General features: G+C 73.3%; 58 protein-coding genes (1 of these 58 cut by a window edge). 27 read left to right on the top strand and 31 right to left on the bottom strand.

All coding sequences use genetic code 11. The features are described from left to right. Both IO39_RS38450 and IO39_RS38445 read left to right on the top strand, forming a co-directional pair. Nucleotides 1–146, top strand: partial view of an FAD binding domain-containing protein gene (locus tag IO39_RS38450; protein WP_052423909.1) — the 3' portion only. 838 nt of this gene lie to the left of the window's left edge; only the last 146 of its 984 coding nucleotides appear in the window; its start codon lies off the left edge, out of view; it ends in the stop codon at nt 144–146. 58 nt (nt 147–204) lie between these two features. After that, nucleotides 205–2,406: a xanthine dehydrogenase family protein molybdopterin-binding subunit gene (locus IO39_RS38445; RefSeq protein ID WP_043634607.1), complete on the top strand. Its 2,202-nt coding sequence runs from the start codon at nt 205–207 to the stop codon at nt 2,404–2,406. A 118-nt stretch (nt 2,407–2,524) separates the two neighbouring features. On the opposite strand, the gene IO39_RS38440 is transcribed toward IO39_RS38445, so the two are convergent. From IO39_RS38440 to IO39_RS38385, 12 genes are all read right to left on the bottom strand, one after another. Then, nucleotides 2,525–3,226: a TetR/AcrR family transcriptional regulator gene (locus tag IO39_RS38440; protein WP_043634604.1), complete on the bottom strand. Its 702-nt coding sequence runs from the start codon at nt 3,224–3,226 to the stop codon at nt 2,525–2,527. A 146-nt stretch (nt 3,227–3,372) separates the two neighbouring features. Further along, entirely contained in the window at nt 3,373–3,984 is a 612-nt protein-coding gene (locus IO39_RS38435; protein ID WP_043634601.1) for a TetR/AcrR family transcriptional regulator, read from the bottom strand. Next, a complete protein-coding gene (locus IO39_RS38430; protein ID WP_043634598.1) occupies nt 3,981–4,769 on the bottom strand; it encodes a tyrosine-protein phosphatase in 789 nt (262 codons plus the stop codon). The genes IO39_RS38435 and IO39_RS38430 overlap by 4 nt, the downstream gene beginning before the upstream one ends. 24 nt (nt 4,770–4,793) lie before the next feature. Next, nucleotides 4,794–5,684, bottom strand: a complete 891-nt coding sequence (phnE, locus tag IO39_RS38425; RefSeq protein WP_084774209.1) for a phosphonate ABC transporter, permease protein PhnE — start codon at nt 5,682–5,684, stop codon at nt 4,794–4,796. Then, nucleotides 5,684–6,496, bottom strand: coding sequence for a phosphonate ABC transporter ATP-binding protein (locus tag IO39_RS38420; RefSeq protein ID WP_043634595.1), 813 nt, complete (start codon nt 6,494–6,496; stop codon nt 5,684–5,686). Before IO39_RS38420 ends, phnE begins: the two co-directional genes overlap by 1 nt. 5 nt (nt 6,497–6,501) lie before the next feature. Then, the gene (phnD, locus tag IO39_RS38415) at nt 6,502–7,434 is read right to left on the bottom strand and encodes a phosphate/phosphite/phosphonate ABC transporter substrate-binding protein (RefSeq protein WP_084774207.1); all 933 of its coding nucleotides are present in this window, start codon (nt 7,432–7,434) and stop codon (nt 6,502–6,504) included. A 138-nt stretch (nt 7,435–7,572) separates the two neighbouring features. Then, nucleotides 7,573–8,187 (bottom strand): hypothetical protein, encoded by a 615-nt coding sequence (locus IO39_RS38410; protein WP_043634589.1) that lies wholly within the window; start codon nt 8,185–8,187, stop codon nt 7,573–7,575. Between the two features lie 180 nt (nt 8,188–8,367). Further along, the gene (locus IO39_RS38405; protein WP_043634586.1) at nt 8,368–8,763 is read right to left on the bottom strand and encodes a VOC family protein; all 396 of its coding nucleotides are present in this window, start codon (nt 8,761–8,763) and stop codon (nt 8,368–8,370) included. A gap of 132 nt (nt 8,764–8,895) precedes the next feature. Further along, the gene (locus IO39_RS38400) at nt 8,896–9,687 is read right to left on the bottom strand and encodes a helix-turn-helix domain-containing protein (RefSeq protein WP_052423914.1); all 792 of its coding nucleotides are present in this window, start codon (nt 9,685–9,687) and stop codon (nt 8,896–8,898) included. 56 nt (nt 9,688–9,743) lie between these two features. Beyond that, entirely contained in the window at nt 9,744–10,844 is a 1,101-nt protein-coding gene (locus IO39_RS51400) for a hypothetical protein (protein WP_052423908.1), read from the bottom strand. Then, nucleotides 10,841–11,389: an RNA polymerase sigma factor gene (locus IO39_RS38390; RefSeq protein ID WP_043634580.1), complete on the bottom strand. Its 549-nt coding sequence runs from the start codon at nt 11,387–11,389 to the stop codon at nt 10,841–10,843. The genes IO39_RS51400 and IO39_RS38390 overlap by 4 nt, the downstream gene beginning before the upstream one ends. A gap of 139 nt (nt 11,390–11,528) precedes the next feature. Next, on the bottom strand, nt 11,529–11,930 hold the full coding sequence (locus tag IO39_RS38385; protein ID WP_043634577.1) for a GlcG/HbpS family heme-binding protein: 402 nt from the start codon (nt 11,928–11,930) through the stop codon (nt 11,529–11,531). A gap of 154 nt (nt 11,931–12,084) precedes the next feature. On the opposite strand from IO39_RS38385, the gene IO39_RS38380 reads away from it, so the two are divergent. Next, a complete protein-coding gene (locus tag IO39_RS38380) occupies nt 12,085–12,975 on the top strand; it encodes a helix-turn-helix domain-containing protein (protein WP_052423907.1) in 891 nt (296 codons plus the stop codon). Nucleotides 12,976–13,061: 86 nt separating this feature from the next. On the opposite strand, the gene IO39_RS38375 is transcribed toward IO39_RS38380, so the two are convergent. Both IO39_RS38375 and IO39_RS38370 read right to left on the bottom strand, forming a co-directional pair. Beyond that, a complete protein-coding gene (locus tag IO39_RS38375) occupies nt 13,062–14,315 on the bottom strand; it encodes a serine hydrolase domain-containing protein (protein WP_084774203.1) in 1,254 nt (417 codons plus the stop codon). 197 nt (nt 14,316–14,512) lie between these two features. Continuing rightward, nucleotides 14,513–15,085 (bottom strand): AAA family ATPase, encoded by a 573-nt coding sequence (locus IO39_RS38370; RefSeq protein ID WP_052423906.1) that lies wholly within the window; start codon nt 15,083–15,085, stop codon nt 14,513–14,515. A 125-nt stretch (nt 15,086–15,210) separates the two neighbouring features. Here IO39_RS38370 and IO39_RS38365 point away from each other — a divergent pair, with 125 nt between their 5' ends. The 6 genes from IO39_RS38365 (at nt 15,211) to IO39_RS38340 (ending at nt 20,701) form a co-directional block, all read left to right on the top strand. Beyond that, nucleotides 15,211–16,548 (top strand): DUF8832 domain-containing protein, encoded by a 1,338-nt coding sequence (locus tag IO39_RS38365; protein ID WP_043634575.1) that lies wholly within the window; start codon nt 15,211–15,213, stop codon nt 16,546–16,548. Continuing rightward, complete coding sequence (locus tag IO39_RS38360; protein ID WP_043634572.1) at nt 16,545–16,934, top strand: hypothetical protein; 390 nt, start codon at nt 16,545–16,547, stop codon at nt 16,932–16,934. Before IO39_RS38365 ends, IO39_RS38360 begins: the two co-directional genes overlap by 4 nt. A 12-nt stretch (nt 16,935–16,946) precedes the next feature. After that, nucleotides 16,947–18,035: a hypothetical protein gene (locus IO39_RS51395; RefSeq protein ID WP_052423905.1), complete on the top strand. Its 1,089-nt coding sequence runs from the start codon at nt 16,947–16,949 to the stop codon at nt 18,033–18,035. Continuing rightward, nucleotides 18,032–18,730, top strand: a complete 699-nt coding sequence (locus IO39_RS38350) for a hypothetical protein (RefSeq protein WP_052423904.1) — start codon at nt 18,032–18,034, stop codon at nt 18,728–18,730. Before IO39_RS51395 ends, IO39_RS38350 begins: the two co-directional genes overlap by 4 nt. Next, nucleotides 18,643–19,869 carry a sensor histidine kinase gene (locus IO39_RS51390; RefSeq protein ID WP_052423903.1) on the top strand — a complete coding sequence of 409 codons (1,227 nt, stop codon included), beginning with the start codon at nt 18,643–18,645 and terminating at the stop codon, nt 19,867–19,869. Before IO39_RS38350 ends, IO39_RS51390 begins: the two co-directional genes overlap by 88 nt. A gap of 172 nt (nt 19,870–20,041) precedes the next feature. Beyond that, a complete protein-coding gene (locus IO39_RS38340) occupies nt 20,042–20,701 on the top strand; it encodes a response regulator (protein ID WP_043634569.1) in 660 nt (219 codons plus the stop codon). Nucleotides 20,702–20,831: 130 nt separating this feature from the next. Here the strand turns inward: IO39_RS38340 and IO39_RS38335 are convergent, their stop codons facing one another. The 5 genes from IO39_RS38335 to IO39_RS53425 all read right to left on the bottom strand — a co-directional run bounded on the left by IO39_RS38335 (nt 20,832) and on the right by IO39_RS53425 (nt 23,295). Beyond that, nucleotides 20,832–21,293, bottom strand: a complete 462-nt coding sequence (locus IO39_RS38335) for a DMT family transporter (protein ID WP_043634568.1) — start codon at nt 21,291–21,293, stop codon at nt 20,832–20,834. A 2-nt stretch (nt 21,294–21,295) separates the two neighbouring features. Continuing rightward, entirely contained in the window at nt 21,296–21,859 is a 564-nt protein-coding gene (locus IO39_RS38330) for a DMT family transporter (protein WP_084774201.1), read from the bottom strand. A gap of 258 nt (nt 21,860–22,117) precedes the next feature. Beyond that, the gene (locus tag IO39_RS38325) at nt 22,118–22,498 is read right to left on the bottom strand and encodes a nuclear transport factor 2-like protein (RefSeq protein ID WP_211267317.1); all 381 of its coding nucleotides are present in this window, start codon (nt 22,496–22,498) and stop codon (nt 22,118–22,120) included. Then, complete coding sequence (locus tag IO39_RS38320; RefSeq protein WP_043634565.1) at nt 22,495–23,055, bottom strand: MarR family winged helix-turn-helix transcriptional regulator; 561 nt, start codon at nt 23,053–23,055, stop codon at nt 22,495–22,497. Before IO39_RS38320 ends, IO39_RS38325 begins: the two co-directional genes overlap by 4 nt. A gap of 21 nt (nt 23,056–23,076) precedes the next feature. Beyond that, the gene (locus IO39_RS53425; RefSeq protein WP_439331498.1) at nt 23,077–23,295 is read right to left on the bottom strand and encodes a LuxR C-terminal-related transcriptional regulator; all 219 of its coding nucleotides are present in this window, start codon (nt 23,293–23,295) and stop codon (nt 23,077–23,079) included. Nucleotides 23,296–23,589: 294 nt separating this feature from the next. Between IO39_RS53425 and IO39_RS51385 the strand changes: the two genes are divergently transcribed. After that, a complete protein-coding gene (locus IO39_RS51385; RefSeq protein ID WP_052423902.1) occupies nt 23,590–24,087 on the top strand; it encodes a GNAT family N-acetyltransferase in 498 nt (165 codons plus the stop codon). Nucleotides 24,088–24,091: 4 nt separating this feature from the next. On the opposite strand, the gene IO39_RS38305 is transcribed toward IO39_RS51385, so the two are convergent. The 3 genes from IO39_RS38305 to IO39_RS38295 all read right to left on the bottom strand — a co-directional run bounded on the left by IO39_RS38305 (nt 24,092) and on the right by IO39_RS38295 (nt 26,843). After that, a complete protein-coding gene (locus tag IO39_RS38305) occupies nt 24,092–25,039 on the bottom strand; it encodes a hypothetical protein (protein WP_043634560.1) in 948 nt (315 codons plus the stop codon). A 231-nt stretch (nt 25,040–25,270) separates the two neighbouring features. Next, entirely contained in the window at nt 25,271–25,492 is a 222-nt protein-coding gene (locus tag IO39_RS38300; RefSeq protein WP_043634557.1) for a hypothetical protein, read from the bottom strand. 493 nt (nt 25,493–25,985) lie between these two features. Further along, nucleotides 25,986–26,843, bottom strand: coding sequence for an SAM-dependent methyltransferase (locus tag IO39_RS38295; RefSeq protein ID WP_043634554.1), 858 nt, complete (start codon nt 26,841–26,843; stop codon nt 25,986–25,988). A gap of 871 nt (nt 26,844–27,714) precedes the next feature. Here IO39_RS38295 and IO39_RS38290 point away from each other — a divergent pair. Further along, nucleotides 27,715–28,797, top strand: coding sequence for an SGNH/GDSL hydrolase family protein (locus tag IO39_RS38290; RefSeq protein WP_043634551.1), 1,083 nt, complete (start codon nt 27,715–27,717; stop codon nt 28,795–28,797). Between the two features lie 77 nt (nt 28,798–28,874). Here IO39_RS38290 and IO39_RS38285 read toward each other — a convergent pair whose 3' ends face one another. After that, nucleotides 28,875–30,452 carry a right-handed parallel beta-helix repeat-containing protein gene (locus tag IO39_RS38285; protein ID WP_084774199.1) on the bottom strand — a complete coding sequence of 526 codons (1,578 nt, stop codon included), beginning with the start codon at nt 30,450–30,452 and terminating at the stop codon, nt 28,875–28,877. A gap of 406 nt (nt 30,453–30,858) precedes the next feature. Between IO39_RS38285 and IO39_RS38280 the strand changes: the two genes are divergently transcribed. From IO39_RS38280 to IO39_RS38245, 9 genes are all read left to right on the top strand, one after another. After that, the gene (locus IO39_RS38280; RefSeq protein WP_043634629.1) at nt 30,859–31,518 is read left to right on the top strand and encodes a class I SAM-dependent DNA methyltransferase; all 660 of its coding nucleotides are present in this window, start codon (nt 30,859–30,861) and stop codon (nt 31,516–31,518) included. Nucleotides 31,519–31,667: 149 nt separating this feature from the next. After that, complete coding sequence (locus tag IO39_RS55275) at nt 31,668–31,811, top strand: hypothetical protein (protein WP_157549534.1); 144 nt, start codon at nt 31,668–31,670, stop codon at nt 31,809–31,811. After that, nucleotides 31,808–32,953, top strand: a complete 1,146-nt coding sequence (locus IO39_RS38275) for a methyltransferase domain-containing protein (protein WP_043634548.1) — start codon at nt 31,808–31,810, stop codon at nt 32,951–32,953. The genes IO39_RS55275 and IO39_RS38275 overlap by 4 nt, the downstream gene beginning before the upstream one ends. 259 nt (nt 32,954–33,212) lie before the next feature. Continuing rightward, nucleotides 33,213–34,058, top strand: coding sequence for a shikimate dehydrogenase (locus tag IO39_RS38270; protein ID WP_043634546.1), 846 nt, complete (start codon nt 33,213–33,215; stop codon nt 34,056–34,058). A gap of 10 nt (nt 34,059–34,068) precedes the next feature. Continuing rightward, nucleotides 34,069–35,796: a bifunctional sugar phosphate isomerase/epimerase/4-hydroxyphenylpyruvate dioxygenase family protein gene (locus tag IO39_RS38265; RefSeq protein WP_043634543.1), complete on the top strand. Its 1,728-nt coding sequence runs from the start codon at nt 34,069–34,071 to the stop codon at nt 35,794–35,796. A 118-nt stretch (nt 35,797–35,914) separates the two neighbouring features. Beyond that, complete coding sequence (locus tag IO39_RS38260; RefSeq protein WP_157549532.1) at nt 35,915–37,222, top strand: MFS transporter; 1,308 nt, start codon at nt 35,915–35,917, stop codon at nt 37,220–37,222. Continuing rightward, nucleotides 37,219–37,995: an N-acyl homoserine lactonase family protein gene (locus IO39_RS38255; protein ID WP_043634540.1), complete on the top strand. Its 777-nt coding sequence runs from the start codon at nt 37,219–37,221 to the stop codon at nt 37,993–37,995. The genes IO39_RS38260 and IO39_RS38255 overlap by 4 nt, the downstream gene beginning before the upstream one ends. Before the next feature lie 216 nt (nt 37,996–38,211). Then, entirely contained in the window at nt 38,212–38,721 is a 510-nt protein-coding gene (locus tag IO39_RS38250) for an IclR family transcriptional regulator domain-containing protein (RefSeq protein ID WP_245642526.1), read from the top strand. Further along, a complete protein-coding gene (locus IO39_RS38245) occupies nt 38,684–39,841 on the top strand; it encodes a CaiB/BaiF CoA transferase family protein (RefSeq protein ID WP_043634534.1) in 1,158 nt (385 codons plus the stop codon). The genes IO39_RS38250 and IO39_RS38245 overlap by 38 nt, the downstream gene beginning before the upstream one ends. Before the next feature lie 103 nt (nt 39,842–39,944). Here IO39_RS38245 and IO39_RS38240 read toward each other — a convergent pair whose 3' ends face one another. Next, nucleotides 39,945–40,391, bottom strand: coding sequence for a carbohydrate-binding protein (locus IO39_RS38240; protein ID WP_043634532.1), 447 nt, complete (start codon nt 40,389–40,391; stop codon nt 39,945–39,947). Continuing rightward, nucleotides 40,388–41,527, bottom strand: coding sequence for a DUF7986 domain-containing protein (locus IO39_RS56305; protein WP_052423901.1), 1,140 nt, complete (start codon nt 41,525–41,527; stop codon nt 40,388–40,390). The genes IO39_RS38240 and IO39_RS56305 overlap by 4 nt, the downstream gene beginning before the upstream one ends. A gap of 215 nt (nt 41,528–41,742) precedes the next feature. Here IO39_RS56305 and IO39_RS38230 point away from each other — a divergent pair, with 215 nt between their 5' ends. Further along, nucleotides 41,743–42,276: an SMI1/KNR4 family protein gene (locus tag IO39_RS38230; RefSeq protein ID WP_052423900.1), complete on the top strand. Its 534-nt coding sequence runs from the start codon at nt 41,743–41,745 to the stop codon at nt 42,274–42,276. Between the two features lie 218 nt (nt 42,277–42,494). Here IO39_RS38230 and IO39_RS59220 read toward each other — a convergent pair whose 3' ends face one another. Further along, nucleotides 42,495–43,151 carry a TetR/AcrR family transcriptional regulator gene (locus tag IO39_RS59220; RefSeq protein WP_043634530.1) on the bottom strand — a complete coding sequence of 219 codons (657 nt, stop codon included), beginning with the start codon at nt 43,149–43,151 and terminating at the stop codon, nt 42,495–42,497. 116 nt (nt 43,152–43,267) lie between these two features. Here IO39_RS59220 and IO39_RS38220 point away from each other — a divergent pair, with 116 nt between their 5' ends. Beyond that, nucleotides 43,268–44,002: an SDR family oxidoreductase gene (locus IO39_RS38220; RefSeq protein WP_043634528.1), complete on the top strand. Its 735-nt coding sequence runs from the start codon at nt 43,268–43,270 to the stop codon at nt 44,000–44,002. A 298-nt stretch (nt 44,003–44,300) separates the two neighbouring features. Here the strand turns inward: IO39_RS38220 and IO39_RS38215 are convergent, their stop codons facing one another. Then, nucleotides 44,301–44,813, bottom strand: coding sequence for an MmyB family transcriptional regulator (locus tag IO39_RS38215; protein ID WP_043634525.1), 513 nt, complete (start codon nt 44,811–44,813; stop codon nt 44,301–44,303). Between the two features lie 128 nt (nt 44,814–44,941). Between IO39_RS38215 and IO39_RS38210 the strand changes: the two genes are divergently transcribed. The 3 genes from IO39_RS38210 to IO39_RS38200 all read left to right on the top strand — a co-directional run bounded on the left by IO39_RS38210 (nt 44,942) and on the right by IO39_RS38200 (nt 48,537). Beyond that, a complete protein-coding gene (locus IO39_RS38210) occupies nt 44,942–45,874 on the top strand; it encodes an MDR family NADP-dependent oxidoreductase (protein ID WP_245642525.1) in 933 nt (310 codons plus the stop codon). Nucleotides 45,875–45,964: 90 nt separating this feature from the next. Further along, nucleotides 45,965–46,564 (top strand): SDR family NAD(P)-dependent oxidoreductase, encoded by a 600-nt coding sequence (locus IO39_RS38205; protein ID WP_052423899.1) that lies wholly within the window; start codon nt 45,965–45,967, stop codon nt 46,562–46,564. A gap of 173 nt (nt 46,565–46,737) precedes the next feature. Further along, the gene (locus tag IO39_RS38200) at nt 46,738–48,537 is read left to right on the top strand and encodes a discoidin domain-containing protein (RefSeq protein ID WP_043634522.1); all 1,800 of its coding nucleotides are present in this window, start codon (nt 46,738–46,740) and stop codon (nt 48,535–48,537) included. Nucleotides 48,538–48,680: 143 nt separating this feature from the next. On the opposite strand, the gene IO39_RS38195 is transcribed toward IO39_RS38200, so the two are convergent. The 4 genes from IO39_RS38195 to IO39_RS38180 form a co-directional block, all read right to left on the bottom strand. Beyond that, nucleotides 48,681–49,916, bottom strand: coding sequence for an SGNH/GDSL hydrolase family protein (locus IO39_RS38195; protein ID WP_043634519.1), 1,236 nt, complete (start codon nt 49,914–49,916; stop codon nt 48,681–48,683). A gap of 149 nt (nt 49,917–50,065) precedes the next feature. Then, nucleotides 50,066–50,554 (bottom strand): carboxymuconolactone decarboxylase family protein, encoded by a 489-nt coding sequence (locus tag IO39_RS59215; RefSeq protein ID WP_043634517.1) that lies wholly within the window; start codon nt 50,552–50,554, stop codon nt 50,066–50,068. Between the two features lie 70 nt (nt 50,555–50,624). Next, nucleotides 50,625–52,058, bottom strand: coding sequence for an MFS transporter (locus IO39_RS38185; RefSeq protein ID WP_052423898.1), 1,434 nt, complete (start codon nt 52,056–52,058; stop codon nt 50,625–50,627). Between the two features lie 9 nt (nt 52,059–52,067). Next, entirely contained in the window at nt 52,068–53,243 is a 1,176-nt protein-coding gene (locus IO39_RS38180) for an EstA family serine hydrolase (protein ID WP_043634513.1), read from the bottom strand. Between the two features lie 258 nt (nt 53,244–53,501). Between IO39_RS38180 and IO39_RS38175 the strand changes: the two genes are divergently transcribed. Further along, nucleotides 53,502–54,407 (top strand): LysR family transcriptional regulator, encoded by a 906-nt coding sequence (locus IO39_RS38175; RefSeq protein WP_043634511.1) that lies wholly within the window; start codon nt 53,502–53,504, stop codon nt 54,405–54,407. Between the two features lie 175 nt (nt 54,408–54,582). Continuing rightward, nucleotides 54,583–55,452, top strand: a complete 870-nt coding sequence (locus IO39_RS38170) for a GNAT family N-acetyltransferase (protein ID WP_043634509.1) — start codon at nt 54,583–54,585, stop codon at nt 55,450–55,452. Nucleotides 55,453–55,639: the final 187 nt, after the last annotated feature.

Raw genomic sequence — 55,639 nt, 5'->3', positions numbered from 1 at the left:
GGCGGCCGCTGACCCGGCAGGCGATCGCCGAGGCGGGCCGGCTCCTGGTACGCGACGCCGCGCCGCGCGAGGGCAACCGCTTCAAGGTCGAGCTCGTCCAGCGGGCGCTGGCGAGCATCCTCGACGATCTCGGAGGGCTCCGATGAGCGGACCGCACGGATTCGGTGAGCGCAGGATTTCGACGAGCGGGCCGGGAGGGCGGCGATGAGCGGGCTGGTGGGGCAGGACGTGGCGCGGGTGGACGGGCGGGCGAAGGTCACCGGCGCGGCCCGCTACGCCGCCGACCAGGAGGTGCCCGGCGCGCTGCACGGGTTCCTGGTGATGAGCACGATCGCCCGCGGCGAGGTCCTGGAGATCGATGCCAGGGCGGCGCTGGCGCATCCCGGCGTGGTCGCGGTCTACACGCATCGGGACATGCCGCGGCTGAGGGTGCCGGACTTTCCGTACAACAGGCCGTTCATCCCCATGCAGGACGCGCGGGTCCACCACAGCGGGCAGCCCGTGGCCTATGTGGTGGCCCAGACGCTGGAGCAGGCGCAGGAGGCCGCGAACCTGGTGCGGGTGCGCTACCGCGCGGAGGACCCGGTCGCGCGCATGGCCGACGTGCTCGACCAGGCGTTCCTGCCGGAGAAGTTCCGCGACAGGAACAACGAGGACGGCCGCGGCGACGCCGCCGCCGCGCTGGAGCAGGCCGAGGTGCGCATCGACCGGACGTACGCCAGCCCGATGCAGCACCACAACCCCATCGAGCCGCACACCACCACCGCCGTCTGGGAGGAGGACGGCACACTCACCCTGTACGAGAGCGCCCAGGGCGTGGTCTTCACCCGCGGCATGGTGACACAGGCGTTCGCCGGCACCGACAGACCTCCCGCGAACGTCAGAGTCGTCTCGCCCTACCTGGGCGGCGGCTTCGGCGCCAAGGGCCCCACCTATCCGCACACGCTGCTCACCGCGGCGGCGGCGCGCCTGGCCGGCCGGCCGGTGAAGCTGGTGCTGTCGCGCGCCCAGATGTACACCTCCAACGGCCACCGCGCCGAGTACCGCCACCACCTCCGGCTCGGCGCCACCCGCCAGGGCCGCCTGACCGCCATCGACGCCACCTCCACCGCGCAGGTGACCCGCCTGGACGGCCGCATCTACAACAGCAGCGACTCCACGCTGCACCTGTACTCCTGCCCGAACGTCCACGTGCGGCAGCTCGGCGTGCGGCTGGACCTGCCGACGTCGAGCTACATGCGCTCACCCGAGACGACCTCGCACTTCGGCCTCGAGACCGCCCTGGACGAGCTGAGCCACGAGCTCGGCATCGACCCGGTGGAGCTGCGCATCCGCAACCACACGGAGGTCGTCCAGGCGACCGAGGCCAACGGGCGGACCGAGCGGCCCTACGGCGGCAAGCACCTGCTGGAGTGCTACCGGGCCGCGGCCGAGGCGTTCGGCTGGGCCCGCCGCGACCCCAGGCCGGGCAGGACCAGGGACGGCGACGAGTACGTCGGCTGGGGCATGGCCACCGAGACCCACACCTACGGCCACATCCCGTCCGAGGCCCGCCTCACGATCGGGCTCGACGGGCGGGCGACCCTGCGGACCGCCACCCAGGAGATCGGCACCGGCACCTACACCGTGCTCGGCCAGGTCGCGGCCGACGAGCTCGGCCTGCCGATCGGCCACGTCACGACGCTGCTCGGCGACACCGCCTATCCCGCCGCGTCCATCTCGGCGGGATCGTCCACGGTGCCCAGCGTGGTGGGGCCGGTGTCCGAGGCGGCGAAGAACGCGAGAGCCGCCGTGATCGCGCTCGCCGTCGCCGACCCGCGCTCCCCGCTGCACGGCGTGCCCGCCGGGGAGGTCGTCGCCGAGGGCGGCCGCCTGTTCGCCCGCGGCGACCGCGACCGTACCGACACCTACCGCGACGTCGTGGCCCGCCACGGCAGCCCGGTCGAGGTCACCGGGCGCAGGCCCAACACGGCCGGGCACACGTTCGGCGCGGTGTTCCTGGAGGTGCGGATCCAGCCGAGACTGGGCAGGCTGCGCGTGACCCGCGTGGTGACCGCGCACGACCTGGGCCGGGTGCTCAACCGCCGCACCGCGCGCGGGCAGGTCATCGGCGGCGTGACCTGGGGCATCGGCTTCGCGCTGATGGAGCACACGATGGTCGACCCGGGCACGGCGCGGGTGGTCAACCCCAACCTGTCCACCTATCTGGTCCCGGTCTGCGCCGACACGCCGTCGGTGGAGGCGTTGTTCGTGGACCGGCCGATCTCCGACAGTCAGGCACTCGGCGCCCGCGGCTTCGGCGAGACCCCGGGAACCGGCGTGCCCGCGGCCATCGGCAACGCCATCTTCCACGCCACCGGCCGCCGCCTCCGGGAGGTCCCCTTCACCCAGGACAAGCTGCTCTGACCGGTGCGCGGCAGCGTCCGGGCCAGCGGGCGGGGGAGCGGTTCGCGGCACGGTCCGAGGCAGCGTCCGGGTCAGCGGCCAGGGGGCGGTTCGCGGTCGGCCTGCGGCAGCGTCCGGGTCAGGGGGCCGGGGGGTGGTTCGCGGCGCGGTCGAGCAGCTCCTCCAGCAGGGCCCGCTCTCCCGGGCTGTAGAGGCCGGCCACCTCGCCGAGCACGGCCTTCAGCGCCACCGCACGCCGGGCCGGGTCCGGGGCGGGCGCCGGGGCCGCCGTGGTGATCGAGGCGATCATGGCCTCGCGCAGACGGCCGGGCAGGGCCGGGTCGCGCTCCTCGGGCGGGGTGCCGATGAGGTGGAGCGTGAGGCCGGCGCCCGCGGAGTGCACCATGCTGACGGCGCACTCGACCCCGACGGAGAGCCGGCCCGCGACGGCGATGCGCTCGACCAGGAAGCGCAGCCGCGCCATCGCCGGCTCGGCGGCGCGGCTGCGGGACCCGGGGGTGGGCCGGCCGTACATGAGCAGGTAGTGGGCGGGGTTCTCCAGGCCGAAGCCGATGTGGGCGTCCCAGCCCCGGCGCAGGTCCTCCACCGGGTCGTCGGAGAGCGGCTGGTCGTGCTTCCGCGCGAGGTAACGCGCGAACCCGTCGGCCGCGACCGCTTCGAGCAGCCCGTTCATGTCGGTGAACAGGCGGTAGAGCGTGGGGGCCTGCACGCCGGCCGCGGCGCTGACGGTGCGCGTCGTCACCCCTTCGCGGCCCTTGTCCCGGAGCAGCTCGGTCGTGGCGTCGATGATGCGCCGCCGGACCTCTTCCCGATCACTCATGAACCGATGATAACGGGAACCTGGTAGCGACAGTTCCCCACCGTTCCGCCACGTCAAGCCGCGATGCCCCGCCGGATCAGACGGCCAGGACGCGGCGACCCGCCGGATCAGACGGCCAGGACGCGGTGACCCGCCGGATCACGCGGTCAGGCCGCGATGCCGCGCCAGATCAGGTCGAGGGCCGCCGCGCACCGCACCCGCGTGCCGGGGTCGTCGGAGGGGGCGCCGCGCACCACGATCTGGTAGTAGAAGAGGCCGTTCATGGTGTCGATGGCGGCCTCGACGTCCACGTCCGGCCGCACCTCGCCGCGGGCGATGCCACGGCGCAGGGCCTCGGCCAGCGGCACGCGGCGCCGGGCCACGTGCGACCGCCAGATGACGCGCTGCAGCGCGCGGTCGGCCAGGCCGAGGCGCAGGCGCAGCCGTACCCGGTCCTCCAGGTGGCGGTCGGGCGCCTGCAGCGCGTCGAGGTAGGCGCCCAGCACGGCCTCGCGGGTGGGGAGATCCGGGTCGATCGGGACCGGGGCGCGGCCGTGGTCCAGGGCCGCGGCGACCAGATGGGTGAGCGACTCCCACCTGCGGTAGACGGCCGCGCGGCTGGCCCCGGAGTGCGCCACGACGGCGTTCACGGTGACGGGCTCGCCGCCGTCCACCAGCTCCCGCACCGCCGCGAGCACGCGCTCCTCGATGTCGGGGCGCCGGGGCCGCCCCGGCCGCCGCCCGGCCGGAGCCGGGCGGGCCGCCGCGGCCCTGCTCACACCGCCTCCGCCGGGCCGCCGGGCTCGACCAGCCGGGCGCGCAGGCGGGCCTCCGTCTCCGGCGTCAGCCCCGCCGCGCGCAGCAGCCCGGCCAGCCCGCCCGTCCCGCCCAGCTCGGCGAGCATGGTCCGCATCGTCCCGGCCTCGGCGCCGTTGAGCGCGGGCGGCATCGCGGCGCGGTACGCCTCCAGGTCGCCGAGGAAGGGCTGCATGATGCCGGCCAGGCGGGCCATCAGGGCGTCGTGGACCTCGCCGGTACGCACGTAGTCGGCGACGATCGCGTCCTCGCCGGCGCCCAGCACGGCCAGCAGCGCGGCGGCGAACTTGCCGGTGCGGTCCTTGCCCGCGGCGCAGTGGAACAGGGCGGCGCCGTCGGTCCCGGCGATCGCCGTCAGGCCCTCGACGATCAGCCGGGCGCTGGAGCGGGTCACCCGCGCGTACCAGCGGCCGAACTCGGCCACCGGGTCGTCGGCGTCGATCATGCTGCGCATGAGCGCGGAGGTGCCGCCGGTGATCTCCGCCATGAGCGGCAGGTGCAGGTGACGCACGCCGGCGTGGTGCCGCAGGGGGCCGCGGCCGGTGCGGGCCAGCTCCTCGGCGGAGCGCAGGTCGACGACCAGGCGCAGCCCGTCCTCGACCAGCGCCCGGGCGGAGCCCTCGTCCACGACGCACACGTCGTCGGAGCGCAGCACCAGGCCGGTACGGACGACGCCGCCCGCGACGGGGATGCCGCCGAGGTCACGCAGGTTGGCCGGCGGGGACAGGGTGAAGGAGGGGGTGGACATGGGGGTTCCTTTTCGAGTGAGCCGTCAGGAGATCTTGCGGCGGACGACCGCGGAGACCTGGTCGATGATCGTGACCAGGACGACGATGCAGATGACCATCGCGCTCAGATGCCCGTAGTCGTACATGCGCATGGCCGTCGTCAGCTCCAGGCCGATGCCGCCCGCGCCGACCATGCCGAGGATGGTGGCGCCGCGCACGTTCGACTCGAACATGAGCAGGGTGTAGCTGGTCAGCAGCGGCGCGGCCTGCGGCAGCACGCCGTACTGGACGACCTGGCGCTTGGAGGCGCCCACGGCCTGCATCGCGACGACCGGCCCGCGGTCCACCGACTCCATCGCCTCGGCGAAGATCTTGCCCATCGAGCCGACCGCGCCGACCGTCATGGCCAGGATGCCGGCGAACGGGCCCAGACCCACCGCGGAGACGAACATGAGGGCGAACACCAGGTCGGGCAGGGAACGGATGACGTTCATGATCCAGCGCGCCGGATAGTAGAGCCAGCGCGGCGCGATGTTGGAGGCCGCGCCGAACGCGCACACCAGGGACAGCAGGGCGCCCAGGACCGTGCCGACGATCGCCATCTGCAACGTCTCGACCAGCAGCTCCAGGATGGTCGGCAGCTTCTCCCAGGTGGGCGGGAACAGGCGCGCGAGGAACTCGCCCATGTTGGCGGCGCCCTCGCCCAGCTTGACGAAGTTGAACTCCGCGCCCGCCATCGACCAGGCGACGAGGACGACGGCCAGCAGCGCGCCGGCCGCGGTGCGCGCCCGCGGCACCCGGAACGCCTGTTCGAGGCGGGCGCGCTCGCGAGGGTCGAGGACGGGCTTGCGCGCCCGGTCACGAGCCCCGGCCGGGACCTTCCCGGCCTTCAAGGCATCCGGGGTCTGCGGGGCCTGCGGGCTCTGGATCGCCATCAGTCCTCGCCCTCCTCGTCGTCGTGGTCGTACAGCGGGGCGAGCTGCTCGGCCGACAACCGCGCGGTCGGCGCGGACACCAGCACCTCGCCGTGCCGCAGGCCGACCACGCGGTCGGAGTGCCGCAGCGCCAGGGGCAGCACGTGCAGGCTGACCAGGACGGGGATGCCGTCCTCGCGGGCGATGCCGCGCAGCAGGTCCAGCACCGTGTGCGACAGCTTCGGGTCGAGCGAGGCGACGGGCTCGTCGGCCAGGATCACCTTCGGGCCCTGCATGAGGGCCCGGGCGATGGCCACCCGCTGCTGCTGCCCGCCGCTCAGGGAACGGGCCTGCTCCTTGGCCTTGTGCGCGATGCCGACCCGGTCCAGCAGCTCCATCGCCCGGCGGCGGTGCGCGGCGGAGAACCCGCCGGCCAGGTTGACCGGCCCGGCCTCGTGCAGCGCGCCCGTCAGGACGTTGGTCAGCACGGAGAGGCGGCCCACGAGGTTGAACTGCTGGAACACCTGCCCCACGTCCGCGCGCAGGCGTCTCAGCCCGGCGCGCCCCAGACCGGGCACGTCGTGCCCGGCGACGCGCACCGATCCGGAGGTGACGGGCGCGAACCCCGTCAGGGTCCTCATGAGCGTGGACTTGCCGGACCCGGAGGAGCCCAGCAGCGCCACGGTCTCGCCGGGGTGCAGGTCCAGGTGCACGCCGTCCAGGACCAGGGGACCGCCGTCGTAGGCGACCTTCAGGTCCCGTACGGTGACCAGCGGCGGGCGGGCCCCGGCGGGGACGGCGGGAGCCGGAAGCGGCGCGGCGTCCGTCGTCATCGCGCTCACTTCAGGTCCGAGATGTCGACGTCGGCCACGGCGGCGATGTCGACGAACGGCTGGAAGACGTCCTTCTTCGGCTCGATGATCGGCTCCACGCCCACGGGGAACGCCTGCGCGTACGGCCCCAGCTCCTTGGCGTTGGCCGGGGTGAACACCTGCGGGATCGCCTTGAGCAGCGCCGCCCGCTTCTTCGCGGCCATCGACTGGTTGCCGAGCACCGACAGGGCGACGGGCATCGACGCCGACTCGCCGAGGACCTGGTACTCGCCCTCCTTGAACGGGAACATCTTCGTCCCCGGCATCGATGTCGAGGTGCAGGCGACGTCCACCTGCCCCTTCTCGATCGCCACGTAGCTCATCTCGTGGCTGCCGGAGAACATCGGCCGGTAGCCCTTCTTCGGCTCCAGCCCGGCCTGGTGCAGCAGGTGGGTCGGCATGAAGTAGCCGGACGACGACGCCGGGTCGGCGAACGCGACGACCGTCTCCGGCTTGATGTCCTTCAGGCTCTTGATCGGGCTGTCCTTGAGCGTGAAGCACATGGAGACCGGCTCGTCCTTGGGGCCGGGCCAGGCCACCAGCGCGTCCACCTCGCCCGTGTTCACCGCCAGGGCCGAGGGGAAGCCGCTCATGATGCCGATGTCGGTGTGCCCGTTGCGCACCGATTCGATGACCGCGGTGTAGTCGGGCACGTCCGTGATCTCCACCTTCATGCCCGTCCGCTGTTCCAGGAGACGGGCGATGCCCTCGACAGGGGTGGTGGCCGCACTCGGGTCGTCGGTCAGCGGCAGGGTGGCGAACCGGATGACGTCGTCCGCGCCGCCGCCGGAGGCGGCGGCGCCGCCGGAACAGGCGGTCAGGACCAGGGCGGACACGGCGGCCAGGGCCACGGCTCCGGCTGCGCGAGCACCACGGAAGACGCGGAGACGCGGGGGCATGGGGGCACGACCTTTCTGGAGAAACCTCGCAAAATGACTGCCCCCTCAGGCAAGCGAGCCGCGGTGAACGGGAATTACGAGACCGGTGTACCGAGAACGGAAGTCTCGGTGAACGCACCCGCCCGGCCCGGACGGCTGTCAGCGCTGGTCAGCGGGCGCGCTCCGGCGCCGTACGACACCGCCGGCGCCGGCAGGGGCCGGGGTCTCGGCGGCGTTCCAGAGGCGGGTGGACATCCAGGCGACCCCCGCCGCCGCGACGACGAGCCCCGCCAGGTAGACCGGCAGCGGGACCAGGTTCCGCAGCGACCCGGGGATCATGCCGGCCGCGTACAGGAGCACGCCCGGCACGGGCAGCGCGCCGGCGCGCGCCGCCGCCGTGCCGAACGTCAGCACCCCTGCCAGCAGCACGACCGACGTGACCAGGAACGCCCGCCCGGTGCCCCCGGCCAGCAGCCCGCCGACGGTGTCGCCCCCGAGGTAGGGGAAGACGAAGTGCAGGGTGTACTCGACCGCGAACGCCCCGGCCAGCCCCGCCGCGTTCAGCAGGAAGCCGACCAGGCCGAGGGTGCCCGCCGTGCCGCGGATGAGCAGGTAGAGGCCGGTGAGCGCGAGCAGCCCCGTCAGCGCCCCGAACGGCGCGATGGCGTGCGTGAGAGCCGTCTCCGGCAGTAAGCCGCCCCGGCGGGCGGCGTTGATCACGAGCAGCGCCGCGCAGGCGAATCCCGCCAGCGCGGCCGGCCGATACAGACGCATCGCGGACGTCCCTTCTCTCGGTGATGACGCCTGTAGCATGCGCGTCAACCGCGGGAAAGGTGAGCCCCTGCCGGGCGGTGTAAGCACCTCGAAAGAAGTCGGGACGTGCCACGTTCCGGACGGCGCCCCTCCGAGGGTCACGCCGGCCGCACGCACTGCGAAACATGCCTGGCCGCCGGCTCAGCGCAGCGCCCCGGTGATGATCCACAGGTGGCTGAACGGGTCACGGATGCGGCCCGAGCGCTTGCCGTACGGCCGGTTCTCGATCGGCACGACCACCTCGCCGCCGTGGGCGACCATGCGCTCGCCGACCGCGTCCGGATCGCCGACCTCGACCTCGAGCAGGACCGCGGATCCGCCGAGATCATCGGGTGACAGCCACCCCCACGGCGAGACGGCCGGCGAGAGGCGGAAGGACGACGGGCCGAGGCGGTGATCAATGACGCTGGGCCGGCCGTCCTCGTCCGGAGGCGCGCGGAACACCTGCTCAGCGCCCAGGACGACCTGGTAGAACGCCGACGCGCGGTCCGGGTCGGGCACGATGAGACGGGGATGAACATGAGTGTCAGGCGTCATGAACCCATCGTCGGGCCGCACGGGGGCAGGGGTCTTGAAGATTTGGGCACGCCCGGAGATCTGGGCACGCCCTCTGTGTCCGCCATCATCCGGACCGCACCCCGTGGCGCTCGGTTCGCGGGGTGGAGGACCCTACGCGACCAGGCCTTCGGCCCGTAGCCACGCGGCCCGCGTGCACCCGGCCATGGCCCGCCACTCCCGGGTGAAGTGCGCCTGATCGGCGAATCCCGCAGCCGTGGCCACCGCCGCCAGGCTGACCGTCCCGGCACGGGCGGCGGCCACGAGCCTGCCACGTGCGGCCTCGAACCGGAGGAGCCGCTGGTACTCCTTCGGCGTCACCCCCAGCTCCGCCCGGACGGCGCCGCTCAGGTGACGCCGGGAGCATCCCAGAAGCCGGGCCGCCTCCTGCACCCGCGAGGTCCCGGACAGTGCCGCCAGCGCGGCCCGCAGCTCTCGGCCGCGAGAGTTCTCCCGGTGCCGGGCCCGTCCGGCGATCAGGGCGTCCTCGACGAGGGCGCGGCGTCTCGGCCAGGACCGGCAGGCCGCCAGCTGCTCCGGCAGGTGCGCCATCGCCGGGGCCACGTCGGCCAGCTCGGCGACGTGCCCGGCCAGCGCCGACGCCGGGACGCCCAGCAGCGTGCCGGCGCCCAGCGGGCTGAGCGTCAACCACACGCCGCGCGTGCCGCCCTCCTGCCTCAGCTCGGCCGCGTCCAGGTGAAGCCCGGCGACGACGGCCCGGAACCGCCCCCGCGGGCCGGGCCGCCCGAGCCAGGCGATCTCCAGCGAGTCCGCCTCCGGGATCGTGATCGACACCGTGGCCGACGGCAGCCCGCGATGAACGCCGGCCGGGCCCGGGCCGAGCTCGTAAGGGCTCAGCGTCGCCACGGACGGCGCCAGAGCCGCGGACCTCTGATGAGCAGGCATGGTGGTCACCCCTTCACCCTAGGGCGGCCCCGGCGACGCGAGTCGCGGCCCGCAGGCTACTCCTGGATGACGGCGTCGCGTGGACCGCCGTAGACCGGGTTGCGGTCGAAGCGCTTGTCCGTGACGAGCAGGCGGATGCGTCCCGGGCCGCGGGCGGGCTCTTCGGCCTCCCAGACGATCCAGTCGTCGCCGACGGGCTCTGTCTGCGTGCGCAGCTCGCCGTAGCCGCCGGGGTTGTCCGGCGCCACCTGCATGATCAGGTACTCGACCTTCAGCCCCCGACGCTCGATCTCCGGCAGGACCTCCCCGACGGTCTTCTCGTCCACCCGGAAGCCGGCCAGCGAGCCGCCCTTCCTGGTCGCGATCCGGTAGTCGGACTCGACCACCTTCAGGTCGTGGGTGGTGTCCGGCACGAGCACGCACGGGGCGACGGGACCGCTCATGAGGTACGTGGTGGTCGCGCGCTCGCTGATCGTCCAGACGAAGGTCTGGCCGGGCCGGAAGAGCCGGGTGTCGATCCGCATCTGCCATCCCGGGCCGGGCCGCTCCCCGGGGATGTTCTCCGGCGGGGAGTACAGGCCGCGCGGAATGTCCTCGACCAGGGTTCCGCGCGGCTCCCTGCACCACTTGCCGGGCGGCGCGTAGTCGACGATGGCCGGCACGTTGAGCTCCGCCAGCCGCCGGGCCAGGCCCTCCTTGTCGCGGAAGTCCCGGATCTGGACGTACACGACGCCGCCGGGCTCCCTCGTGACCGCGTAGGAGGGGGTGCCGCCCTCCTCCAGCAGGCCCGGCCCGACCGCGATGCCCGCGGCGAGCAGCCCCGCGCCCGCCAGCCCCAGGACCAGCCGCCGGACCGGCCGGCGGGCCGGGCGCCGCCGGGGGCGCCGGCGGGCGTCGGACGGGGCCGGCTGCCCGGACCGTTCCGGTTGCTCGGGCCGTTCGCCGGTGATCGTGGCCTGCTCGGATCGCTCCGGCTGTGCGAGCCGCTCGCCGGTGATCGCGGCCTGCTCGGGCCGTTCCGGCTGTGCGGGCCGCTCGCCGGTGATCGCGGCCAGCAGCGCGCGCGCCCCCGCGCCGGAGGGGTCCCCTCCCGGCCTGCCCGGCTCCACCCGGGCCAGCGCACGGGTGATCCCGTCGATGTCGTCGATGTTCCTCACAGCCGCCCCTCCTGCGCCGGGACCAACCGGCTCTCCGATGTGACGTGCACGTCCGCCTCGGCGAGCGCGCGGGCGAAGCGCCGGCGCGCGCGATGCAGCCTGATGCGTACGGCGTTGCGCGACAGCCCGAGCACGGTCGCGATCTGCTCCCGGTCCAGCCCCTCCCAGGCGACCAGGGACAACAGCTCCCGGTCGTTGTCCGGCAGGGCGCGGAAGATCTGCGCGATCGCCGCCAGCTCGACCCCGCTGTCGGGCGCGGCCTGGTAGAGGTCGGCCAGCTCGGCGTCGAGCTCCACGCTGAGGGCCTGGCGGCGGCCCTCGACGCGGTAGTGGTTGGCCAGCACCTTGCGCGCCACGCCGTACAGCCACAGCAGGGCCCGCTCTCCCTCCGGCACCTCGCCGATCCGCCTCCAGGCGATGGCGAAGGTCTCCGCCACGACGTCCGCGGCGTCCTGCGGCGAGTCGCAGCGGCGGGCCGCGTAGGCGGTGATCCGGCCGTACGTCTCCTGGTACACGGACTCGAACCGGGCCGGCTCACCACCCACGGGCCGGTCCCGTGTCAGGGCTTCCCAGCGTTCCCATAGCCGGCTCCTTCATAGCGCTTTTCATGGACAACTGTGCCTATGTAGGGAGCCGGGCCATCATTTCGCGCGGAGATGGGAAATTTCGCCGGTGGATGCCCGGTCAGGTCGCCGTGGCGCAGGCCTGCGCGACCAGGGTGTCCTGCTGGACGTCGCCGCCCGAGACGCCGACCGCGCCGATGACACGACCGGTCTCGTCGGTGATCGGCAGGCCGCCCCCGAACGACACCAGGCCGTCGTTGGTGGCCTCGATGCCGTAGCAGGGGCCGCCCGGCTGGGAGAGCTCGCCGATCACGGCCGACGGCATCCGGAACAGCACCGAGGTCCTGGCCTTCCTCAGCGCGATGTCGATCGACCCCAGCCACGCGTCGTCCATCCGGGAGAAGTGCAGCAGGTGCCCGCCGGCGTCCACGAACGCGATGTTCATGGCCACGCCCAGTTCGGCGGCCCGGGCCAGCCCGGCCTCGGTACGGCGCACGGCATCCTGCAGCGTCAGAGCGGTCATGGTCAGATTCCCCTTTCCCGAGGGTCGGTAACGAGACGCAGCCACCCTGGCCCGCCCGCGCCGCTCCTCGCCAGGACCGCCTCCGCCCGGGCGGGCCGTGCCTGGGAGTGGCACACCCAGGCACGGATGACACCGAATCGGGATACTGAGGGCCATGCGCGAATTGGGAGATTTCCTCCGGGCCAGGCGCGCCGCGCTCTCGCCCCAGGACGTAGGGCTGCCCGCCGGCGACCGGCTGCGCCGGGTGCCGGGACTGCGCCGCGAAGAGGTGGCGCTGCTGGCCGACGTCGGCGTCGACCACTACACCCGGCTCGAACAGGGCCGCGCCGCCGGCGTGTCAGAGGCCGTGCTGTCCGGCATCGCCCGCGCCCTGCGCCTGACCCCCGACGAGCTGACCTACCTGCTGACGCTGGCCAACCCGCCGGCCGGTGCCCGCACCGCCCGGGCCGCCGGCGCCCCGGCCGAGGTGAGCCCGCCCACCCGGATCCTGCTGGACGGCCTGCGCACCAGCCCCGCCCTGGTCCTGGGCCGCCGGATGGACATCCTGGCCTGGAACGCTTTGGCCGACGCCCTCTTCCTGGACCTCGCCTCCCGTCCTGCCCCGCACCGCAACCTGATCCGGCTGCTGTTCCGCGAACCGGGCTTCCGCGAGCTGTACGCCGACTGGGCCGCCGTCGCCGCCGACGCGGTCTCCCGGCTGCGCATGGAGGCCGCCGCCCACCCCAGGGACAAGCGCCTGACCGCCCTGGTCGGTGAGCTGTCCATCCATGACGAGGACTTCCGCCGCTGGTGGAGCGGTCACACCGTCAAGGCCACCGACCAGGGCCGCAAGACCTTCAACCACCCCGTCGCCGGCCCCCTCCACCTCGACTGGCAGGCCCTGCGGATCAACGCCCACCGCGACCAGACCCTGGTCGTCTACACCGCGCCGCCCGACTCTCCCACCGAGCAGGCGCTGCGGTTCCTCCAGGCATGGACGCCCGGCCCGGGGGAGGGGCACCGGACGGACTCCCGGACGGCCACCGGCGCGGGCGGCGCCACGTAGCCCGTCCGTGCCCGGTCACGGTGTGGCCGGGCCCGTGGCTCGTCCGTGTCAGGGCGTGACCGGGCCCGTGGCTCGCCGGGGTCCGGTCACGGTGTGACCGGGCCCCCGTCCACGCCGATCGCGGTCAGCGGCCGGGCCGTCCTGGCCGCCGCCCCCGCCGCGTCCGGCCCGCACGCCGCCGCCACCAGGTGGTCGCCGATCGCGTAGTCGATGGGGTGCGCGACGGGGAGACCGTTCTCGTCGAGCTGCTGGTAGTTGCGCAGGTTGAGGCCGAAGGCGAACCGGCGGTCGCCGCCGGGGTCGGAGAAGGCGAAGGTCTGCATGCCGGGGATGCTCCCGTCGTGCCCCCAGAACCGGCCGCACGGCAGGTCGAGGGGGAAGATCCCGAGACCATAGTCGATCACGGCGCCGGAGAACGCCCGGATGGGCACGGTCTGCCGCATCTCCGCGAGCAGCGCCGGGTCGAGCAGCTCGCCGCGCAGCAGCAGCCGGAAGAAACGGTTGAGGTCCTCCATCGTCGAGGTGACCGCGCCCGCCGTCCAGGCCCAGGACATGTTGTAGACGCTGTAGTCCCTGGGCGGGTCGAAGTAGCCGTACAACGCCTCGTACGCCTTGGAGCTCGGCCCGGGGACGTACGGCGTGCGCGGGAACGACGTGTGCCGCAGCCCCGCCTTCCTGAAGACGTGCTCGGTGATGTACCGCTCGGCGCTCACGCCCGTCACCTTCTCCAGCAGCAGGCCGGCGATGACGGAGTTCGTGTTCGAGTACGCGCCGGGAGTCACCCCCGGCTCCCCGGTCGCGGGCGCGTCGAGCCCGGCCCGCGCCAGCTCCTCGGGCCGGAAGGCGCGGAAGCGGTTGGCGTCCAGGCTCTCGACCGTCGGGAAGATCACGGCGGTGTGGTTGCCGATGTGGCTGGTGTGGTTGAGCAGCATGCGCACGGTGATCCGCTGCCCGCGCTCACCCGGGATCAGGGCGGGCAGGTAGCGGCCGATGGGGGCGTCGAGGTCGATCGTGCCCTTGCCGACCTGCTGTAACACGGCCACGGCGACGAACGACTTGGTGACGCTCCCGATCCGGTGCACCATCCGGGGCCGCACCGGGCGGCGGGTCTCGACGTCGGCGACGCCCGCGGCGCCCTGCCAGCTCCGCCGGCCGTCCGCGACGTTGGAGTAGATGCCGTACATGCCGGCCTCGTGCACCGCGTCCAGCGTCTGGCGCAGCCGCTGCCGGTCGAGGCCGCCGTCCTCGGCGGCGGCCGCGGGGCCCGCCGCGAGCAGCGCGGCGGCCAGGGTCGCGGCTCCCAGCCGCGAGGCGAACCTGCTGAATCGACGAATGGTCATGGCGCCAGCATGAGCCTTCCGGCGGGCCGAGGTCAGTGCGCTGTGTCACCGGTCCCGCATGACAGAAGTCAGCTCGTACGAGACGGCGCCCGCGCGGCGCCGCCGTCGGCATAGCGGCATGGCCCGCTGACCTCACCCCACCCACAGGGCCCGCCGGCCTCACCCCACCCACAGGGCCCGCCGGCCTCACCCCGCCCTCAGGGCCAAGCCCCGGCGCCCCGGCCACCGGCGAGCGGCCGGGGCGCCGCGGCGGCCGTCAGACCGGTGTGCCGGCCGATGAGCCCGACAGTCCCGGCCAGGGTGCTGCTCTCGTCGACGACCGTCTCCGCCACGCCGGTAAGGACGTCCCGCTCCAGGTACCACTGCCGCATGTCGTCGGGGCCGAACCGGGTGCGCTGGGGCCGCGTCTCGTGCCTGCGGAGCGTCTCCTCCCAGGAGACGTCCAGGTAGTAGGCGTGGCTGGTGCCCCGGTGGTCGCGGAACAGCCCCCGCAGCATCTCGCCGTAACGGCTCCGGGCGAGGATGCCCTCCAGCAGGACGTGGTAGCCGGCGTCCAGGGCGTGCCGGCACATGACGTCGAGCAGCCCGATGTTCACACCGCCCGGCTCGTCCTTCTCCCGCAGGATCTCGCGGCGCACCACGTCCTGGGAGATCAGGGCCAGGCCGCGCCGGCCGTACGCTTCCCGCACGGCCCGGGCCACGGTGGACTTGCCCGAGCCGGAGTTGCCGCGGATGACGACCAGGACCGTGTCCGGAGAGCCAGTGAGCACCGTACGACGGTACCGGGCCGCCGCGGCGCGCGGTGGCGGGACGGGGGCGGTAGTTCCGGGGGACTAGGCAGGTCAGTGCCGGTGGGCGATGTGGTGGGGGAGGGGCCGATCCTACGCTCGGGGCCGTGATCAACCGTCTGACCCCGGTCCTGCTCGCCCTGGTGGCCCTGCTCGCCTGGGCGTCCCCAGCCGCCGCGCACGGCCGGGACGCCAAGGCCGACGCGCGGTTCGCGCAGACGATCGCCGGCATGGAGCTCACCGTCGTGGTCCGGGCGAGCCTCCGGGTGCCGGCTCCGCTGCGGGTCGACGTGGTGGCGCACGACCCGGGGAAGGGCGGGCCGGTCGAGCTGGCCGTCCGCTCCGTCGAGGACGGCGGGACGTCCGCGGCCTCCGTACGGATCGAGGCGGGGCGGCCCGGCATGTACCCGGCAGTCCTGCGCGCCGGGAGGGTGGGACCGCACGAGCTGGAGGTGCGGGCGGGCGGGGAACGGTCGGTGCTGCCGTTCACCCTGCTGGTGCCGCGCACGCCACGCTGGGAGGTCGTCGTGTACGCGGCCTTCGCGTGCGGCGCGGTGGCGCTGCTCGGCGCGCTGGCGAGCGCGGCGCTGCGGCGCAGGGGCGCGGCGGCGGGCTTCGCGGGAACGTTCGCGGTGGCGATCGTCGTGGCGTTCACCACCGGGGCGATCTCGCCCTGGTTCGCGCCCGAGGGGGCCCCGGACCCCGGCACGCTCACCCGCCCGAACGCGCAACCGCTGGTGGAGGTGACGCCGGAGCGGCCCGCCCTCCGCTCGGACTACCGGCTGCGGGTGACGCTGTTCGACGGCTCCACCGGGGGCCCGGCGGACGACCTGGCCGAGCACCACGCCGCCCTGACGCACCTCGTCGTGACCAGCGGCGACGGACGCTTCTTCCGGCACGTGCACCCGATCAGGACCGCGCCGGGCGTCTATGAGGTGCGGCTGCGCGCCGAGCGGCCGGGCCGGCACCTCGTGCACGTCGAGTTCGAACGCGCCGGCGCGGGCGGCCAGCTCGTCTCGGGCACGTTCACCGTGCCCGGCCCCGGCGACCGCGACCCGGGGGAGAACCCGGGGGAGAATCCGGCGGCGGTTCCCGCCGGCGCGCCGGTGACCGAGCCCGCGCGCCCGGTGGCCGGACGGCCGCTCCGCCTCACGTACGACACCGGCGCCGCCCTGCGCCCCTGGCTCGGCATGGCGGGCCACCTGATCCTGCGCAGCCAGGACGGCGGCTACCTCGGCCACGTCCACGAGGCCCGCTCCATGGCCGACGCCGCCGCCGCCCGGCCACCGGACGAGTCGGTCGCCCGCTACGGGCCCCGGCTGGAGTTCGTCTTCAGCTTCCCCCGCCCGGGCCGCTACCTGCTCTGGATCCAGTACGCCCAGGACTACCGGATCGTCACCGTGCCCCACGTCATCGAGGTCGCCGCGGACGGGAGCGGACGATGAGGCGCCGCCGGTACGTCCTGCTGCCCGCGCTGCTGATCGCGGCCGGCATCGCCTGGCTCCTCCTAGGCGGCCCCGCCCCCGAACCGGCCGAGCTGCGCGGCCGGAGCGACCGCCACGCCGTCGTGCTGCGCCTGGAGCCCCGGCCCGGCCCCCTCGAAGCGCGCGTCGAGCTCCACCCGGCCTCCCCGGCGGAGGTCTCGATCTTCGCGGTGATGCCGCACATGGGACACACCACCCCCGAGCTCCGGGCCCGGCCCGACGGGCCGGGCCGCTACGTGGCCCGCGGCGAGCTGTTCACCATGACGGGCGCCTGGGAGATCGGCGTCCGCGTGCACGGCGCCTCGGGCACCGACGTCATCAAAGTCACCACACTCGTCGTAGATTAGGAGAGATTTCCCGTGCCTTCCGAACGTCCGCACATCCCCCGCCGCGAGGTCACCGGCGCCTGGTTCCTGCTCCTCGGCTACGCCACGTTACTGACCGGGATGGTCTGGGACGGGCAGTGGCACGGCGACGTCGGGCCCGACGACTTCTGGACCGCCCCCCACCTGCTCCTCTACGCCGGCACCGGCATCATCGGCCTCACCTGCCTGACGGTGGTGCTGCGCGCCACCTGGGCGCGCGGGCCCGCCACCACCACGCCCTCGGTGACGGTGCTGCGCACGTTCCGGGCGCCGTGGCCGTTCCTGGTGGGCGGGCTGGGCGCCGCCGGCAACCTCCTGTACGCCGGCTCCGACCTGTGGTGGCACGAGGTCTACGGCTTCGACATCGCCGCCGGGACCACGCCGTCGCACTTCGGGCTCGGGCTGTCCATCCAGGTCGAGATCTTCGCCATGATCATGGCGTTCGCCGTGCTGCGGCGCACCCGCGCCGAACGCTGGGGCCTGGCCCTGGCCGTCGGCCTGGCCACTCTCGGCTCGACCTCGGCCTTCGGCATGGTGTCGGAGATGATCTTCGCGTGGCTGCCCGGGGTGGCGCCGCGCGTCCTCGGCCTGGGCGCGGCGGCGGCGCTCATCCTGAGCCTGGTCATCGGCCTGACCCGGTCCTGGCACTGGCCCGCCGCGACGGGGCTGACGTTCGTGCTCGTCCAGGGCGGCCTGTCGCTGTTCGCCCCGGCCGCCACCCGATGGTACGCCGAGGCGATCGGCCAGCCGATGCGCGACTACGCCGCCAACATGCCGCAGGCGCTGATCGGGTTCCCGGTCACCTATCCGCTCATCGCGCTGCTGGCCGGCGGCATGACGGCGTGGGCGGTCCGGCGCGCGGTGAGCCCGGTGCGGATCGCGATGGCGGCCGGCGCGCTGGCCGGGATCAACACCGCGCTCTTCTACGGCGGGCTCGGCCTGCTGGAGATGAACCTGGCCGTCACCCTGGCCGCCGTGACGGCCCTGGGCGCGGGGGCGGGATGGCTGGGCTGGCAGTGCGCCGTCCTGCTGCGCCGGTTCGGCGAGCGCGGCCTCGCCGTTCCCCGGGCGGTGGCGGCATGAGGCGCGCCCTGACGGCCCTGACGACCGGGACGGCGGCCCTGGTCGCGATCCTGGCCGCGATCCTGGTCGCGGCGCCGGCCGTGCTGACCCTCGCGGGGCCGGCCGCCGCCGCCCCGTCCCCGGGGCCGGTTACCGCAGCCCCGTCCCCGGGGCCGGCCACCGCAGCCCCGGAGCCGGCCGCGGCGCCGCCGCTGCCGGGTGAGATCGTGCACACCGAGACCGTGCCCATGAGCGACGGGGCGCCGATCACCGTAGGGTTCACGGAGTGGCCGGTCCGCGCCCTGCAGTCCCTCGACTTCACCTTCGAGCCGGCGGGCGGCATCGAGGGGCGCACCGGCCTGGTCACGACCGTGTCGCCCAGCGGCGACCGCAAGGGGCTGAAGGGCATCGTCCTGCAGCGCCGCGGCGATGCCATCGTGCTGCCGCGGCATCCCCGCGCGGAGCGGGTCTGGGGGCTGGACGTCGTCTCACTGCCGGAGGAGGGCACATGGCGGTTCGAGTTCGTCGTGGAGAGAGCGGGCACGACCTCGACGGGGGTCCTGCCGGTGCAGGCGATCGGCCAGCCCGGCCCGCCGCTCGCGGTGAGCTGGACGATCGCGCTGCTGCCGTGGGCGCCGGTGGCGGTGCTGGTGGGGGCCGGCTGGATGCGTACGAGGGGGATCCGGCGCGGCGTGAAGCCGGGCTGGAGTGGCTGAGCGAGAGGGATCCGGCGCGGCGGGAGACCGGGCTGGAGTGGCTGGGCGAGAATCTGCCCGCCCTGCTGCCGCCGCTGGTCGCCTGGCTGCTCGTGCCCGGCGGCGAGCCGGGCGTGCAGCTGGCGCTGGCGGGCGCGCAGACGGCGGCGCTGATGTGCTCGCGCCGCTTCCCGCTCGCCGCGCTGGCGGTGACCGTCGCCCTGGAGCTGGCGCTGATCCTGGTCAAGATGCCCGTCCTGGTGGCGCCGCTGGTCGCCGCGTCCCGCCTCGGGGCCTGGGGCCGCAGCGGCCACCGGGTGCTCGGCGTCGCGGCGGTGCTGGCGCTGCTGGGCGCCGGCCTGCCGGTCACGCTGGTGTCCCTCGGTGACCACCTGCGGGTGGTCGCCGTGTACGCGGTGGCGGCGGTGCTCGTCGTCGGGTTCTGGGCCATGGGACGCGTGGACGGCCGCCGCCGCGACCGCATCCACGAGCTGCAGGCCCGTTCCCGGCGGCTGGAGGCCGAACGCGAGCTGGCCGAGCGCCGCGCGGCCGAACGCGAGCGGACCCTGCTGGCCAGGGAGCTGCACGACATCCTCAACCACTCGGTCACCACCATGGTGGTGGACGCGGAGGCCGGCGCGGACACCCGCGACGACATGGAGGAGACGCTGCGGCGGGTGGCCCGTACCGGCAGGGAGTCCCTCGCCGAGCTGCGGCGGCTGCTCGGCGTGCTCAGGCAGGCGCCGCCTGGGCACGACCCGCTCGCCCCGCCGCCGCGGCTGGACCAGCTCGACGCCCTGGTGGCGGCCATCCCGCCGGGCGGGCCGCGGGCGACGCTGATCCGCTCGGGCGACGTACGCCAGGTCGACACCAGCATCGAGCTGGCCGCCTACCGCGTCGTCCAGGAGGCGCTGACCAACGTCACCAAGCACGCCGGGCCGGTGGACGTGCGCGTGTCGCTCGACTACACCGCCACCCGCCTGACGGTAACGGTCGCCAACGACGTGCCCGCCGTGGCCCCCGCCGGCGGGGGCCACGGCGGGGTGGGACTGATCGGCATGCGGGAACGCGTCGGGCTCCTCGGCGGCACCGTGGACGTGACGGCGGGGCGCGAACGGTTCGAGGTGCGCGCGACGCTCCCGCTGCGGGAGGTCTCGTGACGTGGGGTGATGCCGCCGTTGCGGGAGGTCTCGTGACGTGGGGTGATGCCGCCGCTGGGGGAGGTCTCGTGACGTGGGGTGACGCCGCCGCTGGGGGAAGTCTCCGTGACGCCGGGCGACGCCGCTGGGGAGGGCTTGTGACCTACGGGACGCCGCTGCTCCGGGAGGCGTCGTGACCGCCATTCGCGTCCTCGTCTGTGACGACGAGCAGTTGCTCCGCGAGGCGCTGGTCCGCCTGGTCGGGGCGGCGGACGACCTGACCGTGGTGGCCGCCGTGGGCGACGGCGCCGCCGCCGTGGCCGCCGTCGCGGAGCACCGCCCCGACGTGGTGCTCATGGACATCCGGCTGCCCGGCATGGACGGCATCGAGGCCACCCGCCGCATCGCCGGCGGGCACAGCCGGGTGCTCATTCTCACCACGTACGACCTGGACAGCTACGTCTACGCCGGGTTGCAGGCCGGGGCCAGCGGCTTCCTGCTCAAGGACGCGCCGGGCGAGCGCATCCGCGACGGCATCAGGATCGTCGCCGCCGGCCAGTCGGTGCTGGCGCCCGAGGCGACGACCCGGATGATCGAGGCGCTACAGCCCACCCTGCCCACCGACGCCGACAGGGCCCTGCTCGCGGCGGCTGACCGGCTCACCGAGCGGGAGCGGGAGGTGTGCGAGCTGATCGCCGAGGGGCTGTCGAACGACGAGATCGCCCGCCGGCTCGTCATCAGCCGCTACACCGTGAAGGTGCACGTGTCGAGCATCCTGGCCAAGCTGGGCCTGCCGGACCGGGTGCACGTGCTGCTGTCCTGGACCCGGCTGCGCGGCCTGCGCCTGTCCTGAGCCTCGTGCCAGCCGTACCGCTGGTGCCCCGGGCCGGCCGAACGGGGCTCCCGCCGTTCCGCTGGTGACCAGGCCCGGTTGTACGGGCTCCCGCCGTTCCGCTGGCGATCCGGGCCGGCCGTACGGGCGATCAGTTCGGGCCGGACGGGTCCGGGCAGGGCTCGCTCTGCCGGAGCCGGGCCGACAACCGGGGCAGCGCGAGCCCCAGGAGCACGAGCGCCACGCCGGCCAGCCGGACCGGCGCCGGCAAGGCGCGCTGCTGGACGCAGTCGATGACCACGGCGGACAGCACCTGCCCGCTGATCACCAGCACGGAGGCGCTCATCGCCCCGAGCCGGGGGAACACGTGGCTGTTGACCGCGACGAACAGGGCGCCGAACACCCCGCCCGCGTAGGCGGCGACGGGCGCGTCCGTGACGTCCGGCCAGGTGCGCAGGACGAGCAGGATCGCGCTCAGGAAGGCGAAGCCCACGACGTGGTTCCAGACGGACGCGCGGAACGCGCCCTTCCTGGTGCTGAGCCGCCCGTTGACCGTACGGCTGACGCCGATGAGGACTCCGTTGAGCAGCGCCAGGACGACGAAGAAGAGCATGGTCACGCTCCGCCGAGGACGATGAGGACGCTGCCCGCGAGCACGCAGCCGGCCACAGCCAGGTCCATGGGCTTCACGCGGCGTCTGGGAGTGTGGAGCAGGCCCAGGTGATCGGAGACCGTGCCGAAGAGGACCTGGCCGGTGAGCATCAGCGCGATGGTGCCGGCCAGGGCGAGCTCGCTGTTGACGGCCACGGCCGACAGGACGACGACGAGGGCCCCGGGAATGCCGCCCAGGTAGTACCAGCGCGGCATACGGCCCCCGCCCGGCCCCGGAGCGGCGGGCGGGGTGGCGGTCTGTGCGGCGGCCGACGAGCCGGGAGGGGCCGGCGGGGTGGCGGGTGGGGTACGGCGGGCGACGGTCGCCACCAGGACGAACGCCACCACGGCCCCGATCGCGTGCGCGGCCCAGGAGGCGTACAGGGCGTCGGTGTGCTCGGCGAGCACGGCGTTGGCCTGGGTCATCAGCGTGAGCAGCACACCACCGGCGATCGCGAGCGACCAGTCGAGCGCGCGTGGGCCGCCGGCGTGCGTCCCGCCGGGATCGGGCACGGTCCGGTGATTCATGACGTCCTTTCCGGCAGCCGGCTTCAAGGGATTTACCGTAAACCAAGCGGGCAAAGCCGGGAATTCCGGGCCCTCGGTCACCCCGCCCGCCCCGCCGAGGGGGAGTACCTTCGGGCGGGGCGGGCGAGCCGGGAGAGTACCTCTGGCTGCTCCGGGGGAGAGGCGGGTACCTCCGTCCGTTCCGGAGGAGAGGCGAGTATCTCTGTCCGCTCCGGGCGAGGGGGAGTGTCCCCGCTCGCCCGGTCGAGGTGGCGTGCCTCAAGGTTCGATGTGGGCTCTCATCGACTGCCACGGCGCGGCGTCGAAGATCAGCGTGATCGCGACGATCTTGCCGTCCGTCAGGCGGAAGTGCTCGGCGGTGCGTTGCGTGCCGGCCGGCGTGGCGGTGTGCACGTCGTAGACGAGCGTCGCCTCGGCGTCGCCGTACAGCTCGCTGATGAGATCGACCCCGGTCACGATCGACACGAAGCCCGGCAACGTGGCCAGATGCCCCGCCCGGTCGCCGGAGTCGATGAACGGGCTCTGGAAGCGGAACGGCTCACCCACGTGGGCCGCGGCCGCGGCGATGTCGCCGCGGAAGCGGGCCTCGTGGTAGCCGCGGACGGTGCGGCGGGTCTGGTCCCGCGCGGTCAGGGTCACGGCCGGGACGACCCGGTCTGGCGGAGGTGGTCCGCGAGGCGCTGCTGGTTGGCGGCCAGCCGCAGGCACAGATCGCGGAAGGTGAGCACATCTTCCGGCGAGAAGCCCCGGAACATCGCCCGCATCGCCAGTTGCGAGGGTTTGCGGAACGCCTCGACCCACGCCCGCCCGGCAGGCGTGATCTCGGCCAGCACCGACCGCCGGTCCTTGGGGTCGGGGACGCGGCGGGCCAGCCCGTCGCGCTCCAAGGTGTCCACCAGGCCGGTGACGTTGCGGGAGCTGACCCCGGCGGCGCGGGCGAGGTCGCCGATGCTGATGCCCCGTTCGGTCGCGCTGAGCCGGATCAGCACGTCGAGGGCGCCCGCGCTGACGCCCCGGCCTTCCGAGCCGTGCGCGCGCATCCGTTCGACGGCGTGATAGGCGGTGCGCAGGGCGGCGGCGGCCTCGAAGGCGGGCAGATCGGCCTCACCCTCGGCGAACCGCCCCATCGCGGCCCTGGCCCGCGGATCGTAGAGGAGCCCGTCCTGGTCATGTTCGTAAATATGTACGTCATTCATAATTAACAGGCAGATTAGTACCTACTTCCATATCTCGGCAACAGGGGTGTTCCACAACGCGGGGGGCTTCAGACCGTGGCGAACCCGGTCCGGAGGGCGAACAGGACGAGCTGAACGCGGTCCCGGGCGCCGGTCTTGGCGATTCAGGTTGCCGACGTGGGTCTTGACGGTCGGCATCGACAGGCTGAGACGGTCACAGATCTCCCGGTTGGTCAGCCCTTCGGCGATCAGGGCCAGCACGTCACGTTCCCGCGCGGTGAGCAGCCCCGCCGCCGCCGACGCGGCCCCGCTCCTGCTCCCGGCCACCGGCCTCACCGCGGCCGCCGTCGCCGTCACCCTCCTCGCCATCCGCACGACCAAACTGCGCTAGCCCCCACGCCCCCACCTCACCCGAAACCCGAAGACACACGGACGCGCGGCTCGGCTGCTTCAGGGGAGGAACCCTGAGGACCCGGAACGTCCGTCCCGGCTGCTTCACGCGGGAACCGTGCAGACCCGGACGCCCGGCACGGAGATCCGCGCCATGATCATTCCATGACCTTGTCTCCACGCCTGTCCTCGGTCGTCATCCGCCTCGCCACGGCCGCCGACGCCGGCCTGCTGGCCCAGCTCAACGACTTCGTCCACGCCGGGCACGCGCAGAACCGGCCGGACATCTTCCGCTCCGACCCCGACCCGGGCGAGGTGGCCGCGATCTTCGCGGAGCACCTGGCCGGTGCGGACCGTCAGGTGTTCATCGCCTCCATGTCGGACCGTCCCGCCGGATACGCCATGATGCTCCTCGTCGAGCGGCCGGGCGACGCCCTCATGCGGCCGAGGAACTTCGCCGTCCTGGAGCACCTGGCCGTCGCACCCACCGCGCTCCGGGCAGGCGTCGGCACCGCGCTGGTCGAGGCGGTGCGTACGGCGGCCAGGAACGCCGGATGCTCGCGTCTGCTCACGGACGTTTGGGACTTCAATCAGGATGCGGCGGCCTTCTACCGGGCCGCCGGGTTCACGCCCATGCGCCACGCCCTGGAACAGCCCTTGTGAGGGGTCAGCAGCCCGGTGCGGTGGTGACCGGGCGGCAGGGGGGTGTCGTGCGGTTGCCGGTCCGGTCGGCGGGTGGCGGGCCCGGTGCCGCGCCGGTGAGGCCCTGGCTCGGGGCCGGGGAGTGTGGCGCCGTGGCCTCGTCCGGTGAGCCGCCGGCGGGCGACGACGACGCGCCGGCGCCGGTGGAGGGAGAGGCGCCGGCCGGGGCCGTCGCCGTGGGCACGGGAGCGGGCTCGCCGGCCGGCGTGACCGGCGACGAGACCGCCGGGGTCGCCGACGGCGCCGGCGTGAGCACCGAGCTGGGGGCCGGCGTGGCCGACGGGCCCGGGGACCGGTCCGACAGGAGGACGGACGCCGTGCGCGTCGGGCGGGCGGGACCTCCGGGCTCGGCGCCCTTGTCCCGGTCGGCCGCCGGCTTGGTCCGGGCGGCCTTGCGCGCGGGCCCGCCGGTGAGCTGCTCGGCCACGGTCCGATCGGCCACGGTCTGGTACGCCAGGATGCCGCCCATGCTGATGGCGAACACCAGCCCCGCCGCGACGGCCACCCTGGCCCACGGCAGCCTCCTGCCCGACGCCGCTCCCACCGTGTCCGGCGCCCCGCTCACCGCCTCCGCCGCCGGAATGCGCCGTCCGCCGACCGCGGCCTCCGCCGGGATGGAGCGCTCCCCGGTCGCGGCCTCCACCAGGGCGGAAGACCCGTCGTGTTCCGGCTCCGCGGCGGGGTGTTCCCGCCGGGTCTTCACCGTGTGCAGGCGGACCTTCTCCCCGGTGCGCGCGAGGTAGTGCGTGTAGACGGCGGTGCCCACCGTGGTGCAGGCACTGACCAGCGCCGCGCCGATCACCGTACCGGCGACCCCGAGATACGAGGCCGCGACCGCGGCGGTCAGCGCGGCCAGTGCGCTGCCCGCGATCTGCGGCCCGGTCAACTCGAACTTCCGCTGAACGTCGCCCATGCCCCCGGACCAGTCCCCTTCTTGATCTGTACTTTTGACGAGAGCGACCGCGGGCTCACGACCGCCACGGGCACGCGAGGACGCCGGTCCTCGCCCGGCCTGCTCGATGACCCCGGCCGCAAGCGGCGACCGAGGCGGATCTCGTCAGCTCGCCGGCCCGCCCCGGCCCGATCCCCCGCACCCCGCCGGGCACGGCCGGCGCGACCCCGGCCGATGACCCGGCGTGCCCGGCTACCTGCTGTGCGATCCCCAGCGCCGCCCGACGGCGTTCCGCGCGAGGAGCAGGTGCCCCCGAGCTCTGGCGGCCAGGTCGGCCAGGGCGCCGGCGGCCCCGTGCGGGTGGCGGCGCAGGAACGAGCCGAGCTCCGCGCCTACCAGGGCGAGCAGAGCCAGGAAGAGAACGATTTCCAGGGCCGAGACGGCCGCGATTCCGAAGAGGATTGCCGTGATCACTGGGACGACTCCAACCGCCCACGTGGCGGCGTTATTGATGGGTTCAGCGGTCATCGAGGGGTTCGATGGCATGAGTCTAGGTTCGTCACCCGCCCACACCCCGGCGGCCCGCCGCCGTTTGGCCGGATCTTTGCCACCTCGCCGATCATCCTTGGCGCCGGAGAGGTTTGCCGCGATGCTCTCCCCGCTCACGAGAACCCGGCGCGACCATCGGCCTCACGCGGGGCTTCGGGCACCAGCCGCACAAGGGCCAGGCCCGGCGGCCGTACGGGGACGAGACCGCACTCATCCTAACGGAGCCCCAGGTCAGCGCCTCAATCCGGCCCCCCGCCGCGGAGATCCGGGCGCGCGCGGCGACCTGGAGCCGCCGGACGGCGGACCGACGGCGCGGCTGACGGCGCGACCGTCACCGCACGCCGTCACCGCACGCGGCCTCTGCACGCCGCCTCTGCACGCCGCCTCTGCCGGGGAGCCGGGGAGGCGGTCTGCGTGCTCAAGGCTTGATCGCGAGACCGCCGTAGGCCCAGGCGTGGCCGCCGGGGATGTGTTCCTGGTACTCCACGGGGTCCGGCCGCCAGGTCACCACCTCGACCAGGCCCGGGTCCACCAGGTCCCAGCCGTCGAAGAAGCGCAGGACCTCGCCGTGGGTGCGCGGCACCATGGGGGCGGAGCTGTTGTCGTACGGCTTGGTGAAGTCCTCGCGGCGCACCTGGTCGGCGAAGTCGAGGGTGACGTGCGACAGCAGGAGGCGGCTGCCGCCGGGCACCGCGGCCTTGAGCTGCTCGACCAGCCCGTACGGGTCCTCCTCGTCGGTGATGAAGTGCATGACCCCCGCCAGGATGACGGCCACGGGACGGGTGAAGTCGATCACGCGCCGGACGGCGGGGTCGGCCAGGATCTTCTCCGGCTGCCGCAGGTCCGCCTCGATCATGTCGGTCATGCCCGCCGGGTCGCCGGTCAGCAGGGCACGGCCGTGCACCAGGACGATCGGGTCGTTGTCCACGTAGGCCACGCGGGCCTCGGGCACGGCCTCCTGGGCGATCGTGTGGGTGTTGTCCTGGGTGGGGATTCCGGTGCCGATGTCCAGGAACTGGGTGATGCCGGCTTCGGCCGCCAGGTGCCGCACGGCCCGGCCCAGGAAGGCGCGATGCGCGCGCACGCCCTCGCGCGTGCCCGGTGACACCTCGACGAGCGCCTCGGCGGCCTTGCGGTCGGCGGCGAAGTTGTCCTTGCCGCCCAGGAGGTAGTCGTATATCCGGGCCGGGTGGGGAATGTGAGGGTTGATCTTCGTGCTCGGAACCTCGGCATATGCGGGGGCCGCCGGGTCCGCCCCTGTGTCGCTGTGAGTCATCCGCTCTTCCTTGTGGCGTACCGGGTGAGGTCCAGGCGGGGGCGAGCCGCCATGGGCGGATCATGGCAAGGGCCGTGCGGGACACACCTGCCGGCGCCGGGCCGTGCTCCGGTGGGACGCACAGGCAGCTCCCTTTGCCGCGCCCCACCGGGCCGATAGGAGAGATCACTTCGGGCACTCAGTGTGGGGATCGCGCCGAAAGTTGTCAAGAATGCATGGCAATTTTCGATCGCTCAACCATCGTTCCTATGCCGATTCTCCTGGAATGACCTGCGGACCGCGCTTCTGGAAAGTTTCGGCAGGGCTGCGGGCGGACCTGTCGCGTGAAAGTTTCATGGCGAGACTCCCGCTGGTCGAAGGTGCTTCGGCAGGCTAATGCGAGGTGGGATGCGTTCGGACGCCTCCCTCTCGCGACTTCCGCAAGTTACCGGCTCTTGACAGTACCTTTCTGTCTCGGATTTGCTCTGTCCCGCCGATCCCTTCCATCGCCCTGAGAGGGAGCTCGACCCTCCGGCGGTTTGTTAGCGCTAACAACGGAGCGGAACGATGAGGCGAGATGAACGGCGTACGAGTCGGTACGTGAGTGTCGGAGCCGCCCTGGCGGCGCTGATCGTGGCGGCGGTCACCGCCCTGTCCATGCTCCTGCCGGTCGCGCCGTTGTGAGCGTCGGTGCAGCCGGCCGTCATCGCCGGCTGCCGGGGTGACATCAGCGATGACAGACCTGATCACAGGGGAGGTTCCGGTGTCCGCAGCGAAGGGGTCGGCGGCAAGGAGGTCGGCGTCAAAGGGGTCGGAGCGCTGCCCGCCCTCCTCGCCGTTACGCGACGGCGCGGGGGCGCGCACGCGTGCCTGGAAGCGAAGGTGGGCCGCCGTGCTCACGGTGGTGGCGTTGCTGGCGGCCGGCTCGGTGATGGGGGCGGGCGTGGCGGCGGCCGAGTCCAACGGCGGGGTACGGGTCATGCCGCTCGGCGACTCGATCACCGAGGGCACGCAGGTGCCGGGCGGGTACCGGATCGGCCTGTGGCAGCGCCTCGCCGGCGGCCGCTACGCGGTGGACTTCGTCGGCTCGCAGTTCAACGGGCCCGCCGGCCTGGGCGACCACGACCACGAAGGCCACCCGGGCTGGCGGATCGACCAGATCGACGCGAACATCACCGGCTGGCTGCGTACGTACACACCACGCACGGTGCTGCTCCACCTGGGCACCAACGACATCCTGCAGAACCGCGACGTGGCCGGCGCCCCGCAACGGCTGTCCGCGCTGATCGACCGCATCACCGCGGCCGTGCCGGACGCGGACGTCTTCGTCGCGACCATCATCCCGCTGGCCAACCCCGGTCAGGCAGCCGCCGCGCGCACGTTCAACGCGGCGCTCCCCGGCATCGTCCAGAGCAAGGTGAACGGCGGCAAGCGCGTCCACCTGGTCGACATGCACAGCAGGCTGACCACCTCCGACCTGCTCGACGGCGTCCATCCGAGCGCCGGCGGCTACGACAAGATGGCCGCCGCCTGGTACGCGGCCCTTCAGTCGGTCCCCGGCAGCATCGGCCCGCCGGGAGCCGGCAACGGCGCGACCGCGATCAGAGGCGTGGGCTCGGGCCGGTGCCTGGACGTCTCCGGGATGTCACAGGCGAACGGCGCGCAGGCGCAGATCTGGGACTGCAACGGCCAGGCCAACCAGCAGTGGACGCCCACCGCCGCCGGTGAGCTGCGCGTCTACGGGGGCAAGTGCCTGGACGTGGCCAACCGGAGCACCGCCGACGGCGCCGGCGTCGCCATCTGGGACTGCAACGGGCAGAGCAACCAGCAGTGGCGCTTCAACGCCGACGGCAGCATCACCGCGGTGGGCGCGAACAAGTGCCTGGACGTGCCCGGCCACTCCACCGCCAACGGCGTCAAGCTCCAGATCTGGTCCTGCAGCGGCGCCGCCAACCAGCGCTGGACCCGGACCTGACTCCGGCAGGGGCCGCTCCCGCACGGCCCCTGCCGGCCCGCGTTCAGCATGCGGCCGGACCGCATGCTGAACGGCGTTCAGAAGCGGGCGCCGAGGTCGGCGCCGTTGGCGGGGCGCAGGAAGGCGGAGGACGGGATCGAGCCGTCGGCGGCGCGCGGGCCGGTGATCACGCTCGCGTCGGTGCTGGTGAACGTCCAGGTGCCACCGAGGTTCCAGGAGTTGCCCGAGTGGGACGACGAGCCGGGCGCGACCTGGGTCCGGTTCGCCACCGACAGGTTCCTGGTGAGGACCGACACGGAGTCGGCGTAGTCGAAGCCGGTGCCGCCGTTGCGCCAGGCGGTGCTGCGGTCGGTCACCAGGCGGCCCGGGTTGCCGTTGTCGGTGAAGCCGTCCACCGCGTTGTCGTAGGCGATGGAGTTGCGGACGACGTGGCCGACCGCCGGGTCGGGGTCGCCCCCGCCGAGCTTGAAACCGTTGCCGTCGCCGGTGTAGTCGGGCAGGTTCCACCGGTTGAAGCCGTTCCCCCAGGCCACGGACGACTCCACGGTGACCGTGCCGAGGAACATCCAGAAGTCCAGGCCGTCGTCGGAGTTGTTCCAGAGCCGGGCGCCGCGGATCACGTTGCCGCCGCCGGAGCCCTCCTTGATCGCGACGCCGTCTGCGCTCTCGCCGTTCTTGCGCGGGTCGCGGTTGCCGTGGCTGTCCAGGTTGATGATCTGGTTGTCACTGGACGCACCCTGGAGGTGCAGCCCGGACTCGTAGTTGTCCCTGGTGACCAGGCGGTCGAAGACGTTGCCGACGGCGTCGAGGCCGAAGATCCCGTACGGGCCGTGCACGATCTCCAGCCCGATCAGCCGCCAGTGGTCGCCCTCGATGTGCACGGCACCGCGCTCGGCGCGCGGGATGCTGGAGCCGACCGCGCCCGGCGTGTGCGGCATGTTCTCGCCGTCGATGATCACCCGTTCCCCGTTGTACGCGGTCATCGTGATCGGCTGCGCCGGCGTGCCGTTCTTGACGATCTGGATGTTCGTGCCCGGCGCGTACGTGCCGCCGCGGATGAAGATCGTGTGGCCGGGCTGCGCCAGGTCCACGGCGCGCTGGATGGTCCGGAGCGGGGCCGCCAGGGTGCCGGGGGCGGCGTCGTCGCCGTCGGTGGCCACGTACAGTGCGGTCGCCGGCTGCTGACCGCCGGCCTCGACGTCGAGGTGGTCGAGGTTGGGCAGGCCGCCGGAGCCGGTGGGGTCGAGCCTGATGGTGTTGGCGCCGGCGTTCAGCTGGACGGCCGTGGTCTTGGTGACCCAGGTGGACCAGGCGCCGGTGCCTTCGAAGGACAGGGTCCGTACGGTGGAGCCGTTGACGATCAGGCCGGCGGGTCGGGGCGTCGTGGTGCCGTTGGCGAAGCGGATCCCGAGGGTGGCGGTTCCGGCGGCGGGGGCGTGCACGGTGAACTGGGCGACGGCGCCGGCGGCGTTGTCGGCGTTGCAGAAGCCGGTGCCGGAGTAGCCGGGCCAATTCGACTCGATGGCGCCGGTGCAGACCGCCGGTGACGCCTCGGCCTCGTACCGGGCCGGCGCCGCGTACGCGGTCGTGGGGGACAACGCGGCGTAGGAGCCGGCCACCAGGCCGGCGCACGCGAGGACAGCTGTGAGGCGCATCGCCCATCTCCTCGGTAAGCGCTTTCCAAAACGGTTGCCAGTCAAGCACGGTGCGGCGGGGGCGGGAAGAGGGAGCTGCCGGCCGTGCTGCAAACGTGCAGCCCGGTTGCAGCGCACGTCATGAGGCCGCCCGCCGCGACGGTATCCGCGCAGCTCGGGGCGGATGACAGCGCACCGCCTGTACCCGCTCTTGCCGGGGCCGAGCATGATGAGCCGGGCTCGCCTCTTGCTCGATCGGCCGTGGCCGCCGACCATCGACTGACGGCGGCCCACCGGCGCACCGAGGCCGGAAGAGGTTCCCCGCCGGAACCGGCAGGCCCCGCCGCATCCGGAAGGGGCTCCACCGGAGCCCGGGGGAGCGGGAGCCGCCCGTGTGCCCGCCCTCCCTGGACTATCGTTGTCCGCCGTGATCACTGAAGACTGGCTGACCGACACCCGCGCGTCCTACGACACCGTCGCCGCGAGCTACGCGGACCACGTGCGCGATCTGCTCGACCGGACGCCGTACGAACGCGCGTTCCTGGGCCTGTTCGCCGACATGGTGCGGGCCACGGGCGGTGGGCCGGTGGCCGACGTGGGCTGCGGCTCGGGGAGGATCGCGGCCCACCTGCGGGCGCTGGGCGTGGACGCGTTCGGGATCGACCTGTCGCCGGAGATGGTCGAGGTGGCCCGGCGTGAGCACCCCGGGACGCGGTTCGAGGTCGGCTCGATGACGGACCTCGAACCGGCCGACGCCTCGCTGGCCGGCCTGGTCGCGTGGTACTCGGTGATCCACGTCCCCGACGACGCGCTCGGCCGGGTGTTCGCGCACTTCCGGCGGGTGCTGCGGCCCGGCGGCCCGCTGCTGCTGGCCTACCACGTCGGTGACGGGCCCCGACTGATCACCCAGGGCTACGGCGGCCATCCCATGAACGTCCGCGTCCATCGCCGCCGGCCCGAGGACCTGGCCGACCGGCTCGACAGGGCCGGCTTCACCGTCGAGGCGCAGATGACCCTCACCTCGGCCGAGAGCAGACTCGGCGGAGTCCTCATGGCCCGCCGCCACCCCGACACGGCCCAGGAGTGAAGAGGCCGCCCGGCCCGCCGGCGGAGAACGGCGACGGCCGCCCCGCGACCTGAGGGAACACAGGTATCAGGGCCGTCGGCGCATCCATGGAGTTGACCTCATCGTGTCCTTACGATTACTTCCAGTGGTCAAGGCGAAGGGTGGGCGACATGGGCGGGAAGCACAGTGGCGGTCAGAAGAAGGACAAGCCGGTCGAGCCGGCGCCGCCGTCCAAGGATCAGCAGGGCGGAGGCCGGCACGGCGGCGGCAACGGCAACGCGGGCGGCAAGGGCGGTAAGGGCCGTGGGAAGTGACGGTCCATGAGCCGACGGAGGCGCTGATCAGGGAGGTCGGCGCCTTCTCGCCCGCCGGTGAGCGGGTGTACGACGCGTTTCGCGCCGTACACCGTGAACTGTTCATCCCGGCGGTCGGGCTGGCGGACTCCCGTGACGGCGGTGTGCGGGTCATCGACCGTGACGGCGACGAGCGGGACTGGCTGGCCGCCGTCTACTCCGACACCGTCGTCGTCACCCAGCTCGACGACGGCGCCACCGACCTGAGACGGGCGGCCGGCGACTACACCTCGTCGGCGTCCGCGCCGAGCACCGTGGCGGACCTGCTGGAGTGGCTGTCCCCGGAACCGGGGCACCGCGTGCTGGAGATCGGCACCGGCACCGGCTGGACGGCGGCGCTGCTGTCCCACCTGGTCGGCCCGGACGGGGCGGTGATCTCGATCGAGGTGGACGCGGCCGTCGCCGGGCAGGCCGCCGAGAACCTCGCGGCGGCCGGGGTCCACCCGCACCTCGTCGTGGGCGACGGCGCGGACGGCTGCCCCGGGCGGGCGCCGTTCGACCGGGTGCACGTCACCTGCGGCATCCGGCACATCCCGTACGCGTGGGTCCGGCAGTCCCGGCCCGGTGGCGTGATCGTCCTGCCGTACCGGCCCGGGTTCGGCGCGGGCCACGCGTTGCGCCTGGTCGTCACGCCGGATGGCGTCGCGTACGGCCGCTTCCCCGGCTTCGCCTCGTACATGCTCATGCGCTCCCAGCGCAAGCCCCGCCCCCGGCCGGCGCGGCGGCCGGAGGACAAGCGCTGGTCGAGCAGCCTCGTCGACCCCCGCACCGTCGCCCACGCCCCGGCCGGGGCGGGGCTGGCGATCTCCGCGCTGACCGGCATCGCGTCGGTGCACGCCGGCGACCGGGACGAGGACGGCGAGCTGTTCCGGCTCTGGCTGTCCGACCCGGCCGACCCCTACGCGTGGGGCACCGTGGAGTGGCGGCCCGGTGCGGGTGAGTACGAGGTGTACCAGGTGGGTGACCGCCCGCTGTGGGACGAGGTCACCGACGCCTACTTCCGGTGGGTGTCCTGGGGGGAGCCCGGCCCGGACCGGTTCGGCATGACCGTCACCCCTGACGGCCACCACATGTGGCTGCACGCTCCCGACAACGTGATCTGATCCCCGTCGGGCAAGCCGGACCGGGCCGGGGGCGCGGACTCGCTCGGGTCCGTGGGCGGGCAATCGTGATGGACCTCGAATCCCGCCGGTAGCCGGCCGGACCGTGCCCACGGCGTGCCGGGGAGGGGGCGGCAGGATGGAAGCTGGCAAACTAACTCACTAGTACGTACATTAGGAGGGCCGGGTCCGCGGTCCTGGTTCCCGGCGTGCCCGCGCCGGCGCTCATACGCCTGTCGCACCTGCTGGAAAGGGAGACGTGATGGATTCATTCCTGGTCGGGTTGATCGGCTCGGGCATCGGCCCCTCCTTGAGCCCGCCGCTGCACGAGCAGGAGGCCGTCCACCACGGGCTGCATCTCGTCTACCGGCTGCTCGACACCGACCGGATGGGCGCGGACGTGCGCGAGCTGGTCCGTACGGCGCGGCGGTTCGGCTACGACGGGCTCAACGTCACCCACCCCTGCAAACAGGTGGTCATCCCGCACCTGGACGAGCTCTCCCCGGACGCCCGCATGCTCGGCGCGGTCAACACCGTGGTGTTCGACGGCGACCGGGCCATCGGGCACAACACCGACTGGACGGGCTTCGCCGAGTCGTTCGCGCGCGGCCTGCCCGACGCGCCCACCCGGCGGGTCGTGCAGCTCGGGGCCGGCGGCGCGGGCGCCGCGGTCGCGCACGCGCTGCTCACCATGGGCGCCGACCGGATCACCGTGGTCGACGCCGACCCGGCGCGGGCGCGCGCCCTCGCCGGCGAGCTGACCGGCCGCTTCGGCGCCGGCCGCGCCCGCCACGCGGTCCCGGCCGAGCTGCCGGAGCTGCTGCCCGGGGCCGAAGGGCTGGTGCACGCGACCCCGACCGGGATGGCGCACCATCCGGGCCTGCCGCTGCCCGCCGAGCTGCTCCATCCCGGCCTGTGGGTGGCCGACATCGTCTACCGGCCGCTGGAGACCGAGCTGCTCAAGCAGGCGCGGGCGCTCGGCTGCCGGACGCTGGACGGCGGCGGCATGGTCGTTTTCCAGGCCGTGCACGCCTTCCGGCTGTTCACCGGCCGCGAGCCGGACGCCGAGCGGATGCTCGCCCACCTGACCGACCTCATCGCCGTCTGAAGGAGGAACCGTGCGCAAGTCCATCGCCACCGTGTCGGTGAGCGGCACGCTGGCCGAGAAGCTGGAGGCCATCGCCGCCGCCGGGTTCGACGGGGTGGAGATCTTCGAGAACGACCTGCTGGCCAGCCCCCTGTCACCGGAGGAGGTGCGCGCCAGGGCCGCCGACCTCGGCCTCGGCATCGACCTCTACCAGCCCTTCCGCGACTTCGAGGCGGTGGACGCCGGCACGCTGGCGGGCAACCTGCGCAGGGCCGAGCACAAGTTCCGGGTGATGGAGCGGCTCGGCGCCGGCCTGCTGCTGGTCTGCTCGAACGTCTCGCCGTCCGCGATCGGCGACGACGAGCTGGCCGCCGGGCAGCTCCGGCTGCTGGCCGAGCGGGCCGCCGAGCACGGCGTCCGCATCGCCTACGAAGCGCTGGCCTGGGGCCGGCACGTCAACGAATATCTGCACGCCTGGCGCGTCGTGCGCATGGCCGACCACCCGAACCTGGGCGTGTGCCTGGACAGCTTCCACATCCTCTCGCGCGGCTCCGACCCCATCGGCATCGAGGCGATCCCCGGCGAGAAGATCTTCTTCCTGCAGCTGGCCGACGCGCCGCTGCTGGCCATGGACGTGCTGCAGTGGAGCCGCCACTACCGCTGCTTCCCCGGGCAGGGCAACTTCGACCTGACCGGGCTGGTCTCCAGCGCGCTGCGCGCCGGCTACGCGGGGCCGCTGTCGCTGGAGGTGTTCAACGACGTCTTCCGCCAGGCGTCGGTGGAGCGTACGGCGCTGGACGGCATGCGCTCGCTCATCGCCCTGGAGCAGGGCCTGCACGGGGAGGGGCCTCCGGCCGTGCCGACCGGCTTCGCCTTCGCCGAGCTGTCGGGCACCGGCGAGGTCGGCGGGCTGCTGGGCGCGCTGGGCTTCGCGCGTACGGGCACGCATCCCACCAAGCCGGTCGAGCTGTGGGCGCAGGGCGGCGCGCGGCTGCTGCTCAACGCCACCGGAGCCGACCCCGCACTGCTGGCCATCGGCCTGGACGGCCCCGACCCGGCCGGCGCCGCCAAGCGGGCCGAGTCGCTGCTCTCGCCGGTCCTGCCCCGCGAGCGCGCTCCCGAGGATGCCAGGCTGGAGGCGGTGGCCGCGCCCGATGGCACCGAGATCTTCTTCTGCGACGACGCCTGGCTCGCCGACTTCACCCCCGCCGCGCCGGCGCCCGGCCCGATCACCGGCATCGACCACGTGGCGCTCACCCAGCCGTGGCACCACTTCGACGAGGCCGCGCTGTTCTACCGCAGCGTGCTCGGCCTGCGCCCGCAGGAGAGCCTGGAGGTGCCCGACCCGTACGGCCTGCTGCGCAGCCGGGCCATGTCCACCGGCGACGGCTCGGTCCGCATGGTGCTCAACCTGGCCCAGGTCGGCGCGGCCGACATCCCCTGGCAGCACGTGGCGCTGGCCTGCGACGACGTCCTGGCCGTGGCGCGCAGGCTGCGGCGGGAGCATCCCGGCCTGCTGCTGCCGATCCCCGCCAACTACTACGACGACCTGGAGGCCCGCCACGACGTGGACCCCGCCCTGCGGGAGCTCGGCGTGCTCTACGACCGCGACGAGCGCGGCGGCGAGTTCCTGCACCTCTACACCGTCACCGTGGGCCGGGTCTTCTTCGAGATCGTCCAGCGCACCGGCGGTTACGGCGGTTACGGGGCCGTCAACGCGCCCATCCGGCTGGCGGTGCAGCACGCGGCCCATCGCTAGGCCCGCCTGGCCGGCGTTCTGCTGCCCGATCCGCGCGGTAACACCCTTGTAATGTACGAACCGGTGAGTTAGTTTTCCTGTCACGCAATACCCCCCGAGCCGCCGTGAGGAGCAGAGTGTGACGGTGCACGGCAAACCACGCAAGGCGGCCATCGCGGCCTGGATCGGCAGTGCCTTGGAGTACTACGACTTCTTCATCTACGGCACCGCCGCCGCGCTGGTCTTCAACAAGATCTTCTTCCCCGCCTCCTCGCCCGCCACGGGCACCCTGCTCGCGCTGGCCACGTTCGGCGTCGGCTACCTGGCCAGGCCCGTCGGCGCCTTCGTGCTGGGGCACATCGGCGACCGGTTCGGCCGCAAACGGGTGCTGGTCACCACGCTGGTGATGATGGGCGGCTCCACGTTCCTGGTCGGCTGCCTGCCCACCTACGACCAGGCCGGCCTGCTCGCGCCGGTCCTGCTCGTGCTGCTCCGCCTGATGCAGGGCTTCTCCGTCTCCGGCGAGCAGGCCGGCGCCAACTCCATGACGCTGGAGCACGCCCCCGAGGACCGGCGCGCCTTCTACACCAGCTTCACGCTCAACGGCACCCAGGCCGGCCAGATCATCGCCACGGCTATCTTCCTGCCGATCGCCGCGCTGCCCGAGGAGCAGCTGCTGAGCTGGGGCTGGCGGGTGCCGTTCTGGCTCAGCGTCGCGGTGGCCGTGGCCGGGCTGGTCATCCGGCGCACGCTGGAAGAGACGCCGGCCTTCGAGCAGGAGGTCGCCACCAACACCGTGGCGAAGCTGCCGCTGGCGGTGCTCTTCCGCGAGCACTGGCGTGACGTGCTGCGCGTGGTCGTGGCCGCCGTCATCGCCTCGGTCAGCACGATCTTCACCGTGCACGCCCTGTCGTACGCGGTCAACACCATGGGCCTGGAGCGCACGCCGATGTTGTGGGTGGGCGTGCTGGCCAACGTCGCCGCGGTGATCACCATCCCGCTGTGGGGCAGGCTGTCGGACCGGGTCGGCCGCAAGCCGGTCTTCATCGGCGGCTCGCTCGGCTGCGCGGTGCTGATGTTCGCCTACCTGTGGTCGATCTCCGCCGGCGACTACGTGCTGATCTTCGTGACCGGCATCCTCATGTTCGGCGTGGTGCACAGCGCCACCAGCGCCGTGTGGCCGGCGTTCTACGGCGAGATGTTCACCACCCGCGTCCGGCTGTCCGGCATGGCGATCGGCACCCAGATCGGCTTCGCCATCGCCGGGTTCGCGCCCACCGTGGCCACCGCCGTGGCCGGCACCGGCCCCGGGAGCTGGCTCGGCGTCTCGGTCATCACCGCGATCGTGTGCCTGATCAACGTGGCCGCCGTCGCGACCGGGCGGGAGACGTACCGGGTGCCGACCGAGCGGCTCGGGCTCAGGCCCGCCGGGCCGGTGAGGGCGTGAGCCGCTTCCGCGTGCTGGCCGTGCGGTACGCGCGCCGCGACGCCCGGCGCGGCGAGCACTTCCACGGCTACCAGCCCGGCGGGGAGAGCCCGCACCCGACCTCCTACTACGTGTGGGCCGCGATCTCGGACGAGCACACCGTCGTCGTCGACACCGGCATCGCGCCGGAGCGGGCGGCGCGCGTGGCCGGCCTGGACTACCGCTGCTCGCCGGTCGAGGCCCTGGCCGAGCTGGGCGTGGCCGCCGAGTCGGTGGACCACGTGGTGCTGACCCACCTGCACTACGACCACACCGGCACCGCCCACGAGTTCCCCCGGGCCCGCTACGTCGTGCAGCGGGCCGAGCTCGACTACTGGACCGGCCCCTGGGCCGGGCGCATCACCCGCGAGCGGTGGCTGCTCGACGACCACGACCTCGCCCGGCTCACCCGCGCCCGGAAGGACGGGCGGGTGCGCGTGGTGGACGGCGACGCGTCCGTGGTGCCCGGCCTCGGCGTGCACCTGGTGGGCGGGCACACCGCGGGCATGCAGGTGGTCAGCGTCGAGACGGCCCGGGGCCGGGTGGTGCTGGCCTCCGACGCCGCCCACTTCTACGAGAACATCGAGGGCGACCGCCCCTTCCCGATCCTGCACAGCATGACCGGCGTGTACGGCGCCTTCGACCGCGTCAACGAGCTGGCCGGCGACCCCGGGCGGGTGGTCGCCGGCCACGACCCGCTGGTGCTCGACCGTTTCCCGCGCCAGAGCCCGGAGGTCGCGCTGATCAGCCCGTGACCTCTGGTCTTCATGCCTGACGATTCCGTGGATCCGCCCGTGGTTCTTGCGCTGCGCACCGTGGACGGCCTCACGGTGGGAGCGCCCCGGAGGCTCCGCAAGAGGGCCGGATGAACCGCGTGATGGTGCATGTGGACCATCACGCGGACCGGTGTTAGCGTACGGAGCCGTGAGGAGGTGGGCGACGGGTTCACCTTCGAGCACTGGCGAGGATCCGTGCCTGCAACCCTTCCTGCCGAGCCGGGGGAGAGCGGGGGTGTGCGCAGCGTCCAGCGCGCGTTCGACATCCTCTCCCTGCTCACCGAGGACCGCCGGACGCTGACGATCCGCGAGGTCGTCGACGAGACCGGGCTGGCCAAGACCACGGCCCTGCGGCTGCTCCAGCGCGTGGCCCGCGCCTCCCCCGGCGGCGCCGCGCACCTGGCCACGCTGCGGCGCTGGATCGAGGAGGCGGCCCGCGCCGGACACGCGGTCAGCCACGGCGAACGCGAGCCCGGCCTGTCGGCGGTCGCCGTTCCCGTCACCGGTGGCTCGCGGGCGACCGTGGCGGCGCTGACGCTCAGCGGCCCCACCGTCCGCTCCACCGAGGAACGCGTCGAGGAGTTCACCGCGGATCTGCGCGAGGCCGCCAAGCGCATGTCGGAGCGCGGGGTTCGACCATCCACTGAGCTGACCCCATGGAGGGCGCATGCAGCAGTTGCCACTGGACGGCGTCAAGGTCGTTGACCTCACCAACGTGCTGGCCGGGCCGTACTGCGCTTATCAGCTGACGCTGTTCGGCGCGGAGGTGGTCAAGGTGGAGCTGCCCGGGAGGGGCGACCTGGCCCGGCGGCTCGGCCCCGACCCCGGGCTCAACCGGGAGCTGGTGGGCACCTCCTTCCTCGCCCAGAACGCCGGCAAGAAGTCGGTCGAGCTCGACCTCAAGAGCCTGGCCGGGCGGGCCTCCTTCGAGTCGCTGGTCACCGGCGCCGACGTGCTGCTGGAGAACTTCCGCGCCGGGGTGATGACCAGGCTGGGCTACGGCTGGGAGCGCCTGCGGGCGCTCAACCCCGGCCTCGTCCACTGCGCCATCTCCGGCTTCGGGCAGAGCGGCCCGATGAGCGCGGCCCCCGCCTACGACCAGATCATCCAGGGGCTGTCCGGCATGATGAGCGTCACCGGCACCCCCGCCACCGCGCCCCTGCGGGTGGGCTTCCCCGTCTGCGACACCATCGGCGGGCTGATGGCCGCGCTGGCGATCTCCGCCGCGCTGGCCGGACGGCACCGCACCGGGCAGGGCTGCTTCCTGGACCTGTCGATGCTGGAGGCGTCGATCTCCGCGATGGGCTGGACGGTGTCCAACTACCTCATCAGCGGGGTCGAGCCGGAGCCGATGGGCGACCAGAACGCCACCGCCGCGCCCTCCGGCACGTTCGAGGCCGCCGACGGGCCGCTCAACGTCGCCGCCAACCAGCAGCGCCAGTTCGAGACGCTGTGCCGCCTCGTCGGGCGGCCCGACCTGCCCGCCGACCCGCGCTTCGCCGAGCGCGAGGCGCGCATGGCCCACCGGCGCGAGCTCAACCACGAGCTCAACCGGGCGCTGCGGGCCAGGACCGCGCTGGAGTGGGAGGAGACCCTCTCCCGCGAGGGCGTGCCCGCCGCCCGCATCCTCACCGTCCCGCAGGCGCTCGCCCTCGCCCAGGTACGCCACCGCGGCTTCCTGACCGAGGTGCCGTTCCCCGGGCCGGGGGAGCGGACGGTCACCGTCACCGGCAACGGCGTCGTCCTGGACGGCGTCCCCCTGCGCCCACGCGGCCCGGCCCCCCTGCTCGGCCAGCACAACGACGAGTTCGAGGCCGTACCGTGAGCGGGCCGAGGGGACTGTCCGGCGGGGACGGCCGGGGGGACGCGGTGGCCGACCGGTGGGCGGCCCCGCACGGTCGGGTCCGGGGCCGCGAGCCGGTCGCGGGTCAGGTCAGGGGACGCCACGGGCCGTGCGGGTTGCCCGGCTCCTGGTTGCGGGTCCACCACGCGGCCTCGTACCGCCGGCCGCGGTGCTCCACCACGTCACCGGCGACGAACACGCGCGTCGGCGTCCAGAGCGCGGTGCCGTCGCCGGTCGTGGCGATCTCCTGCCACGGCCCGTTCGGGTCGCCGGGCCGCTGGCCCCGGGTCCACCACGACGCCCGCCAGACGGCGCCGCCATAGGTCACCTCGTGGCCCGCCGGGTAGGCCGTCCCGGCGTCCCAGGCGGGCGGCGCCGGCGTCTCGGCCAGGGTGAAGGCGCTGACGGCGCTGCGGGTCACGTGCCCCGCCGGGTCGCGCAGCTCGGCGTACCACTCGTAGGAGCCACCGCCCTCCAGGCCGGTCAGCACCACCGAGAACGAGGGGGTCTCCGGCTGCCGTGCGAAGCTCACGCTTGCGGCGGCGGCGCCGGCCGGTCTCTGGCGCGCAGGTGTTCGGCCATGGTGGTGCCGACCGGGACGGTCGTGGGCAGCCGAGGGGTCTCGAAGTAGCCGGGCTTGTAGCGGCGCAGCAGTGGTTCCCCATCCTCGGGCCAGGAGAAATCCTTCTTCTTGAGGAGCTTACGGAAGACGATGCCGGCGTTGTGCGGGTCGGGTTCGGTCAGGAGCCTGATGGCCGCCGGCGAGATGTCGTCCGCGCGCAGGTAGGAGGTCAGGAGGTCGCGGTAGCGGCGCCGGTTGATCAGGAGCGGGTTCGCGAAGAGCTCCTCCAGCAGGCCGAAATCGAAGTAGAGGCTGACGCCTGTTTCCGGGTCGAAGTGGATCGCCACCGTCTCGGCGTACTCCATCGCGTCGGGTTCGGCGTAGGGCGGCAGGGCGGTGGCGGCGCCGGGCTCCGCCCGCTCCGCGAGGGCCCGCCAGAAGGCGTCGAGCCGGGAGCGCAACTCGTCCGCCGGGACCACGATGTGCTCGGCGCCGTACAGGTCGAGGAAGACCTCGCGCTGCTCGGCGAGGAGCCGGCGGGCGAGGGCGAGTTTCTCCTGGTTGCGGAAGACCAGCGCGGGGTGGCGCAGGCCGGTCTCCGCCGCCTGGGAGAGCATCTGGTCACGCGCGTCGGCGGGGAAGACGGAGATGTTCGCGCTGATCATCCAGTCGTCGCCGAGCGGCACCAGGCGGCAGATGAGGAACATGCCTTCGTCGATCGCGCTCAGCGCGGCCATGCCGAGATTGGACCGGGCGCGGTAGGTGAGCTCGTCCACCAGGTTGAACAGGACCATCGCCTCCTGGTCCTTCCCGCTGACCTCGAAGACGCCTTCGACCACGTCCTTCCAGCCGAGGAGCAGCGCCCGCTGCTGCTCGCTCAGGTCGCGGTTGGCGCGCAGGAAGCGGTCGATCACCGTGTCGCCGTCGGCCAGCCGGTACTGCAACGCGAAGTGGTCGACGATCATGCTCGCGGTGGTCTCGTCCTCGACGAGACCACCGGGATCGATCGAGGCGAAGGCCCGGTCCAGCTCGCGGGCGAAGCGGGGTGACAGGGCGAAGGCGACCAGTCGCTCCTTGAGGGCACCGGCCTGCTCCATGACGTCCATCGGTCGCGCCGTTCCTTTCGCGGGCCCCACTCGTGCGGGCCTCCTCGTCTCGTGCTCAGCGGACCCGGGCGCGCCCGCTCACGCGGTGCGAGGAGCACCTCGGACCGCTGCGATTATCCGTCGGAAGGCGCCGGCCGGCCAACCCGGGCACCCCCGCGGCGGCGCCGGGGCCGTGCCGCGGGAAATGTCGGCCGGGGCGGATACGGTGACGGGCCATGACCACCTCCTACGGATGGGCCGGCCTCTTCTCCGCGAAGGGCCTGACGCCTCCTGATCCTGACCGGCCGGCCCCGGACCACGGCCTGCACCCGCCGGCCGGCGAGGCGGAGGTCGCCCGGCTCGAAGAGCGGCTGGGCGTGGGCCTGCCACCGAGCTACCGGCAGTTCCTCCTGTTCGCCGACGGGTGGGGCGAGGAGCGGTTCGGCCACACCCTGCTGCCGGCCGCGAAGGTGGGCTGGCTCCGCGACCTGGAGCCCGAGATCGCCGGGATCTGGTCGTCACCCGGCAGCGAGCGCGTGCCCGACGAGCTCTACTTCGTCTACGGGGCGGAGCAGGACTCCATCGACCTGAGAGGGGAGTACGTCCCCGGCACCCTGCTGGTCGGATACGGGGACGACGGCGAGTTCCTCCTCAACCCCCACGTCAAGACCCCCGACGGCGAGTGGGAGGCGTGGTTCCTCGCGCCCTGGCTGCCCGGCGCGAGCCGTCACCGGTCCTTCTGGGACCTGGCGCAGAACGACCTCGTCTAGCCCCGATGCCGGGAAGTCAAGGACTTTGAGCGGCTGTCAACAGGGGGTCGGTGAGGACGTCGATGTTGATGGCCGCTCGATGGTTGGTGCGGTCGACGTTGCCTTTGGCTCGGTGTTTTGGAGATCGCGTGTTCGACGATGCGCGGGCTGATGCGGGTTCGCCGGGCGGGCAGGGGATGGGCGAGCACAGCCCGTCCGAACCGCGATCACAAGCTTCGTCATGGCTGCCATGATGGCCCGGTGGCGATCGCGCGGCAGAGCCGGTCCGCGTCCCACGCGGGTTCTCCCAGGTCGAGCCGGTCCGGCGCCCGGAACCCGTCCAGTGCCAGGTGAACGTGGCGCCGCCACAGGGACGGGGCGGCGTGCCGGGTGGCCTCAGCCACTGTGCTGCTCGCCCACAACAGCAGGAAGAGGTCGGCGCCGGTGACGTCCGGGCGGACGACGCCGGCCGCCTGCGCCCGCCCCAGCACCCGTTGCGCGAGCGCGCAGATCTCGCTGTGCGCGGTCTCGGTGCGGTCGTCGCCGGGGAAGCGCCGCGCCAGGAAGTCGGCGAACGCCCGGTCCCCGGCCTGGGCCGTACACAGGACTTCGAGCAGGCCGCGGAAGGCCTGCCACGGATCCTCCAGGCCGAGCGCGGCCTCCATCTCCTCGATCACGTGGCGCAGCTTCGGCTGTAGCACCGCGCACAGCAGGTCCAGGCGGGTCGGGAAGTGCCGGTAGAGGGTGCCGACCACCAGGCCCGCCTCGCGCGCGATGCCGTCGAGGGCGGTCTGCGCGCCCTGCTCGGCGAACGCGCGCCGGGCGCACTCGAGCAGCCGCTCGCGGTTGCGGCGGGCATCCCGGCGAGCGGGCAGCGGGTTCCCCGTGGCAGGCATGAGGTCACCGTAGCAAAGTGCGATACGTCTCAACTTTGAGGGTGCTCTCATCTTCGCTACAGTGAGCAGCAGCCAAAAATGAGAGCATGCTCATTTTCTGAGACAAGGAGAGCGACATGGCGAAGCTCGGCGGGAAGGTCGCGGTGATCACCGGCGCAACCTCTGGGCTGGCACTGGCGACGGCGAAGCTGTTCGTCCAGGAGGGCGCGCACGTGGTCATCACCGGCCGCCGCCAAGACCGGCTGGACGCGGCGGTGGCCGCCATCGGCCACGGCGTGACCGGCGTGCTCGGCGACGTCGGCCAGATCTCCGACGCGGCCCGCCTGGCCGAGGTCGTGGCGGTCGAAGCAGGCCGGGTGGACGTCCTCATCGCCAGCGCCGGCGTCTGGACGTGGAACGAGCACATCGGCGACGTGACCGAGCAGTCGTTCGACGCCGTGTTCGGGGTGAACGTGCGCGGGACGTTCTTCACCGTGCAGAAATTGCTGCCGTTGCTGTCCGACGGTGCCTCGATCGTGCTCATCGGGTCGGGCGCCGCGGACAAGGGCGATCCGGGAACGACCGTCTACGCCGCGAGCAAGGCGGCGCTGCGGTCGTTCGCCCGGACCTGGACCACCGACTTGAAGCAGCGCGGAATCCGGGTCAACGTGCTCAGCCCCGCCGCGATCGACACCGCCGCGTTCGCGGACCTCCCGCCGGGGTTCAAGGAGCAGATTGCCTCGCGGGTGCCCGTCGGCCGCCTTGGTGACGAGCATGAGATCGCCACCGCGGCGCTCTTCCTGGCCTCCGCGGACTCGAGCTTCGTCACCGGCATCGACCTGCCCGTCGACGGCGGGATCGGCCAGGTCTGACCACCGGCAAGGCGCCGAAGGTCAAGAGGCGGGGCCAGGGGCAATGCCGCGAGGTCAAGGGGGATGGCGGGCTGTGTGTCCAGGACTTTGGCCGGTCCTGAGGACATGAGAACGGAGATCCAGGAGAAGCGGGTGATCTTCCACCACCACCCGTCCACCGGGTGTTCGCCCGCGACGAGGTCGCCGAGGCGCACCGCCCCGTCGGGAAGGGGCTGCACGCCGGGAAGAAGGTCGTCGTCGCGACGGGTCCGGGCGTTCTCGCCTGAAGCGCGGGCGTTCCCGGGCGAAGCGGGCGTTCTCAGGTGAGGCGCAGGCCGGGTGCGGAGAGCGTGGCGAGGCGGCACATCCGCTCGTAGGAGGCGGTGCCCGGCCGGGCCGAGTAGAGCAGCAGGCCGCGTACGTGCGGGTCGTCGGGAAGGAGCACGCGCCGGTAGTCGAGCTCCACGGGCCCCACCACCGGATGGTGCAGGACGAGGCCGTCTCCGCCGCTGGACCACTCCTCCACCTCGTAGGCCTGCCACATGCGCTCGAAGTCCGGGCTCTGCACGCGCATGGCCGCGATGTGCCCGCGCAGCCGCTCGTCGTGCGGATAGCGGGCCAGGCCCGTGCGCAGGTACGAGACGTTCGCCCGGGAGAGCCGCTCCCAGGACTCGCCCCACCGCTGCCGGGCGGTCTCGATGAAGAACAGCCAGTGCGAGACCGTCCGCCGGCTCGGCGGGGCGTCCAGCCCGCCCGTCAGCTCGTCGAGCAGCGGGTTCCAGGCCGGCAGCTCGGTGCGGCGGCCCATCAGCGCGGCCCCCGTGAGCACCATGGAGTTCAGCAGCCCGAGCAGGCTCGGGCTGACCGGCTGGTGATGGCGCCGATGACGCGCAGCAGGGCGTACGGCGGGCTGGCCGGCGCGGCGACCGCGCGCTACTACGCCCAGCGCGCGTCGGCCGGGTGATCATCACTGAGGCGACCCAGGTGAGCGAGCTCGGCCAGGGCTACATACAGACGCCCGGCCTGCACAGCGACGAGCAGGTCCAGGCGTGGCGCACGGTCACCGACGCGGTGCACGCCGAAGGCGGCACCATCGTCACCCAGCTCGTGAGGGGCCGCGAGATCCACCTCCTCGAACGCCCGCACGGCGAGCCGCGCCTGGACCAGTTCGCCGTGGTCCACACCGAGGTGCCCGAGCCTGGGGACGGCCAGCTCCTGGTGCGCAACCAGTGGACGTCGGTCGATCCGTACATGCGCGGCCGGATGAACGACGCCCCCGCCTACGCCGCCCTGACCCGCGTGGCCCCCGTACGGCGCGGCGACACGGTGTTCATCTCTGCCGCCGCCGGGGCGGTCGGCCTGGTGGCCGGGCAGCTCGCCCGCAGGCTGGGGGCGGTCACCGGGATCGGCTCGGCCGGCGGGCGGGACAAGGCCGCCCGGCTGGTGGCGGACTTCGGCTTCGACGTCGGGCTCGACCGGCGCGAGGGCCCCATCGGCGCGCAACTCGCCCGGGCCGCGCCCGGCGGGATCGACGTCTACCTCGACAACGTCGGCGGCGACCACCTGGAGGCGGCCATCGACGCGGCCCGCACCGGCGGCCGGTTCGCGCTGGTCGGCGCGATCAGCCAGTACAACGCCACCGGCCCGGTGCCCGGCCCGCGCAACCTCTACACCGCCTACGCCAAGGAGCTGACCCTGCGCGGCCTGCTGGTCACCTCCTACCTTCCGCTGTTCCCCGAATGGATCGGGCAGGCCGCCGGCTGGCTCGCCGACGGCTCGCTGCGCGTGGAGCACACCGTGGTGGAGGGCCTGGAGCAGGCCCCCGCCGCGCTCCTCGGCGTGCTGCGCGGCGCCAACCTCGGCAAGATGCTCGTCCGGCTGACGGACGGATGACGCCCCCCGCGGGCCCGCCCGCATCAACCCCGCTCACGCACGACTCGCCCGACGCGGGGAGCCCGCGTTCACAACGATCTGGAGAATCTGATGGACCTGCGGCTCACCGGCAAGACCGCCGTCGTCACCGCCGCCAGTGGCGGCATCGGCGGCGCGGTCGTCCGCACGCTGATCGCCGAGGGGGCCCGGGTGCTCGGCGCCGACCGTACGGTCTCCGAGCAGCTCAAACGGAGCGGCGCCGTCACCGTCGAGGCCGACCTGCTCACCGGCGACGGCGTGGCGGAGCTGCGCCGGGCCGCCGAGAGCGAGCTCGGCGGCGTCGACCTGCTCGTCAACGGCGTCGGCGGGCTGGCCGGCCTCGACCTCGGCGCCCTGCCCGACCTCACCGACGAGACCTGGCGGCGGGCCTTCGAGCTGAACTTCTTCGCCGGCGTGCGCATCACCCGCGCCCTGCCGCCCCGGCTCCCCGGCCGTCGGCTACGTCACCGGCAGCGACTACGTCATCGACGGCGGCCTGCTGAAGGTCCTGTAGACGGGCAACGCGGGGCGGTGGGCCCGGCCGGCCACCACGTTCGGCCGGGCCCACCGCCCCGCCGCCCGGCGACCTCGTCCCGCTCCGCACGCGTTATTGCGGAGTCTATAAAAATTCACGCGGCAGATCTTGCGACACGGTGCCGGCGCCCGCGATGATCCCGGTAGAGGAGGCCCTGTTCCCGCGACTTCCTCAGGACTCTGCCAATAATGCGGGTCCGGACGACGAGCCAGGCCGCCCGGACCGCTGCGGCGCGACACCCGGCAGCACTCCTCGCACGCCCCTTGAGACCAGCTCCCGATCCCCAGGAACTCCGCTCGAAGGAATGCCCATGCGCCTCCTGCCCCCGTCCCTCGCCGTCGCCGTGGCCCTGACCGGTCTGTTGGTGACAACGAACACCGCCACCGCGGCAGCCGCCGCCGACCGCGGCGCCAAGCCGGGCCACCGGCTGGAGTGCGACGGCGACGGCCCGGGCAGCACCTGCACCGTGGTCGCCACCGGCAAGCCGCGGCCCAACCGCGTCGAGGAGTTCGGCATCACGGTCAGGAGCGGCGACCAGGTGTGGGCGCGCGACACCCTCTACACGCGCGACGGCAAGGTACGCAGCCGCCCCTTCACCCTGCCCGGCGAGGACGTGACGGTCGACGTCTCCCTCACCTCGCTGCCGGCCAAGCACGTGGGCACCCCGCTGCGGCTGATGGCGTGGAACCTCTTCGTCGGCGGCACCTTCGACCGCAAGGAGACCACCGGCGAGAACCTCGCCCACATGATCGACTACATGAACGAGGTGAACCCCGACATCCTCTTCGTGGTCGAGGGGTACGGGTCCGGCCAGAAGATCCTCGACGGCCTCAACGCCGGCCGCGCCGAGGGCGACCGGTTCACCGGCGTGCCGCTCACCACGCCGGAGGACTACAGCCACAACGGCGACAACCTGTGGCTCTACACCAAGCTCGAGGTCGAGAAGGTCTACCCGCGCTACGCCGACGCCGACATCGACTCCTTCAACCTCGGCGGCGCCCGGCTGGGCCTGCCCAACGGCAAGCACGTCCACGCCTTCAGCCTGTGGACCTGGCACGACGGCTGGGCCTACGGCGACACCCACGACGCGGCGGTGCAGAACACCCACGGCCTGCCGCGCACCAAGACCGACGCGCAGATCCTGGAGGGCGACCACCTCCGCAGGTACGCCATGGGCAAGGCCATCCTCGAGAAGGCGATCCCGTCCTTCATCGGCGACGACGACGCGCCGGTGCTCATGGGCGGCGACCTCAACGCGCAGTCGCACCTGGACTGGACCGAGCAGTTCGCCGACGCCCCCGGCCACGGCGGGCTGGTGCTGCCCTGGCCGTACACCAAGCTCTACACCGACGCCGGCTACCTGGACACCTTCCGTTACGCCAACCCCGACGCCGGCATGTACCCCGGCCGGACGTGGAGCCCCTTCCACGGCATGGGCGCCATCCCCGGCCGCATCGACTACGTCTTCGCCCGTGGCAAGGACGTCCGCATCCTGGGCTCCCGCGCCGACGTCCGGCGCCTGCCCCGCCACCAGCGGACCCCGCTCGACGCGCAGTACCCCTTCTACTCCGACCACGGCTCCGTCATCACCGACATCCTGGTGCGCGGCAAGGGCGCCGGGCCCGACCGGGAGCCCGTGACCGAGGAGCCCGGCAAGGGCCGCCACATCTGGCCGGCCGAGCCCGCCGGGCGGCGCACCCCGCCCGCCGAGCTGAAGGCCACCGCCAGCACCTTCAAGCCCGGCGCCGGCGACCCGTCCAGGGCGGTCGACGGCAACCTCACCACCGACTTCCACTCCGACTACCCCGCCGTGCCGCCGCAGCCGCACACCATCACCGTCGACCTCGGCCGCGTCAGGGAGCTGTCGGCCGTACGGTTCCAGCCCAAGCTGCGCACGAACATGAACGGCACCATCCTCAAGGGCATGGTGCAGGTCAGCGACGACGGCGCCACGTTCAGGGACGTCACGGCCGTCGAATGGCCCCGCATGACCGCGCCGAACGACGTCAGCCTCCAGGGCGTCTCGGCCCGCTACCTCCGGCTGCGCTCCGACTACGGCATCGGCGGCGCCTCCGCCCTCGCCGAGATCATCCCGTACGAGAAGGGCTGACGGCGAGCGCCGGCCGGGCGAGGGCGAACCCCGCCCGGCCGGCCCCCGCGCAAGCCGGAGCCCTGCGAACGGGCGCCGCGCCGAGGGTCATCAGCTTGCGTCGGTTCATGGTCATAGCGGGTGCTCCGGGTGGAAGGTGCTCGTCACTTCCCGATCAGGGCGGACAGGTCCACGGCGTCGGCCATGGCCTGGTAGCCGGCCGGGCTCGGGTGCAGGCCGTCACCGCTGTCGTAGGCGGGCAGGAGCTGCCCGGCGTCGCGCGGGTCGGCCAGCGCGCGGTCGAAGTCGGCGACGGCGTCGTACGCGCCGGCGGTGCGGATCCAGTGGTTGACGGCCTGGCGTACGCCCTCGCCGTGCTCGCTGTAGAGGGCCGAGCCCTTGAACGGCGGGAGCGTGCCACCGACGATCCGCACGCCGCGCGCCCTGGCGGCGCGGATCAGGGCGCGGTGGCCGTCGATCAGCTCGCCGGCGGTCACGCGCGGGTTCGGCGCGGCGCAGGCGGAGGGGTCCTGCTCGAACAGGATGTCGTTGATGCCCTCCAGGACGATCACGGTGCGCACGCCCGGCTGCGCCAGCGCGTCGCGCTTGAAGCGGGTGGTCGCCTTCTCGCCGAAGCAGGCCGAGTCGTTGAGCACCCGGTTGCCGCCGATCCCGGCGTTGACCACCGGCGTGCCGGAGGCGGCCAGGCGCTCGGCGAGCCGGTCGGGGTAGCGGTCGTCGGCGTCGTTGGTGGCGCCGTACCCGTCGGTGATGGAGTCGCCGAAGGTGACGACCGTGTTCTTCCTGCCGGAGACGTCGAGCCCGGACAGGTAGTAGCGCGACAGGCTGGTCTCGGTGTACGCGGCCCCGCCCGTGTCGTGCCGGTGGTCGCCCTTGGCCCGGTAGGAGGTGGCCATGGCGATGCTGTGGAAGGTCGCCGGCCCGGTGGGCCGCTGGAAGTACAACGTCACCGTGAGCCGCTCCAGCGCGCGGACCGGCAGCCGGACGGGGTCGCTGGCCGTCTGCCCGCCGGCGGGCACGGTCACCGAGGCGGAGCGGGCGAAGGTCAGCTTCCGGGTGGTGCCCGGCCGCACCGCCGCGCCGGTCGCCGTCTTGGCGATGGTGGCCCCGGTCAGCCGGAGCGGGGTGGCGCCGTAGGCGTTGGACAGCCGGATGCGCAGCTGCGTGCCGGACACCGAGGTTCTGATCACCTGGCGGACGGAGTGGTCGTCGAAGCCCTGCTCCGACCAGTTGGGGAACCAGGGGGTGGCGGCGGGCCGCTGCACGGCCGTCGCCCACCCGCCGCCCCACCGGCCGCCTTCCGCGGCTGCGGCGGGCGAGGGTGCGGCGGCCAGCGGCAGCGCGGCCAGAAGGGCGATCAGGGAGGCCTTGAATCTCATGGGATCTTTCTTTCGTGACGGCCCGGGGTCCGGGACCCCGGGACCGCGGGTCGCGCACTCGTTCTCCGCGCGGAACTCGCTGTGCTGAAGGGGAAGGGGTGCCCGGAGGTGAGGTGGGGCCTCACCCCCCGGGCGGGGTGGTCCCTGGGTCAGGCGCGCCACTGTTCGGCGGGGGACACGCCGGGCAGGGGCTTGCCGATGAGGGCGAGGGGGAGGAAGAAGCAGACCTGGCCGATGGCCATGATGAGGGTGGCGAGGGCCTTGTCGTCGTAGTGCTGGGTGGCCCGGGCGTACAGGTCGTCGGGGACGCGTTCGCCGGTGGGGTTGGGGGTCAGGACGGCTTCGAGGAGTTCCAGCGCGACGCGTTCGGCGTCGGTGAAGTAGGGGGCGTCGCGCCAGGAGGGCAGGGCGGTGATGGCTTCCTCGGTGGCGCCGGCGGCGCGCAGGTTGCCGGTGTGCAGGACGGTCAGGTAGGTGCTGCCGGTGAGCTGGCCGGCGCGTAGCTGGACCAGGCTGATGGTGGACTGCGGGATCGAGCCGTTGCCGGCCGCGCGGTAGAGGGCGCCGCCGATGTCCTTGAGCTCGGGGATGAGCAGGGAGGGGTTGGGCAGGCGCGACTGGCGTTCGGTGCTGGTCATGGTGATGGTTCCTTTCCTTGGGTGTTTCGCTGCTCTGACGGATGGCGGAGCAGGAAGGTGACCGGTGGTCTCAATGGGGCAGGACGGGCACGGCCGGAGCGTCCTGATCGGCGGGGCGGGGGCGCAGGAGGACGACGGCGGTCAGGATCGCGGCCAGGTAGAACGCCCCCGCGCCCAGCATCCCGGCGGTGTAGCCGCTGGTGAGCGCGTCGGGCACCGGGGTGCCGGCCGGCCGGCTCGTGGTGGCGGCCACCGCGATGCCGGCCAGGACGGCCAGGCCGAGGGCGCCGCCGATCTGCTGGCTGGTGTTGACCAGGCCGGAGGCGATGCCAGAGTCGCGTGGCGCGACGCCCTGCACGCCGCCGATGGTGGCGGCCACGAAGCCGATGCCCAGGCCGATGCCGCCGGCCAGCTGCGCGGGCAGGAGCACGAGCAGGGGGTTCTGGTCCGGCGTGAGCAGGCTGAACCAGCCCATCGCCGCGGCTGCCACCACCATGCCGGTCGCCAGGACGGTACGGGTGGAGGCACGCGCCTGCAGACGGGGCCCGATGAGGCCGGAGCCGATGCCGATGCCGATGGCGAACGGCAGGTACGCCAGCCCGGTGATCATGGGCGAGTACTGCTTGATCGTCTGCATGTAGAGGGTGAGGAAGTAGAACGTGGCCAGCTGCCCGGCGCCCATGAGCAGCATGACCAGGTTGGCGCCCAGCCTGCCGCGGTCGGCCAGCACCCCGGAGGGCAGCATCGGGCTGCTCGCCTTGCGCTGGATGACCACGAACGCGGCGAGCAGCGCCACGGCCGCCGCGCCGAAGGCCAGGGTGAGGCCGTCGCCGATGCCGTGCGAGCCGGCCCGGTTGATCGCGTAGACCAGCGAGCCGAGCGCGAGGGTCACGGTGACCGCGCCGGGCAGGTCGATGCCGCCGCGCTCGCGGGTGCCGGGCACCAGGGCGACGGTGCCGGCCAGGACCAGCAGCGCGATGGGGATGTTGACGAACATGATCCACCGCCAGCCCAGGTACTCCGTCAGCGCCCCGCCCAGCAGCAGGCCGACGACCGAGCCGAGGCCGCCCATGGCCCCGTACACGCCCAGCGCCTTGTTGCGCTGCGGTCCGGCGGGGAAGGTGTCGGCGAGCAGGGACAGCGCGGCGGGGGCGACGATCGCGGCGCCGACGCCCTGCAGCACGCGGGCGGCGATCAGGATGGTCCCGTCGCCGGCCACGCCGCCCAGCAGGGACGCGGCCAGGAAGACGACCAGCCCGGCGCGGAACATCCGGCGCCGGCCGAACAGGTCACCGGCCCGCCCGCCGGCCAGCAGCAGGCCGCCGAAGGCCAGCGCGTAGGAGGTCAGGACCCAGTCCAGGTCCGCCTCCGGGATGCCCAGGCCGGTCCCGATGACGGGCAGGCCCACGGTCACGATGGTGCCGTCCATCACCATCAGCAGCTGGGCGGCGGCGATCACCAGCAGCGCCAGGCCGCTTCTTTCCTGAGGGGTGTGCGAGGTCATGACATGTCCTTAAGCGGTAGCGGTGCTGGTGCTGGTGCTGGTGCTGGTGGCGGCGTGGTGCACGGCGGCGGCGAGCCGGTCGTGCTCCGGGTAGGACCAGGCGAAGCCGAAGCGGCGCCGGGTGTAGCCGAGCACGATGCCGTTGAGCGGGTCGGCGAAGCTCTCGGCGCCGGCCGACCCGTCGTGGCCGAAGGCGTTGGCGCTGAGGAACGGGTAGCGCAGGCCCTTGGCCTGGAAGCCGACCGCGTAGTTGCCCTGGTCGCCGCGGACCAGGTCGGCGCCGATGGAGTGCAGCTGGGCGAACTCGCCGATGGTGTCCGGCTTGAGCAGCGGGGGCAGGCCGTCGAGGCCCCAGACGGCCGCCGCGTACAGACCGGCCAGGCCGCGCGCGCTGCCCACGCCGCCGGCCGAGGCCGGGCCGTTCGCGCGGACGGCGCGGGTGTTGGCGAAGGCCACCTGGTCCAGCGGCGGGGTGCTGTTGAGCCCGTAGCCCACGCCGAGGACGCTGTGCCGTCCCGGCAGGTTCGACCAGAACGCGGCCTCCTGCTCCGGCGTGGCCGTCCACCACTGGATCGGCCGGTACCGGCCCTCCTCGGACTCCGGCAGCCCCAGGTAGAGGTCCAGCCCGTACGGGGCCCGCACGCGCCGCTCGTACACCTGCTGCAACGACTGCCCGGTCGCGCGCCGGACCACCTCGTTCACCAGCGCGAACGAGACGAACCCGCCGTAACCGTAGGCCGTGCCCGGCCGCCAGTACGGCCGCTGCCCGGCCAGGCGGCGCGCGATCACCCCGTCGTCGGCCAGCTCGTCCGCCGACAGGCCGCCATCCACGCCGATCACGCCGGAGCGGTGGGTGAGCACGTCCCGCAGCGTGATGGCGGCCTTGCCCGCGGCGGCGAACTCCGGCCAGTGCCGGGCCACCGGCTCGTCGAGATCGAGCACGCCCTCCTGTGCCAGCAGCGCCGTCACCAGCGTCGCGGCGCCTTTGGTGGCGGAGTAGACGCAGGTCAGCGTGTCACCGGCCACCTCAGGGCCGGCCCACAGGTCCACCACCCGCCGGCCGTGCGCGTAGGCGGTCAGCTGGGCGCCCACCTGGCCGTCCTGCTCGGCCACCACCGCGGCGAACTCCTCGCGCACCCGCTCGAAGCCGTCCGCGATCGTCCCGTGGACGTCCATGTCACTCATCGTTGAAACCTTTCGTAGGGGTTGGTCGCCGGCATGACGGATGGCGCGGGGAAAAGGTGACCGGTGCGCTCGCGGTCACCTTCCGCGAACTCAGGCCGTCAGGATCCGGCCGTCGGGCTCCGGCGGCCTCGGCAAGGGCGCGCGGCTCCCCGCCCGCCGCCGTGGCCGGGATCAACCCTGGTCGAAGCCCTGACGTGGATCAACGTAAACTTCGCCAACGTGCCGATAACGCATGCGTTATGACAGGAGAGAGCGCTGGTGGAAGTGCGGGACATCGAGATCTTCCTGACGCTGGCCGAGGAGCTGCACTTCGGCCGGGCGGCCGAACGGCTGCGCGTGTCCCAGGCGCGGGTCAGCCAGGCGGTGAGCCAGCAGGAGCGCCGTCTGGGCGGTGCGTTGTTCGACCGTGCCAACCGCCGGCGCATCCGCCTGACCCCGCTGGGCCGGCAGCTCCGTGACGACCTGACGCCCGTCTACGCCGGCCTGCGGGAGAGTCTGGAACGCGCCCGGCTGGCCGCTCAGGGCATCACCGCCGTGCTGCGGGTCGGCATGCTGCCCCTCAACGTGCACGACCTGCGCGTCTACTGGGACGCCTTCCGCACCCGTCATCCCGGCTGGCGGCTGACCATCCGGCACCCGGCCTTCAGCGACCCGTTCGGCGCGCTGCGCCGTGGCGAGGTCGACGTCCTGCTGGCCTGGCTGCCCATCGAGGAGCCCGACCTCACCGTCGGCCCGGTCCTGTACGCCGAGCCGCGCGTGCTGGCCGTCGGCGCCGGCCACGAGCTGGCCGGGCGTACGGCGGTCACGCTGGACGTGGTGAGCGACTTCGAGCATCCCGACGTCGAGTTCAGGCCCGACTACTGGTTCGACAGCTACGTGCCCTCCCACACCCGAGACGGCCGCTCGATCCGGCGCGGCCCCCTGGTGCGCAACACCGAGGAGATCCTCAGCCTGACCAGCATCGGCGAGATCGTCACCTGCTTCCCGGCCCACATGGCGCGATACGGTGCCCGGCCCGGCGTCGTCTACCTGCCGGTCCGCGACCTGGACCCCTTGCCGTACGCGCTGGTCTGGCGCAGCGAGGCCGAGACCGGCCTCATCCGGGCCCTCGCCCGGACCGTCCGCGATCTCGGCCCCCGCATCGGCGGCGACATCGTCACCTGACACCCGGCCTCGGTCGTTTCCCGGGCCGGAGGGTCGAGTCTCGACCGGCCGGCCCCCGGCCGTGCGGACCGCCGGCGGCAGGAGCCGCGGCGTGCCCGATCCTCGCGGCAACCGTCCCCGGCGGCCGGCGGTAAACCGGATGCGCCGGGCGGGCGGGATGGTGTGTGATCGCCCGATGACGATCACGATGGATGAACCGGGGACCGGCGGACTCGGTGACGTGGTGCGGGTGCTGGGGGAGTGGCAGCACGACGGAGCGCCCGTGCAGCTGCATCCCGGGGATGTGGGCTGGTTCTGGCGGCTGGGCGCCGAGCGGACGGCGCGGGCCACGCGGACCTGGAGCCGGGGCGGGGAGGTGCTGGCCGTCGGGCTGCTCGACGGCGCCGAGCTGCTGCGGCTGGCGTTCGCGCCGGAGGTGGTCCGGGACGAGGAGCTGGCGCGGCGGGTGGCCGAGGACGCGGCGGCCCCGGAGCGCGGCGTGCTGCCGGAGGGCAAGGTGTACGTCGAGGCGCCGACGGGCGCGCTGATCCGCGACGTGCTGGTCAAGGAGGGCTGGGAGATCGGCGAGCCGTGGACCCCGCTGCGGCTCGGCCTCGCCGCGCCCGTGCCCGACCCCGGCGTGCGGGTCGAGGTGGCCGGGCCGGAGCAGGCGGGCGAGTGGGCCGCCGTCCTGCGGGCGTCGTTCGACGGCTCCACGTTCGGCGAGGAGCGGTGGCACGCGATGGCAGCGGGCGCGCCGTACGCCGACGGGCGGTGCCTGATCGTGCGCGACGAGCGGGGCGAGGCGGTGGCGGTCGTGATGGCGTGGTCGGCGGGCCCGGGCAGGCCGGGGCTGATCGAGCCGATGGGCGTGCACCCGGCACACCGCGGCCGGGGCTACGGCCGGGCGATCACGGCCGCCGCGGCGCGGGCGCTGCGGGAGCTGGGCTCGTCCACCGTGGACGTGTGCACGCCGAGCTCCAACGTCGCCGCCGTCGCCACCTACCGCTCGGCCGGCCTGGAGCGACTGCCCGAGCGCCGGGACGTCTATCGCAACGCCCCCTGACCCGTCCGTCGCGGGGGAGAGGGCTGTGGCCGGCTTCTCCAGCACCGGCCACAGCCGTATGGTCGATCAGCCGGACACCGGCACCAGTTCAGCACGCGGCCGGTGCGGGGCACGTAGGTGAGGTTGCGGAAGTATCCGCTCTCGATGGTGGTGTGCTGGCGGGTCCAGGTGCCGGTGCTGCTGCCGG

Source organism: Nonomuraea candida (assembly GCF_000725485.1).
Classification (GTDB): Bacteria; Actinomycetota; Actinomycetes; order Streptosporangiales; family Streptosporangiaceae; genus Nonomuraea; species Nonomuraea candida.
This window is presented reverse-complemented; position numbering and strand designations above follow the sequence as displayed.

Bases quoted from the DNA above. Each gene is read 5' to 3' on its own strand.
- IO39_RS38445 (WP_043634607.1), top strand. From the start codon at position 205: ATGAGCGGGCTGGTGGGGCAGGACGTGGCGCGGGTGGACGGGCGGGCG.
- IO39_RS38440 (WP_043634604.1), bottom strand. From the start codon at position 3,226: ATGAGTGATCGGGAAGAGGTCCGGCGGCGCATCATCGACGCCACGACC.
- IO39_RS38430 (WP_043634598.1), bottom strand. From the start codon at position 4,769: ATGTCCACCCCCTCCTTCACCCTGTCCCCGCCGGCCAACCTGCGTGAC.
- phnE (WP_084774209.1), bottom strand. From the start codon at position 5,684: ATGGCGATCCAGAGCCCGCAGGCCCCGCAGACCCCGGATGCCTTGAAG.
- IO39_RS38420 (WP_043634595.1), bottom strand. From the start codon at position 6,496: ATGACGACGGACGCCGCGCCGCTTCCGGCTCCCGCCGTCCCCGCCGGG.
- phnD (WP_084774207.1), bottom strand. From the start codon at position 7,434: ATGCCCCCGCGTCTCCGCGTCTTCCGTGGTGCTCGCGCAGCCGGAGCC.
- IO39_RS38410 (WP_043634589.1), bottom strand. From the start codon at position 8,187: ATGCGTCTGTATCGGCCGGCCGCGCTGGCGGGATTCGCCTGCGCGGCG.
- IO39_RS38405 (WP_043634586.1), bottom strand. From the start codon at position 8,763: ATGACGCCTGACACTCATGTTCATCCCCGTCTCATCGTGCCCGACCCG.
- IO39_RS38400 (WP_052423914.1), bottom strand. From the start codon at position 9,687: ATGCCTGCTCATCAGAGGTCCGCGGCTCTGGCGCCGTCCGTGGCGACG.
- IO39_RS38385 (WP_043634577.1), bottom strand. From the start codon at position 11,930: ATGACCGCTCTGACGCTGCAGGATGCCGTGCGCCGTACCGAGGCCGGG.
- IO39_RS38380 (WP_052423907.1), top strand. From the start codon at position 12,085: ATGCGCGAATTGGGAGATTTCCTCCGGGCCAGGCGCGCCGCGCTCTCG.
- IO39_RS38375 (WP_084774203.1), bottom strand. From the start codon at position 14,315: ATGACCATTCGTCGATTCAGCAGGTTCGCCTCGCGGCTGGGAGCCGCG.
- IO39_RS38360 (WP_043634572.1), top strand. From the start codon at position 16,545: ATGAGGCGCCGCCGGTACGTCCTGCTGCCCGCGCTGCTGATCGCGGCC.
- IO39_RS38350 (WP_052423904.1), top strand. From the start codon at position 18,032: ATGAGGCGCGCCCTGACGGCCCTGACGACCGGGACGGCGGCCCTGGTC.
- IO39_RS38335 (WP_043634568.1), bottom strand. From the start codon at position 21,293: ATGCTCTTCTTCGTCGTCCTGGCGCTGCTCAACGGAGTCCTCATCGGC.
- IO39_RS38330 (WP_084774201.1), bottom strand. From the start codon at position 21,859: ATGAATCACCGGACCGTGCCCGATCCCGGCGGGACGCACGCCGGCGGC.
- IO39_RS38320 (WP_043634565.1), bottom strand. From the start codon at position 23,055: ATGAATGACGTACATATTTACGAACATGACCAGGACGGGCTCCTCTAC.
- IO39_RS51385 (WP_052423902.1), top strand. From the start codon at position 23,590: ATGACCTTGTCTCCACGCCTGTCCTCGGTCGTCATCCGCCTCGCCACG.
- IO39_RS38305 (WP_043634560.1), bottom strand. From the start codon at position 25,039: ATGGGCGACGTTCAGCGGAAGTTCGAGTTGACCGGGCCGCAGATCGCG.
- IO39_RS38295 (WP_043634554.1), bottom strand. From the start codon at position 26,843: ATGACTCACAGCGACACAGGGGCGGACCCGGCGGCCCCCGCATATGCC.
- IO39_RS38285 (WP_084774199.1), bottom strand. From the start codon at position 30,452: ATGCGCCTCACAGCTGTCCTCGCGTGCGCCGGCCTGGTGGCCGGCTCC.
- IO39_RS55275 (WP_157549534.1), top strand. From the start codon at position 31,668: ATGGGCGGGAAGCACAGTGGCGGTCAGAAGAAGGACAAGCCGGTCGAG.
- IO39_RS38270 (WP_043634546.1), top strand. From the start codon at position 33,213: ATGGATTCATTCCTGGTCGGGTTGATCGGCTCGGGCATCGGCCCCTCC.
- IO39_RS38245 (WP_043634534.1), top strand. From the start codon at position 38,684: ATGCAGCAGTTGCCACTGGACGGCGTCAAGGTCGTTGACCTCACCAAC.
- IO39_RS56305 (WP_052423901.1), bottom strand. From the start codon at position 41,527: ATGGACGTCATGGAGCAGGCCGGTGCCCTCAAGGAGCGACTGGTCGCC.
- IO39_RS38230 (WP_052423900.1), top strand. From the start codon at position 41,743: ATGACCACCTCCTACGGATGGGCCGGCCTCTTCTCCGCGAAGGGCCTG.
- IO39_RS59220 (WP_043634530.1), bottom strand. From the start codon at position 43,151: ATGCCTGCCACGGGGAACCCGCTGCCCGCTCGCCGGGATGCCCGCCGC.
- IO39_RS38220 (WP_043634528.1), top strand. From the start codon at position 43,268: ATGGCGAAGCTCGGCGGGAAGGTCGCGGTGATCACCGGCGCAACCTCT.
- IO39_RS38215 (WP_043634525.1), bottom strand. From the start codon at position 44,813: ATGGTGCTCACGGGGGCCGCGCTGATGGGCCGCCGCACCGAGCTGCCG.
- IO39_RS38205 (WP_052423899.1), top strand. From the start codon at position 45,965: ATGGACCTGCGGCTCACCGGCAAGACCGCCGTCGTCACCGCCGCCAGT.
- IO39_RS38200 (WP_043634522.1), top strand. From the start codon at position 46,738: ATGCGCCTCCTGCCCCCGTCCCTCGCCGTCGCCGTGGCCCTGACCGGT.
- IO39_RS38195 (WP_043634519.1), bottom strand. From the start codon at position 49,916: ATGAGATTCAAGGCCTCCCTGATCGCCCTTCTGGCCGCGCTGCCGCTG.
- IO39_RS59215 (WP_043634517.1), bottom strand. From the start codon at position 50,554: ATGACCAGCACCGAACGCCAGTCGCGCCTGCCCAACCCCTCCCTGCTC.
- IO39_RS38185 (WP_052423898.1), bottom strand. From the start codon at position 52,058: ATGACCTCGCACACCCCTCAGGAAAGAAGCGGCCTGGCGCTGCTGGTG.
- IO39_RS38180 (WP_043634513.1), bottom strand. From the start codon at position 53,243: ATGAGTGACATGGACGTCCACGGGACGATCGCGGACGGCTTCGAGCGG.
- IO39_RS38170 (WP_043634509.1), top strand. From the start codon at position 54,583: ATGACGATCACGATGGATGAACCGGGGACCGGCGGACTCGGTGACGTG.